At 65.2% G+C, this 56,291-nt stretch carries 54 protein-coding genes (1 of these 54 running past the window's edge); 23 read left to right on the top strand and 31 right to left on the bottom strand.

The window, feature by feature from the left end; genetic code table 11:
- On the bottom strand, window positions 1–594 hold the 5' end (the start) of the coding sequence (locus IFT45_RS13910; RefSeq protein ID WP_192128854.1) for an AAA family ATPase. Its footprint begins 756 nt before the window's first position; 594 of the gene's 1,350 nt are visible here — the first part of the coding sequence; the start codon lies at window positions 592–594; its stop codon lies off the left edge, out of view.
- A 398-nt stretch (window positions 595–992) separates the two neighbouring features.
- Here IFT45_RS13910 and IFT45_RS13905 point away from each other — a divergent pair, with 398 nt between their 5' ends.
- From IFT45_RS13905 to IFT45_RS13870, 8 genes are all read left to right on the top strand, one after another.
- Window positions 993–1,610, top strand: coding sequence for a DUF6668 family protein (locus tag IFT45_RS13905; protein ID WP_192128852.1), 618 nt, complete (start codon window positions 993–995; stop codon window positions 1,608–1,610).
- 23 nt (window positions 1,611–1,633) lie between these two features.
- Window positions 1,634–1,948 carry a hypothetical protein gene (locus tag IFT45_RS13900; protein ID WP_192128850.1) on the top strand — a complete coding sequence of 105 codons (315 nt, stop codon included), beginning with the start codon at window positions 1,634–1,636 and terminating at the stop codon, window positions 1,946–1,948.
- Between the two features lie 37 nt (window positions 1,949–1,985).
- The gene (locus tag IFT45_RS13895) at window positions 1,986–2,714 is read left to right on the top strand and encodes a hypothetical protein (RefSeq protein ID WP_192128848.1); all 729 of its coding nucleotides are present in this window, start codon (window positions 1,986–1,988) and stop codon (window positions 2,712–2,714) included.
- Between the two features lie 95 nt (window positions 2,715–2,809).
- On the top strand, window positions 2,810–4,375 hold the full coding sequence (locus IFT45_RS13890; RefSeq protein WP_244638020.1) for a type IV secretion system protein: 1,566 nt from the start codon (window positions 2,810–2,812) through the stop codon (window positions 4,373–4,375).
- A gap of 9 nt (window positions 4,376–4,384) precedes the next feature.
- A complete protein-coding gene (locus IFT45_RS13885) occupies window positions 4,385–5,893 on the top strand; it encodes an SCO6880 family protein (RefSeq protein ID WP_192128843.1) in 1,509 nt (502 codons plus the stop codon).
- A 27-nt stretch (window positions 5,894–5,920) separates the two neighbouring features.
- The gene (locus tag IFT45_RS13880) at window positions 5,921–7,588 is read left to right on the top strand and encodes an ATP/GTP-binding protein (protein ID WP_244638019.1); all 1,668 of its coding nucleotides are present in this window, start codon (window positions 5,921–5,923) and stop codon (window positions 7,586–7,588) included.
- Window positions 7,585–9,417, top strand: coding sequence for a TraM recognition domain-containing protein (locus IFT45_RS13875; RefSeq protein WP_192128841.1), 1,833 nt, complete (start codon window positions 7,585–7,587; stop codon window positions 9,415–9,417). The genes IFT45_RS13880 and IFT45_RS13875 overlap by 4 nt, the downstream gene beginning before the upstream one ends.
- Window positions 9,414–9,824, top strand: coding sequence for a DUF4913 domain-containing protein (locus IFT45_RS13870; protein WP_192128839.1), 411 nt, complete (start codon window positions 9,414–9,416; stop codon window positions 9,822–9,824). Before IFT45_RS13875 ends, IFT45_RS13870 begins: the two co-directional genes overlap by 4 nt.
- Before the next feature lie 39 nt (window positions 9,825–9,863).
- Here the strand turns inward: IFT45_RS13870 and IFT45_RS13865 are convergent, their stop codons facing one another.
- Entirely contained in the window at window positions 9,864–11,060 is a 1,197-nt protein-coding gene (locus tag IFT45_RS13865; protein ID WP_192128837.1) for an ATP-binding protein, read from the bottom strand.
- A gap of 74 nt (window positions 11,061–11,134) precedes the next feature.
- Complete coding sequence (locus IFT45_RS13860; RefSeq protein WP_371811021.1) at window positions 11,135–12,403, bottom strand: DUF4062 domain-containing protein; 1,269 nt, start codon at window positions 12,401–12,403, stop codon at window positions 11,135–11,137.
- A 462-nt stretch (window positions 12,404–12,865) separates the two neighbouring features.
- On the opposite strand from IFT45_RS13860, the gene IFT45_RS13855 reads away from it, so the two are divergent.
- The gene (locus IFT45_RS13855) at window positions 12,866–13,681 is read left to right on the top strand and encodes an alpha/beta fold hydrolase (RefSeq protein ID WP_192128835.1); all 816 of its coding nucleotides are present in this window, start codon (window positions 12,866–12,868) and stop codon (window positions 13,679–13,681) included.
- A 404-nt stretch (window positions 13,682–14,085) separates the two neighbouring features.
- On the opposite strand, the gene fumC is transcribed toward IFT45_RS13855, so the two are convergent.
- Genes fumC through IFT45_RS13825 form a run of 6 tightly spaced genes read right to left on the bottom strand, consistent with a single transcriptional unit; the run spans window position 14,086 to window position 19,824 of the window.
- A complete protein-coding gene (gene fumC / locus IFT45_RS13850; RefSeq protein WP_371811019.1) occupies window positions 14,086–15,537 on the bottom strand; it encodes a class II fumarate hydratase in 1,452 nt (483 codons plus the stop codon).
- Entirely contained in the window at window positions 15,534–17,183 is a 1,650-nt protein-coding gene (locus tag IFT45_RS13845; protein ID WP_192043162.1) for an NAD-dependent malic enzyme, read from the bottom strand. The genes fumC and IFT45_RS13845 overlap by 4 nt, the downstream gene beginning before the upstream one ends.
- 47 nt (window positions 17,184–17,230) lie before the next feature.
- Window positions 17,231–17,611: a nuclear transport factor 2 family protein gene (locus IFT45_RS13840; protein ID WP_192128833.1), complete on the bottom strand. Its 381-nt coding sequence runs from the start codon at window positions 17,609–17,611 to the stop codon at window positions 17,231–17,233.
- On the bottom strand, window positions 17,608–18,504 hold the full coding sequence (locus tag IFT45_RS13835; RefSeq protein ID WP_192128831.1) for a polysaccharide deacetylase family protein: 897 nt from the start codon (window positions 18,502–18,504) through the stop codon (window positions 17,608–17,610). The genes IFT45_RS13840 and IFT45_RS13835 overlap by 4 nt, the downstream gene beginning before the upstream one ends.
- Window positions 18,505–18,529: 25 nt before the next feature.
- Window positions 18,530–19,114 carry an ester cyclase gene (locus IFT45_RS13830; RefSeq protein WP_192128830.1) on the bottom strand — a complete coding sequence of 195 codons (585 nt, stop codon included), beginning with the start codon at window positions 19,112–19,114 and terminating at the stop codon, window positions 18,530–18,532.
- A complete protein-coding gene (locus IFT45_RS13825) occupies window positions 19,111–19,824 on the bottom strand; it encodes an SDR family oxidoreductase (protein ID WP_192043166.1) in 714 nt (237 codons plus the stop codon). The genes IFT45_RS13830 and IFT45_RS13825 overlap by 4 nt, the downstream gene beginning before the upstream one ends.
- Before the next feature lie 115 nt (window positions 19,825–19,939).
- Here IFT45_RS13825 and IFT45_RS13820 point away from each other — a divergent pair, with 115 nt between their 5' ends.
- Complete coding sequence (locus IFT45_RS13820) at window positions 19,940–20,812, top strand: LysR family transcriptional regulator (protein WP_192128829.1); 873 nt, start codon at window positions 19,940–19,942, stop codon at window positions 20,810–20,812.
- Here IFT45_RS13820 and IFT45_RS13815 read toward each other — a convergent pair.
- From IFT45_RS13815 to IFT45_RS13795, 5 genes are all read right to left on the bottom strand, one after another.
- A complete protein-coding gene (locus tag IFT45_RS13815) occupies window positions 20,744–21,748 on the bottom strand; it encodes a sugar-binding transcriptional regulator (RefSeq protein WP_206759077.1) in 1,005 nt (334 codons plus the stop codon). The genes IFT45_RS13820 and IFT45_RS13815 overlap by 69 nt on opposite strands.
- Window positions 21,749–21,945: 197 nt before the next feature.
- The gene (locus IFT45_RS13810) at window positions 21,946–22,938 is read right to left on the bottom strand and encodes a D-ribose ABC transporter substrate-binding protein (RefSeq protein WP_192128827.1); all 993 of its coding nucleotides are present in this window, start codon (window positions 22,936–22,938) and stop codon (window positions 21,946–21,948) included.
- A gap of 35 nt (window positions 22,939–22,973) precedes the next feature.
- Entirely contained in the window at window positions 22,974–24,140 is a 1,167-nt protein-coding gene (locus IFT45_RS13805) for an ABC transporter permease (RefSeq protein ID WP_371811017.1), read from the bottom strand.
- Window positions 24,137–25,678 (bottom strand): ATP-binding cassette domain-containing protein, encoded by a 1,542-nt coding sequence (locus tag IFT45_RS13800; protein WP_192128826.1) that lies wholly within the window; start codon window positions 25,676–25,678, stop codon window positions 24,137–24,139. The genes IFT45_RS13805 and IFT45_RS13800 overlap by 4 nt, the downstream gene beginning before the upstream one ends.
- Entirely contained in the window at window positions 25,675–26,346 is a 672-nt protein-coding gene (locus IFT45_RS13795; RefSeq protein ID WP_197982465.1) for a DUF2291 family protein, read from the bottom strand. Before IFT45_RS13795 ends, IFT45_RS13800 begins: the two co-directional genes overlap by 4 nt.
- A 352-nt stretch (window positions 26,347–26,698) precedes the next feature.
- On the opposite strand from IFT45_RS13795, the gene IFT45_RS13790 reads away from it, so the two are divergent.
- From IFT45_RS13790 to IFT45_RS13775, 4 genes are read left to right on the top strand one after another with little or no spacing between them, the layout of a single operon-like run.
- Window positions 26,699–27,856: a zinc-binding dehydrogenase gene (locus tag IFT45_RS13790; protein WP_192061405.1), complete on the top strand. Its 1,158-nt coding sequence runs from the start codon at window positions 26,699–26,701 to the stop codon at window positions 27,854–27,856.
- Between the two features lie 20 nt (window positions 27,857–27,876).
- Window positions 27,877–29,211, top strand: a complete 1,335-nt coding sequence (locus IFT45_RS13785) for an RbtT/DalT/CsbX family MFS transporter (protein WP_192061404.1) — start codon at window positions 27,877–27,879, stop codon at window positions 29,209–29,211.
- Window positions 29,208–30,947: a dihydroxyacetone kinase family protein gene (locus tag IFT45_RS13780; RefSeq protein WP_192128825.1), complete on the top strand. Its 1,740-nt coding sequence runs from the start codon at window positions 29,208–29,210 to the stop codon at window positions 30,945–30,947. The genes IFT45_RS13785 and IFT45_RS13780 overlap by 4 nt, the downstream gene beginning before the upstream one ends.
- A complete protein-coding gene (locus IFT45_RS13775; RefSeq protein WP_192128823.1) occupies window positions 30,944–31,432 on the top strand; it encodes a ribose-5-phosphate isomerase in 489 nt (162 codons plus the stop codon). Before IFT45_RS13780 ends, IFT45_RS13775 begins: the two co-directional genes overlap by 4 nt.
- Before the next feature lie 44 nt (window positions 31,433–31,476).
- Here the strand turns inward: IFT45_RS13775 and IFT45_RS13770 are convergent, their stop codons facing one another.
- Genes IFT45_RS13770 through mobC form a run of 4 tightly spaced genes read right to left on the bottom strand, consistent with a single transcriptional unit; the run spans window position 31,477 to window position 35,216 of the window.
- Complete coding sequence (locus IFT45_RS13770) at window positions 31,477–31,737, bottom strand: hypothetical protein (RefSeq protein ID WP_192043175.1); 261 nt, start codon at window positions 31,735–31,737, stop codon at window positions 31,477–31,479.
- Complete coding sequence (locus tag IFT45_RS13765; RefSeq protein WP_192128821.1) at window positions 31,734–33,113, bottom strand: hypothetical protein; 1,380 nt, start codon at window positions 33,111–33,113, stop codon at window positions 31,734–31,736. Before IFT45_RS13765 ends, IFT45_RS13770 begins: the two co-directional genes overlap by 4 nt.
- A 43-nt stretch (window positions 33,114–33,156) precedes the next feature.
- Complete coding sequence (locus IFT45_RS13760; protein WP_192043177.1) at window positions 33,157–34,824, bottom strand: relaxase/mobilization nuclease domain-containing protein; 1,668 nt, start codon at window positions 34,822–34,824, stop codon at window positions 33,157–33,159.
- Window positions 34,821–35,216: a plasmid mobilization relaxosome protein MobC gene (gene mobC, locus IFT45_RS13755; RefSeq protein ID WP_197982464.1), complete on the bottom strand. Its 396-nt coding sequence runs from the start codon at window positions 35,214–35,216 to the stop codon at window positions 34,821–34,823. The genes IFT45_RS13760 and mobC overlap by 4 nt, the downstream gene beginning before the upstream one ends.
- A 909-nt stretch (window positions 35,217–36,125) precedes the next feature.
- Here mobC and IFT45_RS13750 point away from each other — a divergent pair.
- Both IFT45_RS13750 and IFT45_RS13745 read left to right on the top strand, forming a co-directional pair.
- A complete protein-coding gene (locus tag IFT45_RS13750; protein ID WP_192128906.1) occupies window positions 36,126–36,371 on the top strand; it encodes a glutaredoxin family protein in 246 nt (81 codons plus the stop codon).
- 226 nt (window positions 36,372–36,597) lie between these two features.
- Window positions 36,598–36,849, top strand: a complete 252-nt coding sequence (locus tag IFT45_RS13745; protein ID WP_192128819.1) for a hypothetical protein — start codon at window positions 36,598–36,600, stop codon at window positions 36,847–36,849.
- A gap of 28 nt (window positions 36,850–36,877) precedes the next feature.
- Here the strand turns inward: IFT45_RS13745 and IFT45_RS13740 are convergent, their stop codons facing one another.
- Genes IFT45_RS13740 through IFT45_RS13730 form a run of 3 tightly spaced genes read right to left on the bottom strand, consistent with a single transcriptional unit; the run spans window position 36,878 to window position 38,537 of the window.
- Window positions 36,878–37,456, bottom strand: a complete 579-nt coding sequence (locus IFT45_RS13740) for a recombinase family protein (protein WP_192128817.1) — start codon at window positions 37,454–37,456, stop codon at window positions 36,878–36,880.
- Between the two features lie 2 nt (window positions 37,457–37,458).
- Complete coding sequence (locus tag IFT45_RS13735) at window positions 37,459–38,292, bottom strand: Fic family protein (protein ID WP_192128815.1); 834 nt, start codon at window positions 38,290–38,292, stop codon at window positions 37,459–37,461.
- Window positions 38,292–38,537: a hypothetical protein gene (locus IFT45_RS13730; protein ID WP_192128813.1), complete on the bottom strand. Its 246-nt coding sequence runs from the start codon at window positions 38,535–38,537 to the stop codon at window positions 38,292–38,294. The genes IFT45_RS13735 and IFT45_RS13730 overlap by 1 nt, the downstream gene beginning before the upstream one ends.
- A gap of 256 nt (window positions 38,538–38,793) precedes the next feature.
- Between IFT45_RS13730 and IFT45_RS13725 the strand changes: the two genes are divergently transcribed.
- Both IFT45_RS13725 and IFT45_RS13720 read left to right on the top strand, forming a co-directional pair.
- The gene (locus IFT45_RS13725) at window positions 38,794–39,378 is read left to right on the top strand and encodes a GntR family transcriptional regulator (RefSeq protein ID WP_192128811.1); all 585 of its coding nucleotides are present in this window, start codon (window positions 38,794–38,796) and stop codon (window positions 39,376–39,378) included.
- 605 nt (window positions 39,379–39,983) lie between these two features.
- Window positions 39,984–42,896: an SIR2 family protein gene (locus IFT45_RS13720; protein ID WP_206759076.1), complete on the top strand. Its 2,913-nt coding sequence runs from the start codon at window positions 39,984–39,986 to the stop codon at window positions 42,894–42,896.
- Window positions 42,897–43,004: 108 nt separating this feature from the next.
- Here IFT45_RS13720 and IFT45_RS13715 read toward each other — a convergent pair whose 3' ends face one another.
- The 7 genes from IFT45_RS13715 to IFT45_RS13685 all read right to left on the bottom strand — a co-directional run bounded on the left by IFT45_RS13715 (window position 43,005) and on the right by IFT45_RS13685 (window position 50,438).
- Window positions 43,005–43,685 (bottom strand): RES domain-containing protein, encoded by a 681-nt coding sequence (locus IFT45_RS13715; RefSeq protein ID WP_192128807.1) that lies wholly within the window; start codon window positions 43,683–43,685, stop codon window positions 43,005–43,007.
- Entirely contained in the window at window positions 43,685–44,026 is a 342-nt protein-coding gene (locus IFT45_RS13710; protein ID WP_197982463.1) for a hypothetical protein, read from the bottom strand. Before IFT45_RS13710 ends, IFT45_RS13715 begins: the two co-directional genes overlap by 1 nt.
- A 146-nt stretch (window positions 44,027–44,172) precedes the next feature.
- The gene (locus IFT45_RS13705; RefSeq protein WP_192128804.1) at window positions 44,173–44,421 is read right to left on the bottom strand and encodes a hypothetical protein; all 249 of its coding nucleotides are present in this window, start codon (window positions 44,419–44,421) and stop codon (window positions 44,173–44,175) included.
- 12 nt (window positions 44,422–44,433) lie between these two features.
- The gene (locus IFT45_RS13700) at window positions 44,434–44,589 is read right to left on the bottom strand and encodes a hypothetical protein (RefSeq protein WP_192046933.1); all 156 of its coding nucleotides are present in this window, start codon (window positions 44,587–44,589) and stop codon (window positions 44,434–44,436) included.
- Window positions 44,586–44,846: a glutaredoxin-like protein NrdH gene (nrdH, locus tag IFT45_RS13695; protein ID WP_192128803.1), complete on the bottom strand. Its 261-nt coding sequence runs from the start codon at window positions 44,844–44,846 to the stop codon at window positions 44,586–44,588. Before nrdH ends, IFT45_RS13700 begins: the two co-directional genes overlap by 4 nt.
- 92 nt (window positions 44,847–44,938) lie before the next feature.
- On the bottom strand, window positions 44,939–45,145 hold the full coding sequence (locus IFT45_RS13690; RefSeq protein WP_192128802.1) for a hypothetical protein: 207 nt from the start codon (window positions 45,143–45,145) through the stop codon (window positions 44,939–44,941).
- A gap of 1,108 nt (window positions 45,146–46,253) precedes the next feature.
- Complete coding sequence (locus IFT45_RS13685) at window positions 46,254–50,438, bottom strand: DUF11 domain-containing protein (protein WP_192128801.1); 4,185 nt, start codon at window positions 50,436–50,438, stop codon at window positions 46,254–46,256.
- A 570-nt stretch (window positions 50,439–51,008) separates the two neighbouring features.
- Between IFT45_RS13685 and IFT45_RS13680 the strand changes: the two genes are divergently transcribed.
- On the top strand, window positions 51,009–51,680 hold the full coding sequence (locus IFT45_RS13680) for a DUF6226 family protein (RefSeq protein WP_192128800.1): 672 nt from the start codon (window positions 51,009–51,011) through the stop codon (window positions 51,678–51,680).
- Between the two features lie 213 nt (window positions 51,681–51,893).
- Here the strand turns inward: IFT45_RS13680 and IFT45_RS13670 are convergent, their stop codons facing one another.
- On the bottom strand, window positions 51,894–52,283 hold the full coding sequence (locus IFT45_RS13670) for a hypothetical protein (protein WP_192128797.1): 390 nt from the start codon (window positions 52,281–52,283) through the stop codon (window positions 51,894–51,896).
- Between the two features lie 171 nt (window positions 52,284–52,454).
- Here IFT45_RS13670 and IFT45_RS13665 point away from each other — a divergent pair, with 171 nt between their 5' ends.
- Together IFT45_RS13665 and IFT45_RS13660 are read left to right on the top strand one after the other, a co-directional pair.
- Entirely contained in the window at window positions 52,455–52,643 is a 189-nt protein-coding gene (locus IFT45_RS13665) for a hypothetical protein (RefSeq protein WP_192123762.1), read from the top strand.
- 82 nt (window positions 52,644–52,725) lie between these two features.
- A complete protein-coding gene (locus tag IFT45_RS13660) occupies window positions 52,726–52,989 on the top strand; it encodes a hypothetical protein (RefSeq protein ID WP_192128795.1) in 264 nt (87 codons plus the stop codon).
- 457 nt (window positions 52,990–53,446) lie between these two features.
- Here IFT45_RS13660 and IFT45_RS13655 read toward each other — a convergent pair whose 3' ends face one another.
- Window positions 53,447–54,241 (bottom strand): hypothetical protein, encoded by a 795-nt coding sequence (locus tag IFT45_RS13655; RefSeq protein ID WP_192128793.1) that lies wholly within the window; start codon window positions 54,239–54,241, stop codon window positions 53,447–53,449.
- Window positions 54,238–54,816, bottom strand: coding sequence for a sigma-70 family RNA polymerase sigma factor (locus IFT45_RS13650; protein WP_197982462.1), 579 nt, complete (start codon window positions 54,814–54,816; stop codon window positions 54,238–54,240). The genes IFT45_RS13655 and IFT45_RS13650 overlap by 4 nt, the downstream gene beginning before the upstream one ends.
- 220 nt (window positions 54,817–55,036) lie before the next feature.
- Between IFT45_RS13650 and IFT45_RS13645 the strand changes: the two genes are divergently transcribed.
- Both IFT45_RS13645 and IFT45_RS13640 read left to right on the top strand, forming a co-directional pair.
- Window positions 55,037–55,513, top strand: coding sequence for a hypothetical protein (locus IFT45_RS13645; RefSeq protein WP_192128788.1), 477 nt, complete (start codon window positions 55,037–55,039; stop codon window positions 55,511–55,513).
- A gap of 524 nt (window positions 55,514–56,037) precedes the next feature.
- The coding region (locus IFT45_RS13640) for a hypothetical protein (protein ID WP_197982461.1) at window positions 56,038–56,291 on the top strand (254 nt) is incomplete at its 3' end.

Genomic DNA, 56,291 nt, shown 5'->3' with positions numbered 1-56,291 from the left:
GGGACCGGGCCAGTGCTGACTGACCATGCGGCTCCACCCGCGTTCGCGTCGCTCAGCCTCCGAGGGCGACATGCGGATACCGATGCGTGAAAGGGTGCCGCGGATGCCCTGCGTGGCGGGCTCCTCGACTTCCTCGCGGGTGAGGAACGACTGCCGTGCTGCACGTCTCGTGGTGGGCTGCTCGTCAGCCAACGGCGCTGCAACAGCAGTGACGCCCTCCTCGACCGGCGAGGGGACAGCCAAGGCCGGCGGCACGTCGGCCGAGAAGGGAGCGGCCGGGACGTCGGCGGCAGCTGCGGCGACGGTGTCGGTCTGGTCGAGGTCGGTCAGTGGCTCGGTCACACCATTAGGGCTGACTGACAGGGTCTGTGTGCCGTAGCGGTCGTGTGTTGTCAGACGCACAGCCCGGTGCATCTGCTCGGCGGTGCCTCGGACGCTCGTGAGGATCGTGCGGCGGATGTCGTCCTCGCTTCCCTCCTCGAACGGCATCGGGACACCGTTCACCACGAGGACGCCGGTGGCACGGCCGTCGGTGGTGGGGGTGATGGTGGCTTCGATGCGGGGGAACGCGGGGATGGTCTGGGTGTCAGTCATCTGCGCCTCTCAAGGTCGGGGTGACGGGTGAGTCAGTCGTGGGGTGGGGGAGCAGGTAGTTGCGCAGACGCCGAAGAGGCGTCCGTCCCTCCGCGAAGGAGCAAAAAGTCCTTGGACGCGATTGAGGGAGAGGCAGACGACATCACAGACGTCCTCGACCGTGAGTAGCGACCCGAACTGGGCTAACTCCAGATGTCGCCAGTCCATGAGCCCTCCCCCCGAAGTGGTTACCGATGGTGCACAATCGTAGAGGAAATTGGAGCAGTGTCTGCGACCTTGCAAAAGATAGTTATATTTGCAGCATGCACACAAACTAGACCGACGCGTCAGTCCCCAATGTTGGGGACAGCGCGGGGGACGGCCTAGAGAGAGACCACAAAGGTTGAATGGGGGATCGCATGGGCGACGACACGAATCCGTGGGTAACCGGGGGAGTGGCCTCCGGAGATGAGCAGGAGATTCTTCCTGCGATTCAGTCCACGACTCGGCGCGAAGCGCTGCGGGGGCCGCCCGCTCCTCAGCCGACGGCCGTGCAGGTGCCCGAGAGCGCCGACCGCCTACCGACCCGGCAGGTGTTCACCGGCGTCTCGATGTGGTGGCTCGGGGCTCACGGCGGCGCGGGGGAATCTACGCTGTCGACGCTCGTGCAGGGCTCCCAGCCCGCCGAGCACGCGTGGCCTCTCCCGAACGTGCGCGGCGCCTCCAACCGGGTGACAGTTGTGGCCCGCACGAACTACGCCGGACTCATGGCGGCGCAGCGCGCCGCTTGTGAGTGGGCGGCAGGCACGACCGCCGGCCTAGTCGACCTGGCCGGGCTGGTGCTGGTCGCGGATGCCCCGGGCCGACGCCCCAAGGAGCTCCGCCAGCTCGAGCAGCACATCGCCGGGGGATACCCCCGGCTGTGGACTCTTCCGTGGGTGGAGGCGTGGCGGATGGGCCCGCCCTCCCCGGACGGCATGCCACGCGAATACCGCGCTCTTCTGGCGGACCTGAACCTCACTGCTTCAACGAACTAGCCCGGCTCGAAAGGATCACCACCATGTCCAACACCCTCCTTGCTCTCGACGTTCTGAACACGACGGCCCTGCAGGCGCAGCACCTCCTCGCGGTCGTCGTCCCCGACGGCGACCCCCAGGCCCCAGCTGACTGGGCCGGCAAGTTCGGTCGCATCATCGGAATCGCGAAATGGATTCTGCTGCCGCTCGCGGTCCTGGCCCTGATCGCCACCGGCGCGATGCTCTTCCGCAACAACCGTCACGAGGGCGGCGAGATCCAGGAGCGCCTGATCAAGATCGGCTTCGGTCTCTTCCTCGGACTCGGAGCGGCATCTCTTGTCGGCTTCGTGATCGCCTAACCCATTCCCAAGATTCGCCTCAACAGAAAGCACCTACATGAGCAACGCAGAGCAGCCGTTCTACCGCCGCCCAGTGTGGATCGTTGTGGCGATCTTCCTGGCCGTTGTCCTCGTGGGCGGCGGCACCGCCGCTGTCACCGGCGTCTTCGGCGGCGGTGAGGATACGACCTCTAGCCCGACGCCGGCCCCGACGCAGACGGCTGACGTGCCCGAAAGCGCGGCATCAATCTGTGGCCTCGAGGGCTACGACACCGAGAACACCCTTACGTCGGCACCCACGACGGATTGGGAACTCGTCGGCACCGTGGCCACACCCACAGGCGCCGACGGCGCGGGTCCGGGGGAGACATCTGACGATGGCGTCCGTACTTGCTACGCGCACACCGCCAAGGGCGCCCTCTACGCAATCGTCAACTATTACGCCCAGTCGAGCGACGCCCGCTTGGCACCGAACATCGCAGACCTCGTCGCTCCGGGACCCGGTAAGGAAGCGGCACTTGACAGTGCCTCCTCTGCGCCGACCTCCTCAGCAACTCGCTTGCAGGTGGCTGGCTTCAAGGTAAACAACTATTCGCCCGACGAGACAACCATCGATGTCGTCTGGACCGTCACGTCCGAGGAAAACACCCTCGTGAGCATGCCGATGGTCATGAAGTGGGTCGATGGTGACTGGAAGGTCGAAGTCGCGGATGACGGCTCCTTCCCCTTTGCGGCGTCGGCCCTGCAGAGCCTCGGCGGATACACGCCGTGGGCGGCAGGGGTCTAGCTATGGCCTGTGGCATTACCGATCCTCTTGCGTGTGTCTCAGACGGCGCTTCGGCCGTTGCTTCTAAGGCTGCGAACGACACCGTCCAGCAGCTCATGAACAACGCGCTCGAGACGTTCGGCAAGATCGTCGGTTCTCTCGGCACGCTCTGGGTCAACGTCCCGAGTCCCGAGCTCACGCGCGGAGACGCGGACGCTTCGGGCTACACCCCGACCGAGACGGTCACGTCGAGCTTCGACACGATCCTCGGCTACGTCGCGTGGATCGGACTGCTGGTCGCTGTGCTGTCGATCATCGGCTTCGCGATCGTGTTCATGCGCGCCCGCTCCGAGGAGACCGGGCTGGATAGCCTGGGGCGCCTCGGCCTGATCTTCGGAGGGGTGTTCTTGGTCACGAGCGCATCATCGCTCGTGGCCTGGCTGATCCCGACGACGGCTCCGACCGGGTCGTCGACAACGGTCGGCTTTCTGCAGAGCTCCACTTGGTATGTCGTACTCACGATGGCCGTGGCGTCGGTGATCATCGCCGGCATCCGCATCGCGTGGACACAGCGAGGCGAGCCGGTCCGTGACCTGCTCAAGTCGATGCTGACGCTCATCATGGTCTCGACCATCGGCCTCACTGTCATCCAGCTCGCAGTCTCCGCGGGCGACGCGTTCTCGGTCGGCATTCTCAATGCCGCCACGGACTGCGACGTCGCGGCCGACACCGGAACCTCGTCGTGCTTCGGCACCAACGTGGCCGGCATGATCGCCCTGACTGCATCGTCACCCATCGGCACGATCGGCGTGCTTCTCCTGGCTCTCATCGCGATCCTGATGACGTTTATCCAGGTCGCCCTCATGGTCGTCCGTTCGGCCATGCTCGTGCTGCTCGCGGGCGTTCTGCCTCTCACGGCAAGCTTTACGAACACCCCAACTGGCGAGCAGTGGTTCCGCAAGTCTCTGGGATGGCTCATCGCCTTCATCCTCTACAAGCCCGCGGCCGCACTGATCTACGCGGCGGCGTTCCGCCTCGTCGGCACGGATCTATTCGCAAAAGACGACGGCGGTATCTGGTCGATCATGACGGGCCTGGCCCTCATGGTCATCGCACTCGTGGCGCTGCCGGCACTCATGCGCTTCATCGCGCCGATGGTCGCCCCCGCAGGCGGTGGCGCTGCTGGCGCAGCGATCGCGGGCGGGATCGGTGCCCTCGCCGGGCAGGGCGCATCGGGCGCTGTTCGCAAGCTCGGTTCCAGCGCGAGTCGCACAGCGAACGAGGGCGGCGGCGGCGGGGGCGGCGGCGGCGGCGGCGAGAAGTCGTCGGCCTCTGGATCGACGTCGACGACAAGCGGTGCTCGCAGCGGCGGCGGCACTGGCGCGTTCAAAGGCGGACCTGCCGGCGCCAAGGCGGCTCCAACAGGAGCGCAGTCCGGTGCAGCCGCTCAGACAGCGGGAGCGAGCGCCGCGTCCGGTGCCGGCGCGGGGGCCGGAGCCGCTGCTGGTGCGGGCGGTGCCGCTGCTTCTGCAGGGGCCTCGGGCGCTGCCGCTGCCGCAGGTCCTGCCGGTATCGCCGTCATCGGAGCTCAGAAGGTAGCTCAGGGTGCCAAGAAGGTAGCCGACGGCGTCAAGTCCGCGGCCGAGGATTCAGCCGGAGAGGGCCCTTCGGGGTCCAAGTAAGGGGTAGCCATGAGCAACTTCGAGGGCCGCGCAGCTGCGCGGACATACGGCAACTGGCGCAAGCCCCGCACGCGCGGTGTCGGGGCGCTCGGCATGTTCCCCACGATGTTCGGCTTCGCCGGCGCGGTGATGGTCATCGTCGTGGCCACCAATAAAGGCCTGCCCGCGGGTCTCATCACCGCGGCGATCTTCGCCGGGGTGCTCGCCACCGTTGCGGTCAAAGACAAGCACGGAGAGTCAGGGATGATCCGCATGATGAACCGCCTGGGGTGGATGTTCGCCAAGAACCGCGGCTCGCACCTCTACCGCTCGGGCCCCCTTGGCTTCGCCGAGTGGGGCACGGCCCAGCTGCCCGGCCTTGCCGCCGGATCGCGCCTGACCGAGCAGCAGGACTCCTACGGACGTTCCTTCGCTCTGATCGAGGTGCCGTCCAAGAACGACTTCACCATCGTCCTCGGTGCCGAGCCCGATGGGTCGGCCCTCGTCGACCAGGAGCAGGTCGATATCTGGGTTTCCGAGTGGGGCGCGTGGCTTGAGGCCCTGGCCGACGAGCCCGGCCTGGTCGCCGCGTCGGTGACGCTCGAAACTGCACCCGACACGGGCACTCGCCTTGAGTCCGAAGTCCTCGGCCGCATCGACGAGCGCGGCTCGGAGTTCTCCAAGCGCGTCCTGCGGAAGATCGTCGCGACTTACCCGGCGGGGGCTGCAACGATCAAGGCGTACGTGGCCGTCACGTTCAACGGTGCGACCCGCACCGGCAGTAACAAGCGCACCGCCGAAGAGATGGGCCGGGAGCTTGCGTACCGGCTCCCGGGCCTGACTCAGGGCCTGTCGTCGACGGGTGCAGGCTCGGCCCGCCCTTTGACCGCTCAGGAGCTGTGCGAGGTCGTCCGTGTCGCCTACGACCCGGCGGCCGCGATTCTGATCGACCAGGCTAACGCTGCCGGTCAGCCGCCGGAGCTGTACTGGCCTGAGGTCGGCCCGACCGCCCACCAGGCGTCGTGGGATTCCTACCGCCACGACTCCGCCCTGTCGGTGTCGTGGATGATGTCTCAGGCCCCGCGCGGTAACGTCGGTGAGTCGATCCTGGCTCGCCTGCTCGCCCCGCACCGCGACATTGCTCGCAAGCGCGTGACCATGCTCTACCGCCCGATCGACCCGGCACGGGCCGCGGCGATCGTCGAGGCTGACAAGCGTGACGCCGAGTTCATCGTCGGCTCGTCCCGCCGGCCGACCGGCCGCTCGCGGAAGGACGCACTGGCGGCGTTCGCGAACGAGTCGGAGGAGTCCGGCGGCGCGGGACTTGTGAACTTCGGCATGGTCGTCACGGCGACCGTCGAAGACCCGGCAACGATCGAAGACGCGCGCGCCGCGATCGACAGCCTCTCCGCTCAGGCCCGCATCCGGCTGCGGCCGGTGTACGGGTCGCAGGACTCCGCCTTCGCCGCGGGCTTGCCCCTCGGCGTGGTGCTCCCTCGGCACCTGGCCATCCCGCACGACATCCGCGACCAGCTCTGATGAGCGACCAGACGGAAGGGACTACCGATGCCCGCGCTTGACCAGGGGACCCGTCGGGTCACCAAAAAGCGAGCCAAGACACTCACCCCCGCCCAGGTGGAAGCGAAGTCCGAGTCGAAGAAGAAGCTGACGAAGAAGGAGCGCCAGGCGCTCCGGGCTGCCGGTCAGTCGTTCACGCGCCCCACGCCCCGCGGTTGGATCGGTCGTGGCCGGGGTGAGACCGTCATCGTCCAGCCCGCCCCGGAGTGGCGCGGCACGACGGTGCAGGTGTGCGGCCTCTGGCCCTACGCCGTCGGCTCGGGAAGCCCGATCAGCGGTGTCCCGCTGGGGCTGCACCTCGACACCGGGGCCACGGTCTGCGCGGACCCGATCTCGTGGTTCCAAGTCGGCATCATCTCCAACCCCTCGATCTTCGCCCTGGGCCTGCCGGGCCTGGGAAAGTCGACGCTCATCCGACGGATGGGCGTCGGCGGCGACGGCATGGGCTACCTGCCACTCGTCCTCGGGGACCTCAAGCCGGACTACGTCGACATGGTTCGCGCTCTCGGCGGGCAGGTCATCACCCTCGGCCGTGGCCGCGGGCACCTCAACATCCTCGACCCGGGCGGCGCGATCGACGCCGCCGAGCAGCTGCGCGTCGCCGGGTTCGAGGAGCAGCGTCAGCAGCTCATCGCCGACGCCCACGGGCGCCGAAACACGATGGTGTCCTCTCTCCTCACGATCCTCCGAAAGCAGCCGCCGAACGACGTCGAGGAGTCAATGATCGACGCGGCACTGCGCGTGCTCGATGACGAGTTCGAGGGCATCCCCGTCCTGGCGGATCTGCTCAAGGTCATCCAGGACGCCCACCCCGCCGTCCGTGACGTCGCGGTCGACCGCGGCGACATGCGCGCGTACCAGGAGATCACCCGAGGCCTCGAGGCGTCGCTGATCAGCCTGACCCGCGGCGGACGGCTGGGCGAGATTTTCTCCCAGCAGACCGACGTCGCGATGCGCCACGACAAGCCGGTGGTCTACGACGTGTCAAGCATCGACGAGTCCGACACCGACCTGCAGGCCGCCGTCCTCCTCGCGTGCTGGTCTCAGGGATTCGGCACGGTGAACGTCGCCACAGCTCTCGCGGACGCAAAACTGCAGCCCCGCCGGCACTACCTCATCGTCATGGACGAGCTGTGGCGGGCGCTGCGCGTCGGCAAGGGCATCGTCGACCGCATCGACTCCCTCACCCGCCTGAACCGTCAGCGTGGCGTGGGCCTTGCGATGATCACGCACACCATGTCGGACCTCCTGGCCCTGCCCGACGAGCAAGACCGCATGAAAGCCCGCGGGTTCGTCGAGCGCGCCGGGATGATCGTCGCCGGCGGGCTGCCCCGGGCCGAGATGGCGATGCTCACTCAGGCGGTCGCGCTGTCCCGCTCGGAGCAGAACCTCGTCATGTCCTGGCAGAACCCGCCCGGATGGTCCCCAGAGCAGGAGCCGCCCGGGCGCGGGAAATTCCTCATCAAGGTCGGTGGGCACCCGGGCATCCCGGTGCACGTCGAGCTGACCGAGGAGGAGCGCTACATCAACGACACCAACAAGGCGTGGCACGCCACCGAAGTCTTCCCGGAGCCTGACGAGATGATCGGCCTGGCCCCGGAGCTAGCGGTCGTCGTCGGCGACGAGGGCAACGAGCTCGAGGAGGGTGCAGCGTGAGCACTCAGCAAACGAACCGCCGTGCCGAGCCGGGCCGGTCCAACCCGAACACCGTGCTCTACACGTACATGTTTTGCATTGTCGCCGGCGCGGTCGCGTCGGCATGGGTGGGCCTTTCGGCGGCGTCGAAGATCGACGGCACGAACACTGACCTGCCCCGCGACCCGTTCAAGATCGCCACCGGCATCAAGAACGGCACGGTCGAATGGACGTCGCTGGCGACGGTTCTTTCGATCGTCGTCGCCGTGGTGCTGCTCGTTCTCGTGGTGGCGGCCGCAAAAATCTACCGCCCGTCGAGCAAGGACAAGACCCGCGTCGACACGTCCGCCCGGTACATGGGCTCGACGAAGGATCTTCTCGACCTGCAGGAGAAGCGTTCGCTCGAGAAGGCCGCACGCCTCGGGGTGCCCGGCCGACCCGGCGTGCCCCTCGGTAAGGACATGCGCTCGGGGAAGATGCTCTACGCCTCGTGGGAGGACGTCACGATCGGCATCGCCGGGCCCCGCGTGGGTAAGACGACCTCGCTGGTCGTCCCCGCGATTCTCGCCGCCCCCGGCGCCCTCCTGACGACGTCGAACAAGCCGGACACCGTCGAGACGACTCGCAAGATGCGTGACCAGGTCGGCACGACGTGGGTGTTCGACCCGCAGCAGCTCGTCGACGAGGAGCCCACCTGGTGGTGGAACCCGCTTTCATACGTCACCGACGACACCACGGCCGCCCGCCTTGCCGGGCACTTCGCGGCCGGCTCTCGCGAGGCCGGCGACAAGGGCGATGCGTTCTTCGACCCCGCCGGTAAGGACCTCCTCGCCGGCATGCTCCTGGCCGCGTCCCTGGACCAGCGCCCCATCACCGACGTCTTCGGGTGGCTCACCGACCCCGACAACCGCGAAATGGTCTCGATCCTCCGCAAGGGCGGCTTCGGGCTCATCGCGGACGACGTCGAGAGCGCGTCCCGCACCTCGCCCAAGCAGCGCGACGGTGTCTACGGCACCGCCCGCAAGATGGCCGCGTGCTTGAAAAACAGCAGCATCGGCCGGTGGGTCACGCCCTTAGGGCGGAACATGGCCGACGACATGCGTCCGCAATTCAACCCTGACGAGTTCGTGCGCGGCACCGACACTTTGTACTCACTCTCGAAGGAGGGCGAGGGCACCGCGGCGCCCCTGGTGACCGCTCTGACCGTCGCGGTCGTCGAGGCCGGCGAACGCCTGGCCAAGACCCAGCCCGGCGGCCGCCTGACGACGCCTCTGCTCTGCATCCTCGACGAGGCCGCGAACGTGTGCCGGTGGAAGGACCTGCCAGACCTGTACTCGCACTACGGCTCCCGGGGCATCCCCATCATGTCGATCTTCCAGTCCTGGTCACAGGGCGTCGACGTGTTCACCCTCGCCGGCATGCGGAAACTGTTCAGCGCCGCCAACGAGGTCGTGTACCTCGGGGGAGTGAAGGAGACCGAGTGGCTCCGTGAGCTCTCGGAGCTCATTGGTGACTACGACCACGAGGCCGTGTCGTACTCGATGAACAAGGGGGTCCGGTCGACGAACGTGAACAACAACCGGCGTCGCATCCTCGATATCTCCGAGCTCGCGGAGCTACCTCGAGGTCGGGCGATTCTCCTGGCCTCGGGTCTTCGGACCTCGATGGTCAAGACGGCGCCCTGGTACGAGAGCCCCAACGCCGACAAGATCCACGCGTCGATCGCCGCTCACGAGGCCACGGCCCGTGTCGCGGGGTCGACGACGGCCGTGGCCTCGACACCGGCAGAGGGCAACCCGTGGCTGAACGCGTCGACGATGAAGCCGCTCGAGGCGGAGGACGGCCGATGAGCAACGTAGCTGAGTGGGATGACGCGGACGACGAGGACGACGCCCTCGAACAGCCAGAGACGTTCTACGGCTCGGCCGACGAGTTCGTGCGGGAGTTCCTGATCGTCACCTACCGCCGTGACGTGAGCCCTAGGGGCGAGTTTCGGTGGGACCCGCAATGGTGGATGCACCCGGAAGCCGTCGCCCGTCTCGATGCCCTCTGGCGCACCTGGGAGCACTTCCGCCACGACGGCGCAACCGGGATGAGTGTCTGGTGGCGTGATCACGCCGACCACCACATGGGCGTCCTTCTGAGCCCTGTCGGACCCTTCGCGAAGTCCTCTGGAACAACCGATCCCGGTGAACCGCTTCCCTACGCCGCCCCTCCACCGGGCCTATTCGTCGACGTCCGTGGGATAGGAGACTAGACAGCAAGGCGGGGGACAGGACGCGAGAGGGAAGCGCCGCTATTCGGGGGCCCCGGTGAAGTCGAGGTCGTCGTGGTGGCGGTCAATGTAGGCGGCCATCCCGGGGACTGTGTAGGCGAGTTGTCCGTGCTCGGGTGCGTAGACGAGCCCTTTGCTGATGAGGGCTGCCCGGTAGGGGCCGAGGCTGCTGGGCTGAAGGCTCATGCGGTGGGCGACGGCCGCTGTGGGGGAGGGGCCTTCCCCATCGGCAGCCATGGCGTAAAGCATTCGTCGCTCGGATCTCGTAGCGCGTTCCCATCGAGACTTGAAGAAACCGGCATCGAGCTGCTCGGTACCGTAGGACACCGCAGCTTCGGCATCTGCGACAGTGATGGTCCGGTCGGGGGCGAGGTTCCAAGCAGTTTGGCCGAACTCTTGAATGAAGTACGGGTAGCCATCAGTGGCGTCGAGAAGCTTCTCGAGGGACTCAGGTTCGTACTCGGCGCCGAGCCGTTCTGCAGGCTCTCGAAGTGCGTAGGCGGCGTCGTCTCGGCCGAGCTTGCCGATGGGTCGATAGTTGAAAAGCCGTTCCGCGTACGAGCGGGTCTCGGTCAGAACGCGAGGCAAGTTGGGCAGGCCCGCAGCGACAATGTAGAAGGGCCAATCGCGCTGATTTGCGGCGTGCTGGGCAGCGATGAGAGCGCCCATGGTCTCTGCATCCAGGTCCTGCATCTCATCCACGAACACGGCGAAGCCCCGGCGCTTTTCGCCGAGGGCGCCAGCGACGTCTTCGACCAGCTCGAGGAGGTCCACCTCAACGTCCCCGGAGTCAGCGCGACCTTTGCTGATGTCGACGCCCAACTCGATGCTCGTAGCACCGATTTTCGCATTAAAGGAGGAGATAGTGCCGAGCGCGTCTCTCATTCGGCCCGTGAGCGTGGTGCGGGTGAGCTTCCGAGCGGCTACGACGACCTCGCGAGCGAGGGCCCGGCGAACGGTCTTGGCGCCCTGCTCGTCACGACGGGCCTCGAGGCGGACCGTGAGCCAGTCAGCAGCGTCAGCCCGTCGGTGCATTTCGTTCAGAAGCACCGTCTTACCCACGCCACGAAGGCCCGTCAGAACGATGCCGCGATCGCCCATGCCGTACCCAACCCTGGCGGTCAGCGTGTCAAAGGCCTCAAGCTCTTTCTGGCGCCCAACAAGCTCCGGTGGCCGGCGACCAGATCCTGGACTGTAGGGGTTCTGCTCTGGCAACATATTGCCAACGATAGGCCACGATTAGTAATTGTCAATCTTGGTCTATGACTAGCTACGAATGAGCCGCAGAGCTCCTAAGCGGGACTCGCGGCCCCGGCATCCAGATCGCCTTGCGAGGGTGGGCGCCAGCACAATCTGTACGTCCACTTGAGATGCGGCCTCTCAATATCGAGAGACAATTCACTACCTTCGACTCCGTCCACTGATGTCCGTCTCACCGATGCGTGCCCTGCAACTCGAAGCCGGTGTGACTCAGCGGTGTCGACTCCACCGCGGCCAGCCTTCACTCCAACGAAATCCGCGCGCAGTTCGTCGGGGATGAATACGGAGTAGATGAATCTGGCTACGGGTGCCGAAATGGGAAAGGACACGTAGTCCCACTCCCTTAGCCCGAGCTTCGACCCGCGCGTCGTAGGTTCAAACAACTCCCTCGTGCTGAACTTGAAGTTAGGAACAAAACCATCCCAATGCAAGTGCGCCGACTCTCCCGGATCGAGAGGAGGATCAAACTCCACATATTGAGCAAAGGACCCGCCGCTCGACTTGTGAGGCGGTAGCAGCTTCAGAGATCCGCCATCTGACCGAGAAGAATCAGGCAACAGGCGGTAGCTAGGAAGATTCGCCTCGCCGAAAGGGATCAACTTGTCCGATTCCCGCCCTAGCGAAATGACAAACCGCTCGATTCCATCAGCGTTCTTGCTCGTAATGGATCTCCAGCTCTCCACCCTCGCGCTCCAAGAACCTGACGCGAGGGAGCCTCGGGACATCACCCAGCGGGTGTCATGTAGGTCCACTACACGGTCCGAGTCCGCCTCAAAATAGGCGTCCGCCTTCCGTTCGGCAAGTGAATTCACATCACTCGAGAGCGCCCGGTCAACCTGCTCGCGGAGGTCGTCTATTCGACCAAATTCACCGTAGAGACCAAGCCTCTGGATCTGGCTCCGGAAAGTACGAACCGCCTCAAGTTGCGCCGTATCAATCGAGTTCAGACTCACGCTTTCTTGAGAGAAGTAGAGATGCACGGGGATGCCACGTGCGCGGGCTCGGTCGATCTCCTCCACCGTCCCCGAAATTGCGTCGGGCGTCGCGGTTCCAATGCGCGCCCCAACGAGCGCGATGACTATGTCCGATCGATCGACTCCCTGCCGGTTCAAAAGCGTCTGAGCAGGAGCCGAAAGGCCAGGTACAGATGAGCTTTCCCACCGCCAGGGGAGAAGAACAACCCCAGCCGATTCAGCATGTTTCGCGTTCCAGGAGCCGATGGCGTCCTCGACAGCATCCCGGGCCGCACCGAGGTCTGAGGGTGACGCGATCATCACGCGCAGCACATTGGCCTTGAACACGGCACCTCCTGAGAGAACAACCCTAGGAACAGGTGCCTCAGCGTAGCGGCGTTGCACAACGCGCAGGTGGATCGAGCAACAAAGGCCACCGTGCCCCAAACGCGAGCTTCTTTTCCCCAGCTACCCCAAATGTGGCTGATAATATCTATTATGTCAGATCGGAGCAGAACCACTCCCCGGGGGTTCTTGAAGACGCCTCGATGAATCCTCGTCGGCGGTGGCCTCATACCACCGACAAGTCGAAGGCACATTCGGTGGAGCCAACCGCTGAAGAGCCGCTCCAATTGTGATTTATTTCTCTCGGACGAGTATGAAAGTCCATGTGACCGATCAGCGCCCCTCAACTTCCGTTCATAAGGCAACCAACGGGCAAGCAATGCGAAGGTTCGAGCCGCATGCCGCCCTTGCGCAAACCCCGAATGCTCAACTGGAGTACATCGACGAGGGGCCGGTCCTGTTCTCATGCTCGTACACGGGTTCCCTGACGGGCCGGCGACGTGGGAGCGTGTCATGGCGTTGCTTCCCGACGATATTCGCGTCATCCGGCCGTCGCTTCGGGGAGTGGGCAATTCTATTGCTTCAGACGGAGCACGATCCTGCCAGATCGCGGCTCTCGCGAGCGACCTTCTAGAACTTCTCGACGCACTGTCGATTGAGGAGGCAGTGCTCGTGGGGCATGACTGGGGTGCGCGGGCTGCACATGCAGCGGCAGCTATCGCTCCAGGACGAATTCGTAGTCTGGTCACCCTCGCCACTGCCTACGGACCTCGATCGACTTTGACTCCGAGCGAAGCGCTCGATGATGCTGCGGTCGCTTGGTACCGCTACTGGCTATGCACGGATGTCGGAGCATCGTCGTTCGCCGCCGACCCTCGCGCGCTCATCAGCTGGGCGTGGGGCCACTGGTCGGCTCCTGGCGTCATAACCCCTCACGAACGGGAAATGCTTCTGCCGCTCTTCGACAACAGACAGTTCATTGAGACCGTCATTCACTATTACCGACACGGCGCCACCGAAGCAATCGGGTCAGCCGTCTATGCGGACTTGCAGGCTCAGCTTGATCAATGGCCCGACATCAACGTTCCCACAACCTTCCTCGTCGGAGCCGATGACGGATGCGAGACAGTCCCCGCCGCTCACGCGTCAGAGACGTCGTTCCCGGCAGGAATTGAGATCAAGGTACTGAGCAACGTCGGCCACTTTGTCCAGCGTGAAGCTCCTCAGGCTGTCGCGGACGCCATCTTGCCTTTCCTACGGCGGGAGTTGCGATCGATTTAACAGCAATGCAGCGTGCTCCGAGTAGCGTCTCGCGTCGTGCCCAGCACCACTTGATCGCTCACTTTGGCCGGCGCGCTTCTCGCGAAGCAGTCGATCCCTTCGAATGACGCATTGGCCCTTTGTACGAAGCTGTACGTCATTGGGGTCAAAAATTGCGCGCCGGCTCACATGCGGATGATTTGACTATATTGGTTCTTCCCAAACGAAGACGCGATCCTACTGGATTTCGTGGCGCGGAGCGTTGACACACTGGCAGCTGCATTCCTGCCCTGATCCTCCGCCGGGCCGAGAGACGACGCAATCAGGCACGCGCGTCACGCCTCTCTCACGCCGACGGTGGAAGACCGTGACGGCATCTTCCGATTCCATGCACAGCCGCCAGCTCAAACGGGGCTCAACGCGCCCTAAGCGCCGCCATATCCCGAGCCGACCATTGAAGTCGGTTGCACGATGGAATCGAAGGCCGCACCGTCCACGTGGCCGGAGTTGATCGCCGCCTCTCGGAGCGTTAGGCCCTTTCTAACTGCTTCCTCGGCGATGTGAGCTGCGTTCTGGTAGCCAATCGTTGGGCTGAGGGCTGTCACGAGCATGAGGCTCCGGTCGACGTATCCGTGGATTGTCTCGCGATCAAGGTCGGTGCCGTCGACCGAGAACTGGCGGAACTTTTCCATGCCGTCGGCGAGCACGCGTGCCGAGTGAAGGAACGCGTCGATAATCACTGGGCGCATGGCGTTCAGCTGGAAGTTGCCCTGAGACCCCGCAAAGGCCACGGCGGTGTCGGATCCAAGGACGTGGATCGCGATCATGACGATTGCTTCACATTGGGTGGGGTTCACCTTCCCCGGCATGATCGAGGAGCCGGGCTCGTTCGCTGGGAGGCGAAGCTCAGCGAAGCCGGTACGCGGGCCCGACGCCAGCCACCGCATGTCGTTCGCAATCTTCATCAACGCCACAGCGAGGCCTCGAAGCGCTGCGTGGGCGCGGACGATTGCGTCGAGCGATCCCTGAGCGGCGAACTTGTTCGGCGCCGTCACGAAGTCCTTGCCGGTGAGCTCTGCGATCCGGCGCGCGACATCGATGCTGAAGCCCTTCGGAGCGTTGAGCCCAGTGCCCACGGCAGTGCCGCCAATCGAGAGCTGCAGCAGACCTGCGCGGGCATGATCGATCTCGGTCTCGCATTGATCAAGCTGCGCGGCCCACCCTGACCACTCCTGCTCGACGGTGAGCGGCACGGCATCCTCGAGGTGGGTGCGGCCAATCTTGACCACGTCACTCCATCCCTTGGCCTTGTGCTCGATGGTGTCGCGGAGGTGTCGCAGTTGCGGGAGGAGACGACTGTCGATGAGCTCCAGTGCTGCAATGTGCATCGCAGTGGGGAAAGTGTCGTTGCTGGACTGGCCCATGTTGACGTCGTCATTGGGGCCGATCGGCCGCTGCGAGCCAAGCTCTCCGCCGAGCAGCTGGATCGCCCGGTTCGCCAGCACCTCGTTGACGTTCATATTGCTCTGAGTGCCGGAGCCCGTCTGCCAGACGTAGAGGGGGTAGTGCTCGTCGAGGCGGCCGCCAATGGTCTCCTCTGCAGCGCGCACGATCGCGTCGACCTTCCAGCGGGGCAGGCGTCCAGCGTCGCCGTTCACCAAAGCGACAGCCTTTTTGACGACACCGTAGGCGTGGTAGACCTCCTTGGGCATGCGGTCATCGCCGATCGAGAAGTGCTCGAGGGAGCGTTGGGTCTGGGCTCCCCAGTAGCGGTTCGCCGGGACCTCCACAGTGCCCATGCTGTCGAACTCCTGCCGAGTGCCCTCGGCAGTGAGCCCGAGGGGCACGTCGTGCAGAGTCGGAACGCGGTCGTTCACGAGTGCGCGCCTCCGTCCGGGTACGTGGGCTGCCACATCGCGTGGCGGACGGCGCTGTCGAGGTCGTCGTGCTCGATTGTCGCGACGCCATCTTTGGTCGCGGCATTCGCGACCGCGGCGGCGACCAGCGCTGAGGATTCGCGGAGGTCGGCGACCTCGGGCAGGAGCGAAGCGCCCCGCTCGGAGACATCGACCTGGTCGGCGACGGCCTCGGCGGCCGCGAGCAGCATTCCGTCGGTAACGTGCCTCGCGCCCGAGACGATCGTGCCGAGACCCAGGCCGGGATAGAGCAGAGCGTTGTTGCCCTGACCTATCCGATAGCTGACCCCCTCGTACTCGACCGGGTCGACGGGGATACCGGTCGCGATCAGGGCTTGTCCTTTCGACCACGGCACGGCATCCGAGGGCATCACCTCGATGCGGCTCGTGGGGTTGGACAGCGGGAGGAGGATCGGGCGCTCCACTCCGGCAGCGAGGGCTTCCACGACGTCCTGCGTGAAGGCACCGTGCGCGGTGGAGGTGCCGATGAGAATCGTCGGACGGACACGGCGGACGACGGTGAGCAGATCGATCGGAGCGTCCCCCCACTCGGCAACTTCTCCCGCCGGTCGCGCGTAGGCCTGCTGGTAGTCGGGCAGATCCTCCATCGCGTCCGTCACTAGACCGTGACGGTCGACGAGCCACACTCGCGCGGCCGCCTCCTCGCGGCTGAGCCCGGCGCGGCGCATCGCGGAGGCAATCTGGTCGGCCATGCCCGTACCAGCAGTTCCTGCCCCGAACACGACAAGGCGCTGATCAGCGAATGTCTCGCCGGTAACTTTGAGACCGGAGATGACCGCAGCCATCACGATCGCGCCGGTGCCCTGCATGTCGTCGTTAAAGACGCGGTAGCGGTCAGCGTTCTCCACGAGGATGCGCCGCGCGTTGGAGGGGCCGAAGTCCTCGAAGTGGAGAAGCGCCCGGGGGAACAGGCGCGCCGCGGTTGTCAGGTAGGCGTCGATGAAGTCGTCGTAGCGGTTCCCGCGGATGCGCTCGTGCCGGTTGCCGAGGTAGGCGTCGTCGTTGAGGAGTTTCTGGTTGTCTGTCCCGACGTCGAGATTCACGGCGATCACGCGTCGGGGGTTAATGCCGGCGGCGGCGGTATAAACGGCGAGCTTGCCGATGGCGATGTCGGTCCCGTTGACACCCCAGTCGCCGATACCGAGGATCTCCTCCGCGTCGGACGCGACGATGAGGTCCACGTCGTCCGGACTGAAGCCGAGGCTGTGGAAGGCGGCCTCGATCTCGTCGGGCGAGTCGATGGAGAGGTAGACGGCGCGGGAGCGCTCGTAGTCGTGCGACCACTGCTGGATCGCGTCGCCGATGGTGGGGTCGTACACGATCGGCAGCAGTTCGGCGAGGTGGTCGGTGAGGAGCCGGTAGTAAAGGATCTCGTTGCGGTCGTGCAGCGCATCGAGCCAGAGGTACTTCGCCAGGTCGGTGGGCTGACGGCCGAGCTGGGCATAGCTCCGGGCAGCCTGTTGGTCGAGAGTCTCGACGGCTGCTGGAAGGCGGCCCACGAGGCCGAGGGCGCGACGTTCCTCAATGGTGAAGGCGGTGCCGCGATTGCGGGCCGCGTCGTGGAGGATCTTCTGGGCAAAGTCCATGGCGGTGTCTTTCTGGTGAGGGGCGGACGAGTCCGCTCGGCGCGGGGTCATCCGAAGAACCGGTCCTTACCGGCGACGTCGGAGAGGTAGGTGTCGATCCGAACGATGCGGTCGTGGAGCGAAGTGACGACGGTTGCGAGGTGTTCATCGAGCGTGCGATCGCCTACGGCTGCCGTGTTCCGGAGGATGACGGCAGAGCCGGACGCTCCTGTAAGGGCGTGGAGCAGTTCGGTGTGCAGCCCATCCCCGGTGATGAAACGCGCTCGCGCGATCACTGCATCGGAGCCTTCGGCGTCGCCGCTGAGACGTCCGGTACCTGGCATGCTCCAGACGCAGTCCTTCGAGAGCAGTGCACGCATGACCTGCCAGTCGCGGGCGATGAACGAGGTGATAAAGCGCTCGGCGGCGGATGCGACCGGCGCACTCATGCGCTCCTCCCCGGGAGCCCGCTGACTGGTGCGGGGTCCCGGTCGACCCAGAGCGCCGTCTCCGGGTGATCGAGTGTCCAGCGAGCGATCTCGTCGCGTCGAGCCCACCAGACGTCCTCCCGCTCCCGCAGTCGGCTGAGCACCCGGTCGAGTGCTCTGACTCGGGAGGGGTGGCCTGAGATGCGGTCGTGGAGCCCGATCGTCATCATCCGGCGACGCGTGGCGCCTTCCTCGTAGAGCTGGTCGAATTCGTCGACGATCTGTTGCTCGTAGTCGGACGGCGAGAAGCTGGGGAAGTCGAAGCTGGCGATGTCGTTGAGGTGCACGGAATAGGGGACGGTGGCGAAAGGGTCCCCGTTGATGAGCTGGAGGAACGGCTCATCGGTGGAGAGATCGTCGATGTGGTAGTCGAAGCCGTTCTCCTGCAGGATCTCGAGCGTGTTCACGCCTGGTCGGATCCAGTAGTTGTTGTAGCCGGTCGGCGTGGTGCCGGTGACCTCTTGAATCGCTTCGACTCCGTCGAGGATCCACTCGGTCTCGGCGTCCCTGTCGAGCTGGTATTGACGCTGCCAGCTGCGTCCGTGCGCTCCGGCTTCGTGTCCGCGTCTGACGATCTCGGCGGCTAGTTCAGGGTGCCGCCTGACGGTGTCGCCGATCATGAACGACGTCATGCGGATGTCGTGGCGGTCGAGGAGATCGAGAATGCGCGGCATTCCCTCGCGCGCGCCGTAGTCGTAGAAGGAGTTCTGTCCGAGGTCGGGGAAGCCGTCGATGACGGGCTCGGTGATGGGGCCGGGGGCGCCGGAGATTGGCTGGCCGCCAGCCTCGAACTGGGCCGATACCGTGACTGCGAGTCGAGCTCCGGAGGGCCAGAAATGCTGGGGATCTTTCATAATGATCGCCTTTCAGAGGCTGAGGTTAGGAGGTCGGTTTCGGCAGGAGGCCTGCCTGCTGCTGGAAGGCGAGGTTGTCCTCGAGGTGCCAGTCCTCGACGATCCGCCCGCTCGCGCCGATGTGCTGGATGTCGATCGCGCCGAACTTGATCGGCTGGCCCTGGCCCTGGACTCCCCCGGAGACGCCGGTGAAGTGGCCCGTGAAGGTGAGGCGCGCGGTGAAGGTGTCACCCGTGACGTACAGGTCGTCGAGCGAGCAAGCCAGGTCGGGCACCGCTGCGCGGAATTGCTCCGAGGCGGCGATCGGCCCCTCGGGTCCCTGGGGTCGCCCCTCGGGAAGGGTGCGGTCAAGGAAAGAGTCGTCGACGGCGAGCTCGAGCCACGACGGGTCTCCCGTGTTCCAGAAAGCGTAGAGCTGCTGTGCGCGGAGGACGACGGGTCTGCTCGTCTCGACGCTCGAGTCCCCCAGATGCACAGTTCCGGGTTGCACGAGGCCGTCGTCATGGCTTACTGCTGCAGCCGGGTCCTCGGTCGCTGCCGTGCTCGCGCAGCCGGCGGTGGCGAGGAGCGCGGCGAGACTGACGGCGAGCAGGGGTGCGCGGCGGTTCATGCGAGCCGCCCGCCGCCGTCGACGTGCAGTGTCGTCCCTGTAATAAACGTGTTGTCCATCGCGAAGCGCACGGCGGAGACGATGTCGTCGACCGAGCCGATTCGGCGAGCAGGATTGTTTGCTGCCGTCTCGGAGAACATCTTCGACTTCTCCTTCTCGCCCAGCGTGTCCCAGGAGCCGGAGTCGATGATCCCGGGCGAGATCGCGATGGCGCGGACCGGGGCGAGCTCGACCGCCAGCGCCTCGACGAGGAAGGAGACCGCTCCGTTGGTCGTCGCCATCACCGCGAGTCCGGCCGACGGCTTCCAGGCTGCGACGCCGGAAAAGAGCAGGAAGCCTCCACCTGGCCGGATCGAGGAGGCGAGGTGCTTGGCGAGCAGGATCGGCCCGATGACCTTCGCGTCGAACGCCGTCACGACTGCGTCGCGCTTCAGCTCGTGAACCGGGCCGTTCGCGTGTGCCGCGGCGAATGACACGACGAAGTCGAGCGGTCCGAGATCGGCGGCCGCCGCGATGCTTGCCTCATCGGCGAGGTCGATCCGGACAGACTGGAGCCGGTCACCGGCCTCTCCGACGTCGTCACCGAGTGTCTCAGGGTGACGACCGCCAACGATCACCTCGTCCCCCCTCGCGAGCAGCTCGCGCACGAGAGCACGGGCTATGCCAGATCCCCCGCCGACGATGAGCACGCGGTTCTTTTTCTTGGTCATGGTGGCCTCCTCGACGGGAGCCCGTGCGGCTCCCTCCTTTGACATAACCAGGGGACGGACACGCTCAATCCATAAACGGCCATCATTTATTGAGGGTTAGGCATAAGGTTTGTCTATGCCTAGTTTGCGCGCCCTCGAGGTAATGGTGGTGCTAGCCCGGCTCGGGTCGATCGGCGCGACCGCTCGTGCACTACATCTCTCGCAGCCCGCGGTCTCCCATCAGGTTGCGTCCCTGGAGCGCGAGGTCGGGGTGCCTCTCGTGGACCGGAACCCTGCCGGCGCCGTACTCACCCGACGCGGCCGCGCACTTGTCGATCACGCCCGCGTTGCTGTCAACGCCGCCGAGCGCGCTGTGTCGGCCGCGCGGACAGCGAACGCGGAGCAGCCAATCCGGCTTGCCGTGGCCGAGAGCTTCACCCTGCCCTTTCTCGTCCCCGTGGTCACCCGGTGGAACGCCGAGGGACGCACGCCTCTGCAGCTCGTCGAGACGACCAGTGCCTCCGCCTCGATCGACGACCTGCGCGCCGGCCTTCTCGACCTCGTCGTCGTCCCGGGTCCGGCGACGCTGGACGGGCTGCATGTAGAGCGTCTGGGGATGGAGGAGATCGTCGTCGTCGGCCGCACCGTTGGAGAGGACTCGCCGGGCCGGACACCGATCGCGGCGCTCGGCGACGGGGCGGGCCTGATCGGGGTGGACGCGTCAAACGGCTACAGTTCCTGGCTAGCCGAACGCCTCGCCGGCGCCGGAGTACTTGTCGCCTACAAACTGCAGACCCGCTCCGTACAGCAAGCCGCAGCTTTGGCCTCAGCGGGTTTTGGCATCGCCCCCGTCCCGAGGAGCGCCCTCCCACCCGGAACGGTTGCCGTGGGACTGCAACCGCCACTCGAACGCGCCATCCTGGCCATCACTCGAGCCTCATCAGACGAGTCCGTGACCGCTCTCGTCGAAGCCCTTCGCGCCAGAATTTCCTCGGTGACCCTCGCGTGACCCTCCGGCCGGGCCGCTCCGCCCGTAATCAATCGCGCTAAGACCGCCTTCGGGGCCAACTAACAAAGCTTTGGCTGTCGCGGGGTCCGTTACTAGGTGATTGATCAGTGAGGCTCGAATGGCGCCTACGATGCTCAGGACTTTGTCCACACCGACGGCGACGCCTATGGCGTGTGGGAGATTGGCAAGGTTTTCGCGTGAGACGCGGACCATGCGTTCGCTTCCCGGGAAGTCGACCGCGGAGCCGTCGGCCCGGAAGAAGTTGAGGCAGACGTCTCCCGCTGCTTCGTCGAACAGGTGCTTGTCTTCTGGGAGTCCCGTCGACAGGTTTTCACGCGTGGCTGTGGGAGCTCCGATGCCCAAAAGCGCACCCTTGGCGGTCTTCCAAGAATTCGTCACCTGGAGGAACGTTGGATCAGCTTCCAGACCTGCGCGCATTCCCGCGCTGGGGAAGGATTGAGTGAAAAGGAACCTTGACCGAGCTCCTGACACCTCAGCCGCCATCCGGGTTATTTCGTTGGTCTGGAACCATGGCTGCGGCTCGGCTTGACCTCCAACGGCAGGCACGATCGTCACTCCGCTGAGAGGCGGGAGTGACCCCGAGAAGACAAGGTCATGCACAGTTCGGCCAAGTGACATGAGAAGCGTGTCCCCGACTCCGAGTTGCATGTCCGCAATTGCAGCAGCGACGGGGATGGCAAGGTCGCTGCCGAGCGTTGAAGCGTGCGTCACGGGTGCTAAGTAGACGGCCTTCAGCCCGAGAGCGTCACGGAGAGCGTCGGCGAGACCGGCGTTCTCGTCAACGAACGGATCGGTGACGCTGATATGAACTAAGCCCAGTCGACGAGCTTCCGCGATCAGGCGGCTAACAGTCGGGCGAGACACGTCGAGTCGTTGCGCGATCTCGACCTGGGTCGCGTCCTCGAGGTAGTACATCCGTGCTGCTTGGTAGACGACATCTAGGGGAAACCTGACGGCAGCGCGCCCGGGGGCGTCAGGCGGTGAGTTGACGGGCGACATGGTGCTCTCTTCCTGGCGTCGCGCTGATGCGGTGCTGCCGGCGAGATGCCACCTAGCGCCCCCTCAATCTACAGAGGCTTGCATAGGTGGCATCTCGACGGGCAGAGAGCTAGCTACTCGGAGAGAGTGAAGGGCTCGGTGACCTGGTCCGCGTTCTCCTTGGTGATGAGGACGCAGTCGAATGCCTGCTTCTCTTCTGAGGCACCGGTCTCGCCGGTGCGGATGTAGGAGTCGGCCTGCTGGACTGCCTCCTTGGCGAAGGTCGCCACGGGCTGGAGGACGGTGTACTGAAGCTCGCCCGCCTTCACAGCGTCGATTGCGTCGGGCGAGCCGTCGAAGCCGCCGACCTTTACCTGTTCGAGTTTGCCGGCTTCTTTCAGGGCTGCGATGGCGCCGAGGGCCATCTCGTCGTTACCCGAGATCACACCGGTGACATCCGGGTTCGCCTGCAGGATGGACTGCATCTTGTCGTGGCCCTGGGTACGGTCCCAGTTGGCGACCTGCTCGGCGACTTCGGTCAGCCCCGGGTACTGCGAGATGACGGTCGCGTAACCGTTCGAACGGGTCTGAGCGTTGTTGTCCGACGGTGCGCCGAAAAGCTCGGCGTAGGAACCGCTGTCTCCAACGTCCTTTACCCACTGCTGCGCACCGAGGGCGGCACCTTGGGCGTTGTTGGAGACGAGTTGGGCCTTGGCGAGCCCGGTCTCGTTGATTTCGGCGTTGACCAGGATCACTGGGATGCCAGCTGCGTCGGCTTTTTTGACGGCACCGACCGAGCCGGAGGCGTTGGCTGGGTCGAGGATGATTGCTACCGACTTGTTGGTGATGGCGGTATCGATCAGGTTGCTTTCAGTGTTGGTGTCACCTTTCGACGCAGCGACATTGGCTTCGTACCCTAGGGCTTTTGCTTCGGCCTCGGCTACGTTGCCTTCGGTCTGCCAGTACGGGTTCGACGGGTCGTTGACGATGATCGAGATGAGTCCGCCTTCGGACGCGTCGCCCGAAGCACCCGATCCGGCGTCGGAGGTGTCTCCGGAGGCGCAGCCTGAGAGGACGAGCGTGAGGCCCGCGCCCGCGGCGAGCACCGTTGCCAGCTTGCGGTTCATTGTGTTTCCTTTCGCTGTGTCACGGTCGACGGGAGTCAACCGCGGGTCTTCTCTGGAACGGCACTGGCGGGAGCCGCAGCGTTCGTGGTGGGAGAAGAGGTCGAGGGGGTGGCGATGCCGGGGCGACCACTGCCACGGGAGCGTCGGGGCTTGCCTTTGTACTGGACGGCGTTCAGCAAGACGGCGAGAACGATGACGGCGCCGGTGAAGACGGTCTGCCAGTAGGACGAGACGCCGATGATGACGAGGCCGTCGGAGAGAAATCCGATGACGAACGCGCCGAGCAGGGTGCCCCGGACGTTGCCGATACCGCCTGAGAGCGCTGCGCCACCGATGACAACGGCGGCGATCGCTGTGAGCTCGTACGAGTTGCCGGCTGTGGGGCTGGCGCTTGTCAGCTCGGACGACAGGATCAGTCCGGCAATGGCGGCGAACAGTCCGGAGAGCACGTAGACGCGCACTTTTACCCGCTTGACCGGCACACCCGACAGCTCGGAGGCACGTTCGTTGCCGCCCGAGGCGTACAGCCAACGGCCGAAGACCGTTCGGTTCAACAGCAGGCTGACGGCGATCGCGACGACGATCATCACGACGACGCCGATGGGCAGCCCGAGCAGCCGGTTGAAGCCGAGCCAGTCGAAGCCGGTGTTCCCGAGGGCCGGGTCGCCTGCGAGGTCGTTGTACGTGAGGCCGTTGGTCATCAGCAGACCGACGCCGCGGACGACGTAGAGCATGCCAAGGGTCGCCACGAATGGGGCGACCTTGAACCGGGCGACGAGTATGCCGTTGAGGAGCCCGATGAAGGCGCCCATTGCGCATGAGAGCACGACCACGACCCAGAGTGCCGGGTAGAGGGTGGTGCCGCCGATTGCGACACCGTTCATCAAGAAGCCGGCGATCACGCCCGAGAAGCCGAGCGTTGATCCGACAGAGAGATCGATGCCGCCGTTCAGGATGACGAGCAGCATGCCGATCGCGAGGATCGCGTACACCGCGACGTGGGAGGACATCGTCAGCAGGTTGCCGACCGTGAAGTAGTTCGGCGACAGCACCGAGAAGACGATGATGATGGCGATGAGGGCAAAGAATGCCCGCCCTTGCAGCAACAATCGACCGAGGTCGAACCCGTCGGCGAAGAGGGAGGGGCGTCGCTGTCCGGGCGCGGTGGTGGTCATGATGGACTTCCGTTCGGTGGTGGTCACGAGATCACGGCCTCGCCCGAGGCGGCCATGATGGCTTCTTTGGTGGTGTCGGCTCCGAACTCGGCGGCGATGCGGCCGCGACTCATGACGACGATGCGGTGGGCGATGCTGAGGCACTCGCCGACCTCTGAGGTCGTGTAGACGACGGCGAGACCATTGCGGGCGCGCTCGGCAAGCAGACGAAAAACTTCAGCCTTGGCGCCGATGTCGATCCCGCGGCTGGGCTCGTCGAGCAGGATCACATCGGGCTCGGTGGCGAGCATCTTGCCGATGACGACTTTCTGCTGGTTGCCGCCCGAGAGCGAGCCGATCATGGCGCCGCCGCCCGAGGTCTTGACGTGAACGGTTCGGATCGAGTCGGTGACAAGGTCGACCTCGCGGCGGCCCGAGAGGAAAAGACCTCTGACGAACGATCCGATGCTGGCCAGCGACATGTTGCGACCGACCGTCATGGTCTGGACGAGACCGTCGCGCTGTCGATCTTCCGGCACGAGTCCTAGACCTTCGTCGATTCGCTCGGCGATCGACAGCCCGGCTAGGTCGCGCCCGTTTTTCAGGATGCGCCCCTCGCTTACCGAGCTGCGGCCGGCGACCGCCTCCAGCAGCTCGGTACGTCCGGCTCCCATCAGCCCATAAAGGCAGACGATCTCGCCAGCCCGGACGTCAAGATCGAGATGATCGACCACGTTGCGGTCGGCGATGTCGCGGTCGGGTACCGTCACACCCTGGATCGAGAGAGCGACTTCGCCGAACTCGTACCCAGAGGGCGGCGATCCGAGGTCGAAACCCTCACCGACCATCGCCCGGACGACCCAGGCGAGATCGATGTCGGCGGCGATCGCCGTCGCAGTGACCGACCCGTCGCGGAGCACGACGGCGTGGTCGGTGATCTCGAGCGCCTCCTCGAGGTGGTGAGAGATGTAGACGATGGAGACGCCGCGCGATGTCAAATCGTGGATGACCGTGAAAAGGACCTCGACCTCGGCGGCGCTGAGCGCGCTGGTCGGTTCGTCCATGATCAGGATGCGCGCGTCGACCGATAGGGCGCGAGCGATTTCGACCAGTTGCTGCTGTCCGAGCCGGAGGTCCGCCACAGTGGTCAGAGGATCGATGTCTTCGCCGAGCTCGTCGAGGACGGCTTTCGCCTGGCGCGCCTCCTCGGCGTAGTCGACACCGGTCGGCCCGTGGATCTCGCGCCCGAGGAAGATGTTGTCGCGTACCGACAGGTTCGGGGCGAGGCTCAGCTCCTGATGAATGATGGAAATGCCGTGCTCACGGGCGTCGACCGTGTTGGCGAAAACGACCGGCTCGCCGTGCAGCACGATCTCGCCCGAGGTGGGCTGCTCGACTCCCGACAGGATCTTCATCAGCGTCGACTTGCCCGCCCCGTTCTCGCCGAACAGCGTGGTCACCTGCCCGCGGTGGATGGAGAACCCGACGCCTTTGAGCGCTCGCGTGGCGCCGTAGGTCTTGACGACGTCGACCGCCCGCAGCACGACGTCACCCCTGATCGGTTCGGTACCCTCGACGGTGCTCACTGGACGACCAGGTCGGACGGGGTCACGAGCCAGCCAGCCGGGTTGATGAGCTGGAATGCCCCCGTGACCTCGACCGTTTTTCCCTCGAGCGTTGTCGTGTCGATGCTGCCGAGCACGGTGGACTTGAGTTGCTCGTTGAGCGCGGACGCGGCGTCCTGGTAGTCGATCTGGTTCGTGAACTGCCCGAACTCAACGGTGCCGGTCGCGTCGCGCAGGTCGGTGCCATTGATGGCGGGGCCGGTCTGCACGCGGATCAAGATGTCGCTCGACACACCCTCAATGGTGACTGGGTAAATGCCCGCCTGGCCGGCGCCGACCGTGCCCGTGAAGGTGGTCGAGATCTCGGGACCGGCGCCCGCGTCGACGCCGTACTCCTCGCCCGCGGCGGCAGGGTCAGCCAGCACGGCGGCAGCTAGCTCGTCGGCGGGGACGGCTCGCTCGGCGATGCCCTGCTGGATCGTGGGGAAGTTCTCGGCACCCCACGCCTCGGCCGAGAACGCTTCAGGACCGGCGCCCAGATCTGAGTCCGCCCCGACCACGGTGGTGCTAAGGCCCATAGCCACAAGCAAGGCAACGACTACCGCGCCCGTGACGATCGCACGATTGCGCTTCCGGTTAGTGCCGCGCGCATGCTGATTTCGGCCACGACCAGTTCCCAGGGCCGTCACAGCCCCACCGATGCCAGGAGAGCTGAAGACGACTCGAGAGCACATGTGGCCTCGACGAAGGCGGAACGCATCATTGCGAAAATCCCATTCGATATGCGGGTATTGGTCGGCAACGGCGGCGTGACCTGGGGGGCGCACCGCCGCTGCCTAAGCCCACACGCTTGGGGGCCCGAGAGGAAATTATGTTCTAAACAGAATTTCCGCAAGTCCTCGGCCGGAAATGATTCGACTTGTAGATGTGTGGAAATTTTGTTCTTGACTTTTGTTCTGGCCGATGTAGCCTGAAATGAGTCGCGCTGATGCGACGAAGCCGCGACGACGCGGCCAGCCGAGACGCAGGAGGCCATCAACGATGTCCACAGCCACCATTTCCGAAATTGACGACTCCGCCAGCGCCGTTCCGGCCACGATGAAAGCAGTCGTCGTGCACGGCCCCGAGGACTACCGACTCGACACCGTCGACGTCCCGACCCCCGGCGCCGGCGAGTTGCTGCTCAAGGTCGACGCCGTCGGTGTCTGTGCGAGCGACCTCAAGTGCTACCACGGCGCGGCCAAGTTCTGGGGCGACGAGAACCGCCCGGCCTGGGCCGAGCGCGATCGCATCGCTGGCCACGAGTTCGTAGGAACCGTCGTCGCTGGCGACGACGCTGCCCTTGCCAAGCGAGGCGTGAGTCTCGGCGACCGCATTGCGTGCGAACAGATCGTGCCCTGCTGGGAGTGCCGCTACTGCCTGATGGGCGCCTACTGGATGTGCGGCCCGCACGACATGTTCGGTTTCAAGGGCTTCGACGGGGCCATGGCTGAGTACGTGCTCGTACCCACCCGAGCGCTGACTCACCCAGTCAGCCGCGACCTCGCCCCGCACGTGGCCGCCTTCGCTGAACCGCTGTCGTGCGCGATGCACGCCGTCGAACGCGGCAACATCAAGTTCGACGACGTCGTCGTCATCGCTGGCGCCGGACCGATCGGCCTGGGAGCCATCGCCGGCACCCGCCAGAAAAACCCCAAGCTCGTGATCGCGCTCGACATGAGCGACGACAAGCTCGCCCTCGCCACCAAGGCTGGCGCCGATCTCGTGATCAACATCACGAAAGAGGACGCCGTCGCCAAGGTCAAAGAACTGACCGACGGATACGGTGCCGACGTCTACATCGAGGCGACCGGTCACCCCTCCGCCGTGTCGCAGGGCCTGAACATCCTGCGGAAACTCGGCACCTACGTCGAGTACTCAGTCTTCGGCTCCAACGCGTCGGTTGACTGGTCCATCATCAGCGACGACAAAGAGCTCAACGTGCTGGGCGCACACCTCGGCCCCCACTGCTGGCCCGCCGCCATCAAGCTGCTCGAGAGCGGCAAGCTCCCCATGGACGAGATCTGCACCCACCAGTTCCCTCTTGACCGCTTCCAAGAAGCCCTCGACCTCGTCGCCGACAGCGAAGGCGGCTCCGTCAAGGTCAGCATCGTTCCCTCCCTCACCGAGGCCACCACCTCCGCCGCCGTCCACTCCTGAGAAGGATTCGGAGTCGCGGTATGACAACGGAAACGACGATTAGTCCTTTTTCGACCCCTCAGGGCCGCCTTGACCGTCTCGGCATGCCACGTGTGCTATTCCCAGGCTTCGTCGCCGTGCTGGTCTTCATGACTGGTAACGGCGTCGAATCCAACTTCATCACCCCGCACATGATCGAGGTCCTGGGCTCCCCCGAGGCAACGGTCGCCAACATCATCACCGGGTACAGTCTTGCCGTCCTCGTGGGCAGCTACCTTTCAGGAGCCCTTGCCGACCTGATCGGTCCACGCAAGGTCATGCTGATCGGGTTCCTTATCTGGATCGTCTTTGAGGTGCTGTTCTTGCTGAGCCTCCAGGCTCAGAGCATCCCGCTGACCGCCTTGACCTATACGCTCCGCGGTTTCGGCTACCCGATCTTCGCGTTCGCCTTCCTGGTGTGGGTCAACATCATCACGCCGGTTAAGCGCAACGGCTCCGCCGTCGGCTGGTTCTACGTCGCCTTCACCGGTGGCCTGCCCACCCTCGGATCGCTCTTCGCCATCGGAGCCATCCCCACTTTCGGCGGCGGAACCGTCGGCGAGACCGGTGCCATGATCGCCTCCATCGGCCTCGTCGTGATCGGGTTCTTGATCGCCTGGTTCGGGGTGAAGGAAGTGCGAGGGCGGCGAAGGATCGCGCCGGCCGGCGAGAGCACCACTGCGGTACTCACCTCAGGGCTGCGTCTCACCTTCACACGAGGCAAGATCCTCATGGGCTTCCTCATCCGGCTGATCAACACAGCCCCGCAGTACGCGATGTTCATCGTCCTGCCGGTGATCATCGCGGAAGACCGCGGCTGGGGTCAATCACGCTGGCTGCTCATGACGGTCTGCGTCTATGCCACGAACATCCTGGTCAACGCTCTCTTCGGCGCGATCGGCGACAGATTCGGCTGGCAGCGCACCGTCAAGTGGTTCGGCATCGCAGGGTCCGCCCTTGGCTTGCTGTTGTGGTGGTACGTGCCCCAGCTCGTCCCGGCCGGCAGCGACTGGGGCTACGTGCTCTCCGTGATCGCCGGCTGCGTCTTCGGCTGCCTGCTCGCCGGCTTCGTGCCGATGGGCGCGATCATGCCCGCCCTCGCGCCCGACCACAAAGGCGCCGCCATGGCGATGTACACGACAGCCGCGGGTGGAGCCGCATTCCTCGGCTCGGCCGTCGTGGCCTTGGTCTTCGGGCTCGGCGGCTCGGGTGTCGGAGTCGTGTGGACCTTCGTCGGCCTCTACGCCATCGCATTCGTGATGATCCACTTCCTCAACGTTCCCCAGGGCGGCCGCAGCCACAGCCGACCCACCAGTAGAGAGAGCACCAGCTCATGACCACCATCTACGACGATCCCGACGAGTTCGCCGACGACCAACTCACCGGATTTCTCGCCTTGTACGCCGATCGTCTTCGCGGCGTGCCCGGCGGCGTTGTCTCCCACCGCGGCCAGGGCGACCCGCAGGTCGCCGTCGTCATCGGCGGCGGCTCAGGCCACTACCCCGCCTTCAGCGGCAACGTCGGCCCAGGCCTGGCCACCGGAGCCGTGGTCGGCAACATCTTCACCTCGCCGTCGGCCGCGCAGGCCTACTCGGTCGCAAAGGCTGCCGACCAAGGCAAGGGCGTCGTCTTCAGCTTCGGCAACTACGCCGGCGACATCATGAACTTCGGCATCGCCGCCGAACGCCTCCGCAAAGAAGGTATTGACACTCGCATCGTGGTCGTGACCGACGACGTCGCCTCCGCCGACGAACCCTCGAAGCGCCGCGGAATCGCGGGTGATTTCTCGGTCTTCAAGGCCATGGGCGCCGCAGCGGCCGAAGGCGCTTCGCTCGACGAGGTCGAGCGCATCGGCAACGCCTCAAACGACGCGACCCGCACACTCGGCGTTGCCTTCTCAGGCTGCACGATGCCCGGCGCCGCCGAGCCGCTCTTCGAGGTCCCCGAAGGGCACCTCGGCCTGGGGCTCGGCATCCACGGCGAACCGGGCATCCGCGACGTCGAGCTGATGCCGGCGACCGACCTAGCAGACCTCTTTGTCGACCGACTACTCGAGGACCGGCCCCGCCGCGCGTTTTCAAAGGTCGCTCCGATCCTCAACGGCCTCGGCACGACTAAGTATGAAGAGTTGTTCCTACTCTGGGGTCACATCGCTCGCAGACTGGCAGACGCCGATGTCGAGGTCATCGAGCCCGAGGTGGGCGAGCTCGTCACCAGCCTCGACATGGGTGGTGTCTCGCTGACTCTGCAGTGGCTCGACGATGAGCTCGAGCGACTCTGGCGCGCCGACGCCTACACCCCCGCGTACCGCAAACTGCGAGCTCCACTCGACGAGCTCGTGGCGCCCTCACCAGACGAACTCGCAGCCGGAGTCGACGACACCGCCCCTGCCGCTACCGAGGCGGCCGCGCGGCTGGGTGGCAGAGTCCGCACGGCGCTCAGCGCGATCCATGATCTGCTGCGCCGCGAAGAGGAAACCCTCGGCCGCATCGACGCAGTGGCCGGCGACGGCGATCACGGACGCGGAATGCTGAAGGGCATCGGCGCGGCCGTCTCGCGGGTCGACGGCGTTGCCGACGGGGCAGGAGGCGCGTGGCTACTCAGCCGCGCTGGCTTGGCCTGGGCAGAGCACGCCGGCGGCACCTCCGGGGTCCTCTGGGGTTCAGCGCTCGAAGCCCTCGCCACCTCGCTGACCGATGACCGCGAAGACTACGCGGCTGTGCAGATCGTCGATGGCGTCGACGCGTTTGCCGAGTCGATCGTCGACCTGGGCCGGGCGAGCGAAGGCGACAAAACCATGCTTGATGCTTTGCTGCCGTTCGCGCGGTCGCTGCGCGAGCGGGTCGACGCAGGTGACGCTCTGCCGGTGGCCTGGACTGCGGCGGCTCAGGTGTCCGTCGCCGCCGCGTCGGCCACCGCAGAACTCCGGCCCAAGGTGGGACGTGCCCGTCCGCTCGCGGAAAAGAGCGTCGGCACCCCCGATGCCGGAGCAACGTCCATGGCCATGATCGTCACGGTCGTCGGCGAAGTCCTCAACTGGCCAACCGCTTGGGAAGAAGGAACAGCATCATGAGCACCAACCGCACGTATCGCCTCGTCGTCGGCTCGGATGACGCCGGGTTCGACTACAAAGAGGCCATCAAGGCCGACCTGTTGACCGACCCTCGGGTATCGATCATCACCGATGTGGGCGTCGACGCCGACGGTCACACCACCTACCCCCATATCGCAGTCGACGCGGCGCGAATGGTGGCCGAGGGAAAAGCCGACCGCGCGATCCTTATCTGCGGCACGGGTCTCGGCGTCGCGATTGCAGCGAACAAGGTTCCCGGCATCCGCGCCGTCACTGCGCACGACTCGTTCTCCGTCGAGCGAAGCGTGCTTTCGAACGATGCTCAGGTGCTCTGCATGGGCCAGCGCGTCATCGGTCTCGAGGTCGCCCGCCGCATGGCGAAGGAGTGGCTGGGCTATCAATTCGACACGACAAGCGCATCAGCCGAGAAGGTCCAGGCCATCTGTCAGTACGACGGCTCTCTACCAGTCGGAATGGATAGCTGATCAATACCTTCAATGGGGAGTGGCCTCATTCGCCGGTCAAAGCTCTAATCGTTGAGGACCAGGTCGTACCCCTCCTTGCGTCTTGCGGCGCGGGGCACTCGGTGCGAGTGCTGGTCCTCGCCGGCACAGTAGTAAAGGACCTTCTTATCTGAAGCCTCGCTCACCGTCACTAGCTCATCCCAGAACAGTTCTTCGTCCTTGTAGAGCCAAACCAATTGACGATCCTCGGGACGGACGCGGTTGACGATGCTCCAGTTGTCGACGCACTTGTCGTCGGGGCCGAGCATCTGCTTTGGCGTGTTCATCGCCCGCGCTCCCCACGCTCGCGCTGCGCGCCTATCGAGCGGGTCGTTGCCTTGCGGGCCTTGGCAACGCCGCGGGTCGTGGTCACGGCCGAGCGGGGGTGCTTGGTGTTGGACACGTCGGCGCCGTACTGAGCCTGCACGGCTTCTGGGGCGACGTTCTGTGCCGCCATCTCGGCCGCGTGGTTGTCGCGGCGGTCGCTGCTGTTCCAGGCGTTGAGTCCCGAGTCGCGGTCCGCGGTGCTGGCAGTGCGCTCGGTAGCGGCCTTTTCGAGCTTCTGACCGACCCGTGTGCTGCGGTCGATCTTCGCCTCCGAGATGCGGAGGTGGTCAACGTCAGGGGCCTCGCCCTCAGCTCGGTCCTCGAGGCGGACGATACTTCCCTGCGTGGCGCGCTTATGACGACCGAGGGCGTCGCGGACAGTGCTCGCCTCGGCCTCGGTGAGGGTCACCGGGATGACCGCGTCGCGGTCGTTGGCTTTGGGGTGTTCATCGACGTAGCCGGCGCCGATCTCACCGTTCGGACCTACCCCGACAGGGCGGCCCGTCTGCGGGTCGATCGCGGGCGGCTCAGCGGCCGGGACGTGCTCGGTCATGGCCTGGTCGACCTTGTCGCCAGCCCGCCCGGCGATGCCGCTCTGCTCCTGAGCGGCGCTGACGAGGTCGTGGGCCTCCTCCTCGTCGTACTCGCGTCCGTACTGAAGCGGGTCGGCCGCTCGGTCGTGGCGGTCCTGCGTCTGCTTGAGGGCTTCGTGGAGAGTGCCTGCCTCGGCCGCGGTGAGGTTCACCGTGACGTAGGGCGTCTGGTCGTTAAGCTTCGGAGTTTCGTCGCCGGCACTCTGTTCCGCCGCTGCCTCGCCGCGTGCGGTCTCCGCGTTGCGGTCGTGCTGGTCGGCGGCGCCCAGCAGCTGCTCCGCCTCACGGCGCTCCTGCCCGGTCGAGCCCTCGGCGGGGACCCCGTCGGCCTCGGCCACGCGGTCCTTGATCACCTGGGCGACACGGCGGGGGTCGGCACCGATGTTGTCGACGTCGATGCCGTAACGCTCACGGAGCACGGTCCCCATGTGCGCGTGCACCTGGGCGAGCGCACCGTCGTGGTCTTTCCACGCCGCGGTCGTCTCGTAGAGGTGCGCGACTTCCTCGGGACGGGCACGCTCCCACCAGGCCGGTTCCCGAGTCGGCTGCACGAGAGCGCGCGCCATCGCGCGCTCCTGGTCGAACTGCGCGGCAGTCTCGCGTGCGCGCTGCACGCTGACAGCTTCCGCTCGCCTCGCCTGCTCCTCGCGCATCCGGGCCATGTTCTCGCCCATGCGGCCTGCGGCCGCGACCAAAGTCCGCATCACGCCGTCGAGCTCGAGCTCGACTTCGTTGCTGTTCACGTTCCCCACATCAGTCATCGTGTTCCCCTATCTCTCACGGTTTCTATCGGTCTCGGTCGTCACGCTCAGGGCGGACGGTTGGTGTCACCGGCTTGGCCGGTTCGATCCGGTTCGGCAGTGGGTTCAAGGGGCGTCCGGCGGCTGCGCCGTTTTGCGCTTCGATGACTCGATGGGCAGCTTCTGCGGCCGGGTCAAGCGTGGCCGTCGACGTCGCTGCACGCTTGGGAGCCTGCTTCGGTGCCTTCGGGATCTCGGGCAGTCGTGCACGCACGCTGTCGAGTTTCGCGCCGACCGCGTCGGCGATCTGTGTCGCCTGGCGGGCGTCCTGGATCGCCGTGTGCGACTCGTAGAGGGCGCGCGTGGTGGCAATGAGCTGGCGGAACAGGATGGCCTCGGCCATCGTTCCCTTCCCGCCCTTGGTCGCCATGAGCAGCAGCATCGCGGCGCCCGAGGCGGAGGCCATGCCGGCGGGCTTGGGCTTCACCTGGTGCTTGCGGAGCTGAGCGCTGCGCGCAAGCACACGGGACGCGTCCGCCAGCGGTCCCGGGGTGTCCTCAACACGCTCGGACCATGCCGCGAATGCTGCACTGGTCTCCTTGGCGATGATGGCCCACGTGGCGCGGTCCTCGCGGGGAACGTCGCCCAGCTGCTTGCGGAGGCGACCGATGTCGGCGGTGTAGTCCTGCCACATCTCCGGTGTCGGTTCGCGCATCTCGATACCGGGGCTGACGGGCTTGTACCGGACTGGGTTCCGCCATGTGGCCTGCCACTCGGCGGCACCCTCGGACGCTGCCTCGGGGCTGTCAGTCCATCCCTCGCGGAGGCGCTGCAGTGTGAGGTCACGAGCAAGCCGGCCGCCGCCGTGCCAGACGATCGGCTCGCCCTTCTGAGGGCGGATCGCGACGGAGTACCCGGCCACGACGTCGTCACGGCCAGCGGCGAAGCGGGGCTTGGCGACGATGCCCATCTGGTGCAGCCGGCGAACGAACTCGCCCTCGGTTTGCGCAGCTCCCGCGGCTGCACGGACACCCCGCTCGAGGCGGTGCGCCTTGACCTCCGACGCGCCGGAGCGCTCGGCTATCTGACGCTCTGCGGGCTTCTCACCACGCTCAGCCGAGGCCGACAGCCGTGACGTCGTGAGCTGCAGTCCGTACTTGACCTCGAGCTCCCGGGCGACATCCTGCGACCGCTGACGGTCGCGGTGCACGCTGACCTTCGTTCCGTCCTCGCGGACGAGAGACACCGCGATGTGCACGTGGTCGTTACCGTTCTTCGACAGTCCGTGACGCACGGCAACCCACCGCGCCGGAGAGCGCCCGGAGGTCGTCTCGGTGAACTCCATCGCATCGACAAAGTCGGTGGCGATGGCGTTCCACTTCTCGTCGGACACCTGCCCCTCTTCGGCCGCGAGCGAAAGGGAGCAGTGCCACACGTGCGCATCGATACGCTCCTTGTGCACGTCACCGGTCTCCGGGTCGGTGATGCTCTTGAGCTGGGTGACCTCGGTCCCGTAGACGCGGTGCGGCTCGTCAAGGTCGCGGGCGATCGCGAGGGCGGTTGCCTGGTCGAGGACGTCGTCGCCGTACATCGTCATGATGGCCGGGTCACCCGCGACGAGGTGCTGATCCTCGTGCTCGTTGGTGCGCCCCTCGCCGGCGAGGTAGACCATCAGGCCGCCCATGCGCCCACCGCGGGTGATGTTCGGCATCATGAGCCAGACAGCTCCTCGATGGCGGCGCTGATCCGCGGGACAAGCGCGCGGTACTCCTCCACGATGGCGCGCGCGTCGGCGGGGAACTGCTTCTCCTCGTTCGCAAAGCGAGCGACCTGGTTGACGTTGTTCGCAACGTTGGCCAGGAGCCGGCGCACGGCAAACAGTTCCGCGATCGCAGCCTTGCGATCGGTGTCGGTCTCGATGTGCGCACTCATAGCGGTCTCGACCATGAGGCGCGGAACGGTCACGCTCCGAGCGACAGCGCGGGCGATGAGCTGAACGTCCTCCTCGCGCGTCACCTTCACGGTGTAGCGCTTCTGACGGGGACCGTCTTCCGCGTTCGCGCGGCGCTGACGGCCGAACAACTGACGCTCGTTCGGTTCCGACATGACCCACCCCCAGCCCAGCGCAGCAACCCCGCATCTCCGGGGCTTCATACGACAAGTATGCCGCCAAGAACGCACCGCGTCCAGAGGCCAAGCGATTTAGGTCACCTAAACCTATAGCTTGCTCCGCAGGGCACCACCCCAGCGGAGCCACCGGTGACGTGGGGATGCGTCAGAACGGTGCGGGGCGAGAGGCGAGCCTCGAAACGCCGTGCACCAGTACGGTGGTTCTCATGAGCGATGCAACTGTGAGCCCGGATCAGGCAGCGGAGGCGGCGCGCCGACTCCTCGAAGCGAACGTGAACGAGCGCGTCAAGGCTGTGCGCGACCTCGCGGAAGCGGCGAACGAGGCGGAGGCGAGCGAGCGCGCTGCAGCCGAGGCACGTGACCGTCACACGCGGGCGTGGGACGCCGCTCTCAAGGCCGGCTGGTCCGACAAGGACCTCCGCCAGACGGGCGCACGTGCGCCCGGTCCCGCGGCACCCAAGCGCCGTCCACGACGAGCGGCGACGAGTCCCGAAGGGTAAATCGAGCAGGGATGAGCCGTCGGCTCTGACCACACAGGAAGGCCCCGTCGAGTGCAGCTCGACGGGGCCTTCCTACGTTCGCTGGAGTGCACGGCTCTACAGCCAGAGCACCGCTGCGCGGGAGCCGCAAACGGCAGGGAGGAGCCGGCAAAGCCGGCCGAGGATCGTTCTTTTGCCGTGAAGCCTTCGGCAGCGTACGGACGCTCCGGCTCCGTGCAAGCGGCAAGCCGCCGGCGCGGGGAACAAGTTCGGGACGCGGTCGCTGCGCTCCCTTATTTCGCCCCGAACTTCTTCCCCACCCCGCCACAGAGGGTTGCACTCCACCTCCACGTCCTACCGGCGACAAGTCGCCTTCACGGCAAAACAACGAGAGGGAGTGGATCTGATGGAGCAGCACACAGTGGTTCTGAACGGGAAGCCAGGTTGCGGTCCGTGCGTGGCGGTCAAGGCGGCGCTCGAGCGTGCCGGGATCGAGTACGTCTACGTGGACGTGACGACATCCCCGGAAGGGTTGGAGCGCGTGCGGGAGCTGGGCTACCAGCACACTCCGGTGATCGAAACGAGCGACGATCACTGGACAGACTTCCGTCCCGACAAGTTGGCCGCCCTGGCCAAGGGGCTGGGCTCGTGAGCGCGTCGACAAAGCCGATGCTGATGCTTGAGGCACCGCGTCGTCAGAAGACGTTCATGGGACTCCTGACCCCGACACAGGCAGCACGGTCGATCGGTGTCAGTGTGCCTGAGCTCGACGCGATGCGCGTCGCCGGCGACGGCCCGGCAGCGTTCGCCCTGACGAGTCGAGTGGTGCGGTACGCACCGACCGAGGTCGCGGCGTGGAAGGCGTCACAGGTGTCGTCATGACGCTGACCAACACAGCGGCGCCGGTGCCCTACTCACTGGATCGCGATCCGATCTTCGACGTCAAAGTGTGGGAGCTGACAGAGCGCGAGCGCGTGATCTACGAGCTCGGCTTCCACACCGGCTTCGCGGCACGTCAGCGCGAGGTCGACCAACTGAACCACGAGTCCGACCGGCTCTACATCGCCGCGTTCGACCACCGGAGCTGCGCCTGCTGGCGCGGCCGCCGGCACAACGTCATCTGGCGGTAAACGCCAGGGACCACGCTGCCAGGGCGGACTAGCTCGCTTGGGCCAATGGGGCGGAAGGCGCTTTGTCCAGTGCCCTGCGGATTGAGGATGCCCCGACCTGCAGGGTCGCAGCGATCGTGTCCCAGGTCGCTCCGTCCGCGCGCATCCGTCGCGCCACAGCGATTCGCTCTGGCGTCATCACGGTTGGGCGCCCGCCGCGGCGCCCTCGTGCGGCCGCGGCGGCGAGGCCGGCGCGGGTGCGGTCGGAGATGATGCGGCCATTCATTTGCGCGAAGGCGGCGCAGATGTGGAAGAACAGCTCCCCGCCTGCGGTCGTGGTGTCGAACGGCTCTGTCAGGGAGCGGAACTCCACTCCTCTGTCGGCGAGCTCGCCCACGATCGTGACGACGTCGGTCATCGACCGGCCGAGGCGGTCCGTGGAGTACACCAGCAAGACGTCGCCTTCCCGGAGGTACTGCAGGCACTCCGTAAGCCCCGGTCGAGCTGCGTTCTTTCCGGTGAGCTTGTCGCTGAAGATTCGCTCGGCTCCGGCCGTGCGGAGGGAGTCGATCTGGGAGTGCAGGTTTTGGTCCTGGGTGGACACCCGTGTGTAGCCGATGACAGCCATGCTTACCTCCCGTACCCGTTCTGTTGGCCTGGTCCCGTAGCGCCCCGCCCGGGCCGGTAGTCGGAGAGTTGAGCGGCGCCAGCGCCCGCACCACTCCCCCGCCCTGGCGGGTTTGAGTAGTAGGTCTTATAGAGGTCCGCGAGCTTCTGCAGCTCCGGGCTCAGGCTCGGTGCGGCCGTCTCGGCCGGGCGCCGCCCGATTGTGATGGCCTTGAACACGTCGACGAGCTCTTCAGGATGCACCGCGAGGTAGCCACGGTCGGGACCGGAGAAGTGGGATCGCTGGTTCCAGACCTCGGCGGAAACAGCTGAGTAGTCCAACTCGAACGGCGACTGTTCGGCGACGTGCTCGAGGAACATCTTTCCCGTGCGCCCGTTGCCCTCCCGGAAGGGATGGGCCTGGTTGATGTTCGCGTAGACAGTCGCCATGTTCACCGCGAACGCGTCCCGAGAAACCTCAGCCCACTCCACAGCCTGGATGGTCTTATGCGCCTCGGCGAAGTAATGCGGGATCTGCTTCGGATCAGCGAATGAATGGTCGGCCTTAGTCATCCCGAACGGCCGCACTCTCCCCGCCCAGTTCGGGTAGAGGTGCTCAAAGAGCTCCTTGTTTAGCTGCTTCGCGTGCTCGAGATCGAAGGTCCGCTCGATCGGCACGCGTCCTGCGGCGATCTCTTCACGGACGAAGCCGGCGAGCTTGTACTCGAGCCGCTGCAGCTGCCCTGCGTCGCGAATGTTCTCGGTGTTGCGCATGACCCGCCGGGACGGCGGCTGGGCCACCGGATAGAGGGTGCTCTCGAAGTCGGGAAACGACTCGTCGAAGGAATCGGCTGCCACTAGCCGGCGGCGCGGATGTGCTGACGAGAGTCCTCGACCTCGGCGAACGCGGCACGCATGTACTCGGCCTTCGAGATCCGGCCGGAGGCGTAGCCAAGCATCAGCTCGACATCGGGCCGGTTCGGCTCCCACCCCTCGTGAGCGTCGCTCCCGAAGTTGCTGACCACGCGACGACGGATCGCCTCGTCCACACCGACGAAAAGGTCGGGGTAGAGCTCGGACACGTTTACACCAGCTGCAGTCATGAGACCCCCCTAATCTGTCGGCCAAGTCTACCAAATCGCGTCAAAAAGGGCTAGGCCGAGGTTTCGGTGGTTTTGATTTCGGTCACGGGTTTCGAGCAGGTCGCCGCGCCGAAAACGCAGGCAGCAGCCAGCGCGCCCCAGATCAGTTCAGAAACGATCGTTTTCGGCCCCTAGCTCAGGCCCGCCACTCGAGCAACATCTCGAAATACAGACTTGTCGCTGGTATACCAGACGCCTAATGTGGCAGACTCTGGCCATGCCGATTCCTACCGCACCCCCCGAGACCGGTCCTCGTCGCCTCCTCCGCGACATCGCGTTCGAGAAGATGCTCGCCGCGATCGTCGACGGCACTCTCGAGCCCGGTGAGCGCCTGAACGATGAGGAGCTCGTGAAGTGGTTAGGCGTCTCTCGGACTCCCGTCCGGGAAGCGATCGCGCAACTGCACACCTACGGCCTGGTGGAGATCGAAGCGAACCGGTACACCCGGGTCTCAGCCCGCGACGACGTGGTCTACGCAGAAGCGGCCCAGTTCCTTGCCGGCCTGCACACCCTGGCTCGCGAGTGGGGCACCCACAACCTCGACACGACAACCCAGAAGAATCTCGCCAAGTCGCTGAAGACAGTCACCAAGCAGCTCAAAGCTCGTGACCTCGCGGGCCCGGGCGCATTGCTTGATCTTCAAGGCGAGCTCGCTAGGGCGTCCGGCAATGCGCTGTTCGTTGGGACCGAGGAGCCCTTGCGCATTCGCGTGAACTTCCTTCGGCCGCGAGACGCTGAGGCCTACGACTGGGACGCACTCGTCGCCGTAGCCGACGAACTAGCAGCGGCAATCAACGACTAGTCGACGACGTTCCTTAGGCAACATACAGACACACTGCACGCCGCCGCTCGGACCGGCCAGGCTCCAGGCCTCTCGAATTGAGGTTTCTGATTTTTCAGCTTTGTCGCGGAAGTTGTGGGCTCCGAATGTTCGCTCGTTTTCTCAGGACCGGATTCGTCGCCGTACCCGGAGGAAGCGGCGGCCCCCAAGAGAGCAGGCTGCTTGTCTGGGCACTGTGCGCGAGCCGTGTTCTGACCGTTGCGCGCACTGCAACCGCGGCGGGATATGCCGCTCGCGCCAGTCGACCCTTCGAGCGTGAGTCCCAGCCCGGGGTTCCAGGTACCTCACTGCCTTCTGGTTGATCTCGTTCCGCCAGTAGTTAATGTCGACCATTCAGGCTGGTCCCTGGGACCACAATGCGCTTGCAGCAAGAGCAGAAGCCTTGCTCTAAGTTCGACACCACGCACTAGACAACCGATGGGGGAACCTTGGACCGACTATTTGCTGATGCTCTAGCCGCAAACAACCTCGTGATAGTTGTCGGGTCAGGCGCGACGGCCGCAGCCACTGAGGGCCGCGCTCCAACTGCGACCTGGAAAGGCTTCCTGGAGTCGGGGATTAGTCGTGTGCAGGCTGCGGGCAGTGACGAGCGATGGGCAACGCTCCAGAGAGACAGCCTTGCTTACGGATTTCAAGAGAAGCGGTCTGACGAGCTGCTGTCGGCAGCAGGGAACATCAGCAGCCGCATTGCGGAGCTGGGAGAACAAGGCCTGTCAAACTGGTTGCGAGACGACATAGGCCATTTGACGGCCACTAACCATGCTTGGTCCGAGGCGCTGTCCGCGCTTCCTTTTCCCCTATTGACAACCAACTACGACACCCTGCTCGACGAAGAGCGAGGCTCGGCGGTTTGGACAAACTCACCAGACGTGCAAGCGGCCCTAGCAGGCTTGAGCCGAAAGGTCGTGCATCTGCACGGGATTTGGGATCAAGCCGAGACAGCAATTATCTCGGGGGCCGACTATCAGCGCCTCCTTAGCAGCGAGACAGCTCAGCACCTTCAGAAGGCTGCCTCGTCACTTAAGTCACTTGTCTACGTCGGTTACGGCGCCGGGCTTGATGACCCCAATTTTGATCAGCTGATTAAGTGGCACCGGAGGAAATTCGTCCCTTCTGCCGTCCCACACTTCCGCCTCTGCCTAAACAAGGATCTCGCCACCCTGCAGGCCCTTCATGCAGGTGACCACATCCACCCTGTTGCATACGGCGACACTTACGACGAGCTACCCAAGTTTCTCGAGAAGTTGCATCCCACCCCTGGAACGGTGGCCATATCAAAGGCCGGCATTGTTCAGGACCTCGTCAGCGAGTCGCAGAGCACCTTTTCTAGCCAGCTCATTGGTGACTCGATAATTCGGGAGACGCTCCAGGGAGACGATGAACTTAGCCTGGACGACGTCGTGCTTCCACCGGTCTTGCTGCCAGTTCCCCACGCGCAGTACATAAAGAGTCGAAGGGTCTCGAAAGACTCACCCAAGATAAAGCGCCTCGATCCACACGAGGAGGCCCATGGGCACGACGTGGTCATAGTTGTAGGCGACGAAAACAGTGGCCTGACCACAGCCGTGAAGTGGCTCGCCCTTGAAGCTGCGCGCTATGTCGGTGGGGCCGCGCCTCTCTATGTCTCATTCCGATCCTGCCGCCCCTCAGGGACGCCCTTGCATGATCAGCTCGTAATTGCCTCGCGCAATGTGGGCCTAACGGGCAAACGGGACAAGACTTTGCCTGACCACGTCCTTGCCCTCGATGACTTCTCGATCTACGTGCCAAAGATCTCGGACCGAGTTCTGTCGGAGCTAGCTCGGAACGAAGCCGTTTCGACCATCATTGGCTGCGTTCAAGGAGCCGAAGACGAACTAGTCGAACGACTGCGAGCAGTTGGCCTCACCGCCACCGTTCGCTACCTCGGCCGGCTCTCATCCGTCGACGTTCGCAAGATGGCACAAATGGCGTCTCCTGGGCACTACGCGGAGCTGGCCAAGCAAGTCCTGGAGGTCATCCAATCCGAGAATCTGCAGAAGACCCCGTACACGATCGCCTTGCTGCTCGCCGTACTCATCCGCAGCGGAGTTGTGACACCAGCAGCGTCGCAAACCTCCATCCTGGACGACTACGTTGGCCTGATCCTCGGTCGAGGCGATCCTCATGATGATGCCCGGCTTGGGCTCGATCAAACGGGTCGTGAGGCCATTCTTGGCCGCCTTGCTCAAGCTCTCGTGGCCGCTCGAGCCGGCGGACTTCCAGAATCCGATGTCGTGCGCGTGATGCAGGACACATTTGACCGACTTGGGTGGGGTGAGCGCCCGTCAGACGTCCTCAGCAGCTTTCTAGATCGAGGAATTCTTCGGCATGACGGCAAACATATCTCGTTCTACCGGTCTAGCTATCTCCACCTGTTCATAGCCAAGCGTGCCATCGTCGCTCCTGAGTTTCTCGAGGAACTGCTTCTCGAGCCGCTCTTTTTCGCAGCCGCAATCACGGACTATGCCGCCCTCTTCCGCCATGACGCGCGACTCATCAGGAAGCTGGCAGAGCTTCTAGATGACGACGAATGGGTGGCTCAGCCAGGGGGGGTCTTCGATTCCATCGAGCCAGAGGCGCCAAATCTCGAGGAACTGGTCCCGGTACAGACGGACGACACTTCGCCCGTTGACGTCGACAAAAGAGAGCCTCTCAAGGATGACACCACAACCGTGGACATTTATTTCGACTCTCTCGACGACGATGACCGCCCTCCTTTCCCTATCGCCGACGAAAGCGACATGACCCCTGTTTTCAGGCTCATGCGGACGCTCGAGCTCGTCTCCAACACCCTTCGAGATTCTGATCAGGTGGAAGACCTACCTCTAAAGCAGGCAGCGCTTACGGAGGTTCTTAATCATTGGGGCATTTTCATGAGCCTCATGAGCACAGACTCATCGCTGAAGGATTTTGTGAGTCAGATGCTGGCCGAGACCTCGGACCTGTCATCGAAGTCACCCAAGGTCGCTGAAGAAATGACGCAGGAATGGGTTCGCTTGTTTCCAGCCTTGGTCTCGGCGGGAGGTATCGCTTCAGGGCTGGCGTCTAGACGACTCACAGTTGCTCTCGATCGAGCAGTAGCCGACAAGACGATTTTCCGCTCAGAGCAGACGGTTATTGCTGCCGCCTTTTTCATCATTGCTCTTCAAGATGAGGGCTGGATCGCACGCTTGTCAGACTTGCTCAAGGAGCAGGGCAACATTTGGGTAATCCGAAATTTCTTGTTATTCCTGTGCCTTGGACCTTTCATTGAAGACACGGTCTCGCAGCACGATGAGGACACTTTGCTCGAATTGTGCCTCGATCTTGCGCAGAGGGCCTACACCTACCGAGATGCCCGAGACAGATCTCAACACCGTGACTCGATCAGGCGCTCCTATCTTCAAAACCGACTACAGGCCCGCGGGGAGAGGCGATCACGGGAAGCCATAGGGGATGACGAAGCGGACGAAGGATGATTTGACGCGGATAAGACTCCATGTGTCTGGCCACGGTCAGCCCCTGAACGGCGGCGCCGGCCCTCGAGCACGGTGATGGAGTTAGTCGCGGTGGAGGCCGAAGAGCTCTCAGATCGCGTCGACGTCGTCCCCGAACGCCTCAACAGGGCCGTCTGTGATGTCACGGAGCCGGCTGCTCGTTTCGCCGTCTCCGGAGCGTTCGAAGAGGGCCCAGAGTTCGTAGTCGACGCCGTGTCGGGACAAGAAGCGAATTCCGTCGAGGGTCGGGGTGTGGCTGTATATGTGGCGTCCGACCTGCTGGGTGAGCTGCCGGGGTGCGCTCATCAAGAGAGTCGAGGCGTCGAAGTCGGCCAGGTGGAACTGGTCGCGGCTGAGGTCGTGGAAGCTCAGCCAGAGGACGGCGATGCTCTGCGAGGCCAAGACGTCGCAGAACACGCCGTCGGCCGCGGCTGTGGCGACGCGTCGGCGGGAGAACCAGCTTTCGGGGATGAGGCCCGCGTCGGCGCTGGGATGCAGGGACCGATCGGCTTCGTCCTCCTCGATCCCGTCTAAGCCCGCCGCGACCGCGGGCGATGGACGGAACGGTGCGAGGACCTCGACAAGACATGCCCGCAAGGTCGTGCCGGCGTACAAGGTTCGGTAGGAGCCGTCGGGGGAATCCCACCGGCCGGTGAAGCGGCCCTGGTAGGCGTACGCCCAATCAGTCCAGTTCCAGGGTGTAGGCGCGTAGCCGACCCGCCACAGCACCGCCGGCGCAGGAGGTGTCGACAGGCTCGGATGGGAGTCCATTAGCCGACGGCGGCGAAGGACCGCGCTGCAGCCAGAACGCGAGGTCCAGCAATGTCGAGGTCGTCGTCGCGGAGCATCCGTGCTGGGGAGTCATCCTCCAGCTGCGGGTTCATCCCCTGGAACCAGGACTGAATGACCCGGGCATCGTCGCGTTCGGCGAGCAGACCGGCGACCTGGAACGTCAGGCGAAGCCGGCGCTCCACGGCCGCCGAGGGGTGCCTTTGTCCTTCGGCCCACTGCCGAACAGCCCTGGTTTCCCCCACGGATCCGACGTAGGCCACGAGCTTCGCCCCGAGAAGTTCGCGCAGCGCCGTCACCAGTTCCGCGGTGCTCGAGCGCATCGCTGTTTCGTAGGCCGGGAGACCGGGGGTCAGAAGACTCATATCCGAAGCCTAGCCGAAATCACTGCAAATCCCACCCAGGATTCCATCAAGAACTACCACCGGAAGCGTATTGGTCTCAATGGCTGGTTTTCTTGGACTTGCGTCTAGCGGCGGGTGCGTCCGGGGTGGTTGAAGGCCTTGTCGTAGAGGCGGTCGGCTTCGTGGTTGAGCTGGGCGACTTCGGCGTCGCGGGAGGCGTAGCCGGCCATGAAGCCTGCTTCGTAGATGCGGCGTTCGACGTCGGTCAGCTCCCAGGGATTGACCTCTTCCTCGGGCTCATCGAGAGGTGCGGGTGCGTCGTCGTCAGTGAGGGGCGGGGGCACCTCCTCCTCGGCCCAGGTGTCGTAATCCATGGGGCCTCCTGGCTAGTCGTTGTTGCCGAGGCCCTGCAGGTGGGTGTCGTCGTCGTACTTGTCGCCGTCCGCGGGGTCGTAGGTGGCGTCATAGATGAACCGCCCGTGCTCATCGCGAACGGGTCCGGCGCTCTCGGCTGCGGGCTGGGGGTTGGTGGTGTCGCTCATGGGGTGACTCCTTCGTTCTCGGTGGCGCCACCCTTGGCGACGCGGTCGATGTGGTCGGGCCGGTATCCGGTCCAGTGGTCGTGCTCGGAGACGACGACCACGGGGGCTCCGAGGTAGCCGAGCTCGCCCTTGACGTAGGCGAGGGCGTTGTCGTTCGTGGTGACGTCGACGACCTGGTACTCGAGACCTTTGGCGTCAAGGCTTCGGTACGTGGCGGTGCACTGCACGCAGTTGGGTTTGCTGTAGACGGTGATCATGCGTTCCGGCCCCCTCGGGCGCTTGTCTTCTTAGCTGTCTAGTCCCCGCAACTGGCCCTCCACAACTGAAAGAGCCGGCGCGAGGTGTGGGGTTAGTAACTGGGCCCGAAGGCTTTTCTCCAGCAGGCGGGGTGGATGCCGGAGCGGATGAGCTCGCGCTCGTCGGCGGGACGGTCGGGCATGGCATCCTGGATGAGTGTGCCGTTCTGCCAGGCGCCGGCTTCGTCGGTGGTGAGGTTGATGGTGCTGGCCTGGTGGCAAAACATGCACGCCGTCGTGACGTGGGTCGTGGTGGTCATGTGCTTCTCGCTCTCTCCTCGTTTTTTTGCCGTGAAGGCGGTTTCATCGCCTTGCGACCGGAGGGAGGCGTGCAACCCGAAGGGCGGCAGGGGGAGAGAAGTCCGGCGCGAAATAAGGGAGCGCAGCGACCGCGTGCCGCACTTGTCGGAGGAGCCGGCGGCGTAGCCGCTTGAACGGGTCCTGGAGGTTGCTACGAGGGAGCGACAGCGACCGAGCCGCCGAAGGCTTCACGGCAAAACAACGGCCCGTCAGGGCCACACAGTGCCGGCGCGAAGCGACGGCTCTACTGGGAGCGGCAGCGGCCTGTGATGAAGCACGCATTCAAAGCCGGCGCGCTGGCGTGACGGGGTGTTGTTCCCCCGGGCTGTAGGGAGCCCGGGGGAACGTGTGCGGGACCGCGTGGTCGGCCGGGGCCGCGCGGGATCGAGACCTCAAGGACCCTCATGCGCGGCTACGCCATCTACGAATACCCCGGCGGCCGCGTCCTCCACCGCGAACACCACGGCCCCGCAGCCGCGTCGGTGTATCGCACCTTGGAAGAGACCCGCCCGCCCGAGGCACGCCTAGTCGGAGTCATCCTTTACTTCTTGGAGGTGCTGTGCTCTCGCTCGTCGTCGTCCCCGTAGCTCTCGTCACGGTGGTCGCCCTGCTCGGGATGGCCGTCCTCGGGACGGCCAGGGCAAGTCCTACCCAGAAGCGCCAGGACGCTGAGGCAAGAGGGCGTCGGCAGGCCCGTGCAACTCCAGGCAAGACAGGTGACGCAACCGCGAACACCGCTTGGACCGCGGGGTCTCGAGACGACGAGGCGGTCCGCTAGCCCATCCCTTATCGGGCATTCGCTACAAGCGAGCCGGGTCATGCATCATCAACGCTTGCGGGGTGTTAGGGCATAGGGAAAGGCGGGGTCGCCCTGAACCGTGAACGACCCCGCCTTGTGCGTCAGGAACCACCCTGACTCTGTTCCGACCCGACGCGGAACAGCCTCTCGACTACGGATAAACCCGAGCTGGAGTTATCGCGGCTCTGTGTCCGTGTCGCATCGTTCCTCCTTCGAGGAAGTCTGGGGCGGGAGCAGAGCCCCGGGAGGTTCTGCTCCCGCCGTGATTGTCAGCCCGCGATCCGTCGCCGACGAACGGCCGGGATGAGGAGTGCGCCGAGCAGGATCAGTCCTCCTCCGAGCCCGAGGAGCCCGAGGAGCCCGTCCGTGCCGGTGAAGGCCAGCACCGTCGGTGCGGTGACGGTGACACGCGCCGTCGATGGGTCAGACACAGTTAGCTCCCCCGACGTCGTCGTCACTGCAGGTACGCCAGACACGACCGCCGTGTTGGACACTGAGCCGGCCCTGACGTCGGATGCGGTCGTCTGGTACTGCGCGGTGCAGACCAGGGTCGCCCCGGGGGCCAACGTCGCGGTGCCTGCGTTGCAGACCACGGGGCCGAGCTGGCCCGAGCCGGTGAACTGGCCTTCGACGATGGCGATGTCGCGCTGGGTGACGTTGCCGGTGTTGGTCGCGGTGAAGGTGTACGTGATGACCTGGCCGGCCCCGGTGACGGACGCCTTGTCAGCGGTCTTCACGATCGTGAGCGACGGTGCCGGCGCGGTCGGGACGGTGACCGTTGAGGGTGCCGACGGGGCGGTCGGGTCACCGGCAGGTGTGGTGCCCGTGACGGTGGCGGTGTTCGTCAGGGCGCCGGAGTCGACGTCGGCTTGGGTGACTACGTAGGTCGCGGTGTAGGTCGCGACCTCACCGGGCAGCAGGACCACTTCCCCCTCGGGACCTGTGACTGGAGACAGTTCCCCGGTGCCGGAGAACTCTGTGTCGTCGATCGCGGGGTCGGTGATGGTGGTGTTCCCGGTGTTGGTGACGAGGAACGAGTACGTCACCGTCTGTCCAGCCTGGGTGAGGGTCGTCACGTCGGCGGTCTTGTCCACGGTCACCGCGGGTGCTTCTTCGACGGGGACGATCGCGCTGGACGGTGTGGACGTCAGCGGCGTGTTCGGCTCGTTGGCGTTCCGGAACACCGGGGTGCCGGTGGCGGTGGCGGTGTTCGTGACCTCGCCGGCGTCGACGTCGGCCTGGGTCAGGACGTACGTCGCGGTGAACGTCGCCGTCTCGCCCGGAGCGAGGGTCGCCACGGCCGCCGGAGCGAGCGGTGACAGGGTGCCCGTTCCGGAGAACTCGCCCTCGTCGATCGTGACATCCGTCAGGGTCACGTTGCCCGTGTTCTGTGCCACGAACGAGTAGGTGACCTCGGTTCCTGCCGCGAACTCGTCCTGGGTGATGTCGGCGCTCTTGACGACGCTGATGCCAGGGGTGGCGTTCGTCGGTGTGTCCACGGTGGAGGGCGGTGCAGGCGGGAACGGGTCCCCGCCAGGGGTCGTCCCGGTCGCGGTCGCGGTGTTCGTCAATGCACCCGAGTCCACGTCGGCCTGGGTCACGATGTAGGTCGCCGTGAACGTCGCCGACTGGCCCGGGGCCAGGGACACCGGTGCCGGGGTGAAGGCCGACAGGTCGCCGGTTCCGGAGAAGTCGCCCTCAACCGGGGTGACGTCGCTGGCGGTGACGTTGCCGGTGTTGGTGACCACGAAGGAGTACGTGACCGTCTGACCGGCCTCGGTGATCTCTGTCGTGTCCGAGGTCTTCGACACAGTGAGGGCCGGTGCCGGGGTCACGGGGATCTCGACGGTGGATTCGGGGGTCGTGGGAACGGGGTCGCCGCCGGGGGTGGTGCCGGTGGCCGTTGCTGTGTTCGACAGCGTTCCCGAGTCGATGTCGGCCTGGGTGACGACGTAGGTCGCCGTGAACGTCGCCGACGCGTTCGGGGCCAAGGACGCGACCGTTGTGGGCGTGATGGGGCCGAGGTCGCCGGTGCCGCTGAAGGCGCCCTCGACGGGGCTGACGTCGCCGATCGTGACGGTGCCGGTGTTCGTCACCTGGAACGAGTACGTGACCGTCTGACCGGCCGCCGTGATCTCGGTGATGTCGGCGGACTTGACCACCGTCAGGGCAGGGCCCGGGACGACGGGGATGGTGACGGCCGAGCCGGGGGGCGTCGGGAACGGGTCCCCGCCGGGGGTCGTGCCCGTCGTGGTCGCGGTGTTCGTCAGGGCGCCCGAGTCGACGTCGGCCTGGGTCACGACATAGGTCGCCGTGAACGTAGCCGAACCGCCAGGAGCGAGTGATGCCACCTGGCCCGGGGTGATGGCCCCGAGGTTGCCGGTGCCGGAGAAGTCGCCCTCGACCGGGGCGACGTCGCTGGCGGTGACGTTTCCGGTGTTGGTGACCACGAAGGAGTACGTGACCGTCTGACCGGCCTCGGCGATCTCGGTGGTGTCGGCAGTCTTGTCGACCGTCAGGGCCGGGGCCGGCGTGGCAGGGACGGTGACCGTCGATCCGGGGGGCGTCGGGAAGGGGTCCCCGCCGGGAGTGGTACCGGTTGCCGTCGCGGTGTTCGACAGAGTGCCCGAGTCGATGTCGGCCTGGGTCACGACGTAGGTGGCGGTGAAGCTCGAGGACGCACCGGGTGCCAGGGAAGCAACCGTCGTCGGGGTGATGAGGCCGAGGTCTCCGGTGCCGGAGAAATCGCCCTCGACGGGGGTGACGTCGGTGGCGGTGACGGTTCCGGTGTTGGTGACGACGAAGGTGTACGTGACCGTTTGGCCCGCCTCGGTGATCTCCGCCGTGTTCGCAGTCTTTGCCACTCGCAGAGCAGGTCCCGGGGTGACGGGGATGGTCACGGACGACGGGGGCGAAGTGACGGGGTCGCCGGTGGGGGGTGTTCCGGTGGCCGTGGCCGTGTTCGAGGTGGAGCCGCGGTCCACGTCCGCCTGGGTGAGTGTGTACGTGGCAGTGAAGGTAGCGGTCTCACCGACGGCGAGGCTCGCAACCGAGGCGGGGGTGATCGCTCCGAGGGTTCCGGAGCCGGTGAAGCCGGTGTCGGTGACGGTGACGTTCGAAAGGGCACTGCCGCCGGTGTTCTCGGCGAGGAAGGTGTACGTGATGGTCTGGCCGGCGGTGTACTGCTCCGGAGCGGAAGGCGCCGCGCTCTTCGTCAGGGTCAGCTCGGAGACGGTGTGCACGGTGCAGGAGGTGTCTCCGGCGACGCATTCGCCGGGCGGTGCGGTGCCGGTGTCGACGACGTAGTTGGACATGACACGGTCACCGGTAGCGGGGTCGTCGACGGTAACGGTGTACGTGAGGGTGGTCTGGCCGCCGACCGGGATGACCCCGGAGATGCGGAAGCTGCCATCGCTGACCGGACCGAGAGTCAGAGGCGTGCCAGAAGTCACAGCCGGGGCCGTGGTGATGGTGGCGTCGTCGAGGACGGCAGTGAGGTCGTCGGTCTTGTCGACTTCGGCCGGAGCCGTGCCATCGGTGTTGGAGAGAACGACGGTGTAGGTCACGGTCTGACCCGGTAGCAGCGCGGTGCCGGACTCGGGGGTGGCGGTCTTGTTGACGGTGAGGTTCGAGCAGAGGCCGCTGTCCTGGGCTGATGTCGCGCCATAGAACCCGAGGCCCGTCGCGGCAAGATTCGTGGTCGGGATTGCTGCGGTGGAAGCAGCCGTGGGGAGGGCACCCACTTCGTAGAGACCTCCACCCGAACCGGCGAGGTAGATGGCGCCGCCGCTTTGAGCTGCACCGAATGCCTGGGGCACGGTCCCGATCTGCGTCACCGTTCCGTCGGGGCTGAACCGGAACAGTGCACTGCTGTTCGCAGGCGTCCCGCTGTCGATGCTGGCCACAGCAAGTACGTCACCGTCGGCGAGAGTGAGGAAGTCACCACCCGAGGAAAAACCAACGGGAAAAGCGGCCTGGTAGATCGTCGACACGCCAGTCTCAGGATCCAACTCGTAAACAGCGCGGTCGCCCGAGGCACCCATGAGAAGGTTGCCATTGTTTAGGGCGCTGAGGGCGTTCACGGAGACAAAGGGCAGAGCGCCCGTGATGGGAATGGAGCCCGTCTCGGCTCCAGTCGCAGTGTCAATTGTGTACAAGGTCCCGGGGCGGCTGAAGTTCACACCGTAGAGCGTCAATCCATCGCTCGAGAAGGCAATATCTCCGTAGTCCCTGAAGAGCTGGGTCGATCGGATAAGCGTCCCATCCACCGAATACTCGTAAAGATCTCTAGTTCCACCACCGGTGTTGACGAAGATCGTCCCGGGCGGGCACGTCACCGCGGCGCGAGCGCTCTGCGGGAAAACGGCTCCCGTGACGGCAGTGAGCATGCCGACGAGAAGCGTCAGCAGGGCAATGAAGGACAGACTCCTGAACAACGGCCGGCGGCCGTCCATCGTGAGTGTCTCTTGGACGGTTCGGACGTGCATCTGATCCCCGATCTGGATTGCGGTCTAGGCGCTCCTGAGAGCGCGTGCACCACTGACATCCCAGCCCAGTACTGGTCGGCCGTGGTCAGGCCCCGGCTGGTTCCCCACCTCTGATCCAGATGGAGACCCAGGCCTCGAAGGCACCCGTAGACAACGCCTGTCGCCCCCCGTACTGCCTCTGCGCGCCACCCAATCAGTTCGCTGACAGCACGACAAGTACCCCAATTCGGGGGCTTGACAAACGGGTTCAACAGGGAGTATCAAGGCATTTCCGCGCCAACCCAGGCCTTACGCGCTTTTTCGAAGCGGGACGGAGCCAGCTCGCGAACAGCAAATATTTCTACAACGTTGCGCTAAACGGATAAGGGCTCGTTTTCAGGCTTAAGACCGACCTCGGCGAACAGGGCACTCAGTCGACAGGCCACGGAGTTGTCAGCCATGCCGGGACGCTACACCCGGACTCGCACCGGGCCGCCCCCTGATCGATCCCCAAATGGGACGGGCTGTGACCACCGTCTGTGCCGCTAAGTTCGGGGCATGGAGCTTCACGACGTCGTTGCGCACGTCCGTCGACGATTCAAGGCAGGGTCCGCAGCCGACGTGAGGTGGAGCAACCCGCACGAGAATCGAGATGCTGCCCCCGAGGAGTACTCCCGGGTCAGCGATCCATCGAGATACCGCCTCGTCGGCGCACGAGCTACAGCCTGGATCGAGACGCTGACAGAGCTTCAGCTCGCTCGAGCAGAGAAGGTCACCGCTCCCTCATGGGTTCACGGACCGGCCGATGCCCGGGCAGTCCTGCTGACTCCCGAAGGGGATGCAGCACTGTCGATCCTGGTGGTACTTGGCGCGATGGAAGGTGTCGAAGACGCCGTGATAGCTATCGGGGTAGGGACACCTCCGGTGTCGATCGGGATGCAGCCTGACTGCGGCTGCGACGCATGCGATTTCGGCAGCGACGACCTTGTCACCTCAATCGACGAGATGTTCATCGCCGTCATGGACGGCAATCTCATCTACGCCGAAGACAAGGACTGGACCCTGACCGTGGGGGTCAACGGATGGTCTGCTCAAGGCAGCGAAGACTTCGGTGAGCTCGTTGCTCGAGCCCAGTCAGGAGCGAGCGTCGGCCGCCGGATGATTACCGGCTCAGCCTGGCTTCCGCAAAAATGCCCGCAGGCTCAAACAGCCCAACCACCGATCGGCTAACTGGCGCTCCAACACCCGCTGTCAAATCCAGGGGCCACATTCACGGAGCTGTCTCGAGAGTCTCGGCGGTAAGCAGCGCGCGGGCCCCGACGATCTCGACGGCGAGAAGTCGACCCGCTGAGTCGAAGTCGAGCACGATGTCTCCCCTGACGACCAGTAGCCGATCCCCCTATCGGGCACCTGCAGCCACGTGGGCCAGGAGGACGACTGGAGTCAGAACCAGCGGAAGAGCAGCTGTTCGAGAACGTTCTTCGCTACTCCAACTGGCCCACTGACCGGTTCGCCGGTGTCCTTGCCAACGGCCCGCAACAATGCGGCCTGCGCGTCGGCGTATTCCTCGGCCTCCTCCTCGGTGAACTGATCGGGGGCGGCACTTCTGCTCGCGCTCAGCGTCTCCAGCTGCTTGAGGCTGTACCTGTAGCCAACGGGCTGGGGAGCGGACTCGATCATCTGCTGAAGCTCGAGATCGGATCGGCGCCCCCCAGGATCGGCAGCAGCACGAACCAGATCCGTCAGACCCCTGAGGCTCGCCTCCGATCCGCCCGATCTGACCTGAACTCGGCGCGCACGGCTGCACAAGTCGTACATCAATCCCTCATCCATCAAGCCCCCTTCGATGCAGCTGAGCCTGGATGACCGAGCGCCCGAGGGGACGAGGAAAAAGGCAGCCCAGCTGGCCACAAGACCGGACGAGCCCGCAAGCCGATCCCCTATCGGGCGGCGAACGCGAACGCGCGGCCAAGCCGTTGACAGCCCTGCACTACGGTTCAAATCATGGAGACTGTTCCGCTCGTCATCACCATCATCGGCGCTCTCGTCGTCGTGGCGGGTTTCGCCTACGCCTTCAACCTCAGGAAACGAGGAAGGGTCCAAGTAGGGAGCCGCCCCTTCCTCACCATGACGATCATGATCGGATTGGGGACCGGAATTCTCGTAGCTGGCGTCGGCGCCGCCCTGAGCTGACTCGCAAGCGCCCAAGCCGATGGTCGATGCCTTATCGGGACGTTATTCGATGCCGGATCACGTCGTGGGGCATGCTCGTCCTATGAGCAACGAAGAAGGACTGCCGCAGGCTCGCCCCGTCGACGCAACTGCAGTGACTGAGCGCCCGACGCCGTGGCTGCCGGCAAGAACCGTCCTCCTCAACCTCGTCTTGATCTCCGTCGGCGGTGGGCTTTTCTGGTTCCTCATCGACCGCATGCAAGCGCCCATGTGGGTCGCCTTCGTCGCCTACGCCGCCATCTTCACAGCCGGATCACTCGCCATGCGCTTCATTCGGAACGCCCGGGCCGATCGCGTTCATAAGTGACGTTGGTGGCCGAGCGACGCGATCCGGTGAGCGATCGTCTATCGGGCACCCTTGGTCAGGGCCAACGCAGTACTAGACGTAACGCCGCCAGCATCAACTGCCCAAATCGCAGAAGAACTTTTCTGCGGAGTGGCGCTGCTCGCTCTAGCTCTCGGGCCGTCGGCCTCACGAACAGGGCATGAGGCACGCTGTTCCAACACTTCTCTCGAGCAGGGACCTGCTGCCCGTGGTCCTCTTCGTATTGGCACTCCCCACAGGCCGCCGGCCCCTCAAAGGCTGAACCCCGGTGCTCTTCCCATGGGTGTTCGCAGTCCGGGCACAGCGTCTCTCGAAGCCGCCGCCGCACGGCACGGCCGGAAGCGCCTGCGGGATTGCTCATAGAGCGAGTATGCAGCTCTTGCGATCCGCCCTGAAGCCGATCGGCTATCGGGACACCATGTTTGCTACAGTCGCACGCTTATTCAGCGGGCGGCACCGGGGATGCGGTTTCCACCGAGTCGAGATCATCGATGAGGCCTTGATCCAGGGGCACGTCAGGCAGCGTCTCCGCTGGCGGTGTCGCGACTCCGATGACCGTGACGCCGTCAGTTCGGTAGATGTTGATCGGTCCAGTCATTTCCTCGCCGTAAGCGTCATCCCAAAGCGCCCAACCTTGCTCTCCACTGTCCGTGGCATATGGGACGAGGTCCGGGTGGCCGTTCCGGTTCTCGATGCCGTAGGTCTGACCTCGTGCGTTGACCTCCCACTTGGACGTGGCCGTGGAGGCGTATTGAAGTGCAACTCGCCACTTCGTCTCTGGAGACGCATCGACTCTGAAGTCGGAGGAGCCCTTCGCCGGTAGCTGGCCGTCAATGACGTGCATCGTGCCGGTCGGGCTTTGAGAGCAGTGGATGGCGCTGGCTGTGCTCCCGTCTCCGGTGGGAACCTGCACTACGCCGCTGTCGGAGAGGCAAGTAATGTCGGCGATGACTGCGCCAGCGGTCGAAGGTGCTTGGCCGATGTCGACCACAGCAGGGCCGGTGTGCGTGGCGGTCGTCGTGTCGCCAAGGGCCGCGGTCACGGTCGATCCAGGCGCACCCGCGACGAAGAGCGCTGCCGCGGTGGTCGCAACGGCGATCGCGCCCGCCCCGAGCGCGGCCCGTGCCAGGCGTGTCCGCCGCTGCCTGCGCTGTAAGACGCTGTGCTTGGTTCCGATGGCGGCGAGCTCGGCCCGGATTGCGGCGGAGGTGTCGGGTCGCATGTCGATGTTCACGAGAGAACGCCTTCCTGTGCCGGGCTTGTCGAGGGGTTGAGATCATGCAGGTCGACGCGGAGGCGTTGCCGAATCCGGTGAAGCCGCACCCGAGCCGTCGACGGCTTGAGGCCCAGGGACTGTGCGGCCTGCCAGACGGGCACGTCCTCGAGACTCGTCAACACGAGCAGTGCGGCATCTCCCAAGGACAGTCCTCGCAGTGAGGCCCGCAGCCTGTCCGTCAATTCGATGTCCTCGAGATCCTTCTGAGGCACCTGCTCATCCTGTCGCGGTAAACGGGCCAGCAAGGCCCGGTATCTCGCGGCTGCACGGCGATTGTTCCGCCCAAGGTTCACGGTCGTGACAAGTAGCCAGGGCAGGAGAGAGTCCGCGACAAGAGTGACGCTGCGTCGCTTCCGCCAGAGCTCGTAGAACACCGCTGCAGTGACGTCGTCCGCGTCGTGATGCTTGTCCACCAGAGTCAGTGCCCGCCGGTAGACACGAGCCCTGTGTCGATCGAAGAGTGCAGCGAAAGCCGCCCCCTCGTCGCGTTGAGCCCGGGCCCAGAGGGGGCCGTCGTCCTGATCGTTGTTCACACTCAAGAGTGTCCGGCCAGGGCCACCGCGTTTCAAAGCACCTGAACCGACCCGCGGCCGGCCCATAGCGGGATCGTCTATCGGACACTGACGCCCCCTTCCCCGAGCCGCTGATCGTGCTGCGTAGCTCGTCTCCTCAGGAGAGTCGGCGCACCTGGTCGGGGGGGGGATGCCCATGCCCGGGTGCAAGCCCTAGCCTCATGGGGAAGGGGGAGTCCTCATGAGCGTTGACGTTGAGCGTCCGGTACGCGCGCCGCGGTCGGATGCCCGTGTCTTGGTCGGGACAGGGGCAGCGGTCGGCGCGGGCTGTGCGCTGCTGCTACCCATCGTGTGGATCGTCGTGTGGGCTGCCTTCGCCGGACTCGACGGCGCCGGGATCGCGGGATGGCTCGTCATCGCGCTCGTCTACGCAGTTCCTGCTGCCGTGGTCTTCGCCCTCATCGGAGCGGTTGCCGGACTCGTCAGCGCGTCGCTATGGCGGCAGCGCCCCCGCTGGGGCAGATCGAGAAGCCAGACATTAGCGGTGTTGGCCACAGCAGCAGTTGTCGGCATCTCAGCAGGCCTGGCTCTGGGCCTCTTCTTCGGTGATCCCCTTTCGGGTGCCATCGTCGGACTCGTTGCCGCATCAGGTGCCGGCCTCACAGCGGCATTGAGCTTGCGCCGACTGGCACGACGAGAGGCGCCGCCCGTTCGGTAGCCGATCGTCTAAGGGGACGGGGGTGGTTTGAACTGGTCGAAAGACTCCGCCGGGCGCGGCGCACGCCGGCCCGAGGGTTCAAACCCTGGCTCCGCCACTGTCTTCGTTAGAACGAGACCAGCAATTACGCGCAGCAGCAGCGCACACAGCAGCCCTATTAGCCCGACCGCAAAAGCAATGGGCGCAAGAGTTCCGGTCACGATTGCGGCCACCTCCGACCCGGGAGGGAAGCAACCCCCTCCGTCCGTATCGCAGATCACCGACGTAGTCCCGTAGGCACCCGACTGACCACCGTGCGTGAGGACGAGAGAGAGAACCGCGAGCACAATCAGCCCCAACGAGCCAAGCCAGAGGGCCGCCTCCCACGAACGATTCATGCCCAGACACTACGGCCCCTTGGTCTCGCGACGACGAACACTGAGCGATCCCCTACCGGGCGGTGGTCGGCCGTGCATCTGCCCACACCAGGCCCTCCGTGCGGAATCAGCACCAAGATGTCCTGCTCTGCATCTACCGTCAACAAGGTGACCACCTCTGACGCGGAGCCATCAGCCGACGCCCCCGAGAGCTTCCCCTCCGGCTGGGTACTGATCGGCGAGCGACGCAGGTGGTGGGCGCCCCTGGCCGGCGCCGGAGTACTCACGTTCGTCTTCTTCGGCATCTACGGCGCCGGCACATTCGGGTCATTCTTCGAGGACGTCGCCCCCTGGCCCAGCAGCCTCCTCCTGGGCGCCCTGACCGCAGGCGTTCTCGTGGTCGCGGCCACGCTCATCCGGAA

This window comes from Frigoribacterium sp. CFBP 13707 (assembly GCF_014842245.1).
GTDB classification, from domain to species: Bacteria; Actinomycetota; Actinomycetes; order Actinomycetales; family Microbacteriaceae; genus Frigoribacterium; species Frigoribacterium endophyticum.
The sequence above is the reverse complement of the archived record's forward strand: the minus strand, read 5'-3'. Positions and strand labels throughout refer to the sequence as shown.

Bases quoted from the DNA above. Each gene is read 5' to 3' on its own strand.
- IFT45_RS13905 (WP_192128852.1), top strand. From the start codon at position 993: ATGGGCGACGACACGAATCCGTGGGTAACCGGGGGAGTGGCCTCCGGA.
- IFT45_RS13900 (WP_192128850.1), top strand. From the start codon at position 1,634: ATGTCCAACACCCTCCTTGCTCTCGACGTTCTGAACACGACGGCCCTG.
- IFT45_RS13895 (WP_192128848.1), top strand. From the start codon at position 1,986: ATGAGCAACGCAGAGCAGCCGTTCTACCGCCGCCCAGTGTGGATCGTT.
- IFT45_RS13890 (WP_244638020.1), top strand. From the start codon at position 2,810: ATGAACAACGCGCTCGAGACGTTCGGCAAGATCGTCGGTTCTCTCGGC.
- IFT45_RS13885 (WP_192128843.1), top strand. From the start codon at position 4,385: ATGAGCAACTTCGAGGGCCGCGCAGCTGCGCGGACATACGGCAACTGG.
- IFT45_RS13880 (WP_244638019.1), top strand. From the start codon at position 5,921: ATGCCCGCGCTTGACCAGGGGACCCGTCGGGTCACCAAAAAGCGAGCC.
- IFT45_RS13870 (WP_192128839.1), top strand. From the start codon at position 9,414: ATGAGCAACGTAGCTGAGTGGGATGACGCGGACGACGAGGACGACGCC.
- IFT45_RS13865 (WP_192128837.1), bottom strand. From the start codon at position 11,060: ATGTTGCCAGAGCAGAACCCCTACAGTCCAGGATCTGGTCGCCGGCCA.
- IFT45_RS13855 (WP_192128835.1), top strand. From the start codon at position 12,866: ATGCTCGTACACGGGTTCCCTGACGGGCCGGCGACGTGGGAGCGTGTC.
- IFT45_RS13845 (WP_192043162.1), bottom strand. From the start codon at position 17,183: ATGGACTTTGCCCAGAAGATCCTCCACGACGCGGCCCGCAATCGCGGC.
- IFT45_RS13840 (WP_192128833.1), bottom strand. From the start codon at position 17,611: ATGAGTGCGCCGGTCGCATCCGCCGCCGAGCGCTTTATCACCTCGTTC.
- IFT45_RS13835 (WP_192128831.1), bottom strand. From the start codon at position 18,504: ATGAAAGATCCCCAGCATTTCTGGCCCTCCGGAGCTCGACTCGCAGTC.
- IFT45_RS13830 (WP_192128830.1), bottom strand. From the start codon at position 19,114: ATGAACCGCCGCGCACCCCTGCTCGCCGTCAGTCTCGCCGCGCTCCTC.
- IFT45_RS13825 (WP_192043166.1), bottom strand. From the start codon at position 19,824: ATGACCAAGAAAAAGAACCGCGTGCTCATCGTCGGCGGGGGATCTGGC.
- IFT45_RS13820 (WP_192128829.1), top strand. From the start codon at position 19,940: ATGCCTAGTTTGCGCGCCCTCGAGGTAATGGTGGTGCTAGCCCGGCTC.
- IFT45_RS13815 (WP_206759077.1), bottom strand. From the start codon at position 21,748: ATGTACTACCTCGAGGACGCGACCCAGGTCGAGATCGCGCAACGACTC.
- IFT45_RS13810 (WP_192128827.1), bottom strand. From the start codon at position 22,938: ATGAACCGCAAGCTGGCAACGGTGCTCGCCGCGGGCGCGGGCCTCACG.
- IFT45_RS13790 (WP_192061405.1), top strand. From the start codon at position 26,699: ATGTCCACAGCCACCATTTCCGAAATTGACGACTCCGCCAGCGCCGTT.
- IFT45_RS13785 (WP_192061404.1), top strand. From the start codon at position 27,877: ATGACAACGGAAACGACGATTAGTCCTTTTTCGACCCCTCAGGGCCGC.
- IFT45_RS13780 (WP_192128825.1), top strand. From the start codon at position 29,208: ATGACCACCATCTACGACGATCCCGACGAGTTCGCCGACGACCAACTC.
- IFT45_RS13775 (WP_192128823.1), top strand. From the start codon at position 30,944: ATGAGCACCAACCGCACGTATCGCCTCGTCGTCGGCTCGGATGACGCC.
- IFT45_RS13770 (WP_192043175.1), bottom strand. From the start codon at position 31,737: ATGAACACGCCAAAGCAGATGCTCGGCCCCGACGACAAGTGCGTCGAC.
- IFT45_RS13760 (WP_192043177.1), bottom strand. From the start codon at position 34,824: ATGATGCCGAACATCACCCGCGGTGGGCGCATGGGCGGCCTGATGGTC.
- mobC (WP_197982464.1), bottom strand. From the start codon at position 35,216: ATGTCGGAACCGAACGAGCGTCAGTTGTTCGGCCGTCAGCGCCGCGCG.
- IFT45_RS13750 (WP_192128906.1), top strand. From the start codon at position 36,126: ATGGAGCAGCACACAGTGGTTCTGAACGGGAAGCCAGGTTGCGGTCCG.
- IFT45_RS13745 (WP_192128819.1), top strand. From the start codon at position 36,598: ATGACGCTGACCAACACAGCGGCGCCGGTGCCCTACTCACTGGATCGC.
- IFT45_RS13740 (WP_192128817.1), bottom strand. From the start codon at position 37,456: ATGGCTGTCATCGGCTACACACGGGTGTCCACCCAGGACCAAAACCTG.
- IFT45_RS13730 (WP_192128813.1), bottom strand. From the start codon at position 38,537: ATGACTGCAGCTGGTGTAAACGTGTCCGAGCTCTACCCCGACCTTTTC.
- IFT45_RS13725 (WP_192128811.1), top strand. From the start codon at position 38,794: ATGCCGATTCCTACCGCACCCCCCGAGACCGGTCCTCGTCGCCTCCTC.
- IFT45_RS13715 (WP_192128807.1), bottom strand. From the start codon at position 43,685: ATGGACTCCCATCCGAGCCTGTCGACACCTCCTGCGCCGGCGGTGCTG.
- IFT45_RS13710 (WP_197982463.1), bottom strand. From the start codon at position 44,026: ATGCGCTCGAGCACCGCGGAACTGGTGACGGCGCTGCGCGAACTTCTC.
- IFT45_RS13705 (WP_192128804.1), bottom strand. From the start codon at position 44,421: ATGGATTACGACACCTGGGCCGAGGAGGAGGTGCCCCCGCCCCTCACT.
- IFT45_RS13700 (WP_192046933.1), bottom strand. From the start codon at position 44,589: ATGAGCGACACCACCAACCCCCAGCCCGCAGCCGAGAGCGCCGGACCC.
- nrdH (WP_192128803.1), bottom strand. From the start codon at position 44,846: ATGATCACCGTCTACAGCAAACCCAACTGCGTGCAGTGCACCGCCACG.
- IFT45_RS13690 (WP_192128802.1), bottom strand. From the start codon at position 45,145: ATGACCACCACGACCCACGTCACGACGGCGTGCATGTTTTGCCACCAG.
- IFT45_RS13685 (WP_192128801.1), bottom strand. From the start codon at position 50,438: ATGGACGGCCGCCGGCCGTTGTTCAGGAGTCTGTCCTTCATTGCCCTG.
- IFT45_RS13680 (WP_192128800.1), top strand. From the start codon at position 51,009: ATGGAGCTTCACGACGTCGTTGCGCACGTCCGTCGACGATTCAAGGCA.
- IFT45_RS13670 (WP_192128797.1), bottom strand. From the start codon at position 52,283: ATGGATGAGGGATTGATGTACGACTTGTGCAGCCGTGCGCGCCGAGTT.
- IFT45_RS13665 (WP_192123762.1), top strand. From the start codon at position 52,455: ATGGAGACTGTTCCGCTCGTCATCACCATCATCGGCGCTCTCGTCGTC.
- IFT45_RS13660 (WP_192128795.1), top strand. From the start codon at position 52,726: ATGAGCAACGAAGAAGGACTGCCGCAGGCTCGCCCCGTCGACGCAACT.
- IFT45_RS13645 (WP_192128788.1), top strand. From the start codon at position 55,037: ATGAGCGTTGACGTTGAGCGTCCGGTACGCGCGCCGCGGTCGGATGCC.